We start from the raw sequence: 46,724 nt of genomic DNA, 5'->3' as shown, positions 1-46,724 counted from the left end.
GGGCGGCGGGGGGGGGGCCGCGGGGGGGGGCGGGGGGGCGCCCCCCCGGGCGGGGGGGCGGGGGGGCGGGGGGGGGCGCCGCCGGGGGGGGGGGGGGGGCGCCGCCGGCCCCCCGGCGCCCCCCGCGGCCGGCGCGCGGGAACCGGGCCCGCGGCAGCCGCTCCGGCCGGCCGGGACAGTCGGCCGGCCGGGCCGGTGGCCGGCCGGGACGACCGACCGGCCGGGTCGGTGGCCGGCCCGGTCGACGGTCGGCCGGGTCCATAGCCGGCCGGACCGGGGGCTCAGCCGACCGGGACCTGGTAGTCCTGGGCGAGGTCGGAGACGGCCGCCTCCTTGAAGACGACCGCGCCGCCGACCGCCGCCTTGTCGGGCTTGACGATGTAGGACGAGCGGGACGCCGGCTGGTCGATGCGGGAGAAGTCCATGGGCGTGCCGAAACCGCCGTCCCACGACGGTGTCGAGCGGTGCGCCTTGACGATGCCCTCACGGCTGAGGTCCTTGGCCTGGCACGCCTTCTTCAGCGCGTCGCCGACGATCAGCGCGGCGGAGTACCCGGCGCCGACGCCGCTGTCGACCGGCTGGCCGGAGAACTTCGCCTGGTACTCGGAGACCAGCTTCTTGATCGCCGGCAGCGGCGAGCTCATGGGCGCGGCGGCGGTCATGATGTAGTACTCCTTGAGCAGCGCCGGCGCGGCGGGCGTGCCGAGCAGCTGCGGGCTGTAGGCCGAGTTGCTGGCCACGAACGGGATGTCCATGCCGCGCGCGACCGCCACCCCCACCAGGGACGCCGCCTGGCGCGGCCCGACCGACACCAGCACGGCCTTGACCCCGGCCGCCTTGAACGCCGACACCTGAGCGCTCATGTCCTGGTCGGTGGCCTTGATCTTCTGCTCCACGACGCCGAGGCCGAGCTTGCCGGCCGCGTGCTTGGACCCGTTGAGCGCGCTCTCGCCGTAGTCGCCCTCGAAGTACAGGTGGCCGATCTTGTCGCCCGACTTGACGCCCTTCTCCTTGACCAGGAAGTCCACCCCGTTGATCATGTCCACGTCGTAGGTGGTGCCGGTCACCTGGATGGCCTGGCCGCCCAGCAGGCCCGTGGCCCACGCCATGGGCAGGGTGAGCAGCTTGTCGGTCTCGATGCGCTGCTTGAGCGCCATGACCATCGGCGACCCGATGAACTGGCTGACCGCCGCCGACTTCGGCCCGATCTCGGTGTAGGCGGCCACGGCCTTCTGCGCGTCGTAGCCGTGGTCGCGCACGACCGTCTCCACCGTGCGGCCGCATACCCCGCCCTGCGCGTTGAGCTGCTCGAAGTAGAGCTGCTGCGCCTGGGTGATGCTCTTGCCGAGCGAGGCGTACGGCCCGGTGAGGTCGGTGAGCATCCCGACCGAGATCTTGTCCGCGGTCACGCCGGGACCGGTCTTCACGCCGTCGCCCCCGGTGGCGGGGGCGCCGCCCGTGGCCTTGTCGCTCGCGCAGGCGGTGACCGCCAGCGCGAGCGCCGCGAGCGTCGCCGCTCCGGTACGGATGCCGAACTTTCCCATGTCGGTCAGCTCCTGGTGTCGGGGGTGGGGGAGGTGGAAGGGGAGGCGGGCGGGGGGGAGAACGGGAGGGCCGGCCCGCGGCCGAGGACGGCCCGGCGCCCGCCCGGCGCGCCGCGCAGCCGTCCGAGCAGCCCGAGCAGGCCCCCGGGCAGGAACAGCACCACAGCGACCACCGCGGCGCCGTACAGGATGCGGGCGGCCTCGGCGGGGGAGACCCCGCCGGAGCCGGGCTCGGCGATCAGCGGCAGCGTGCCGCTGTAGCGGGTGAGCAGCTGGGGCAGCACCGAGACGAAGACCGCGCCGAGGATCGCGCCGCCGACCGACCCCAGCCCGCCGATGACGATCATCGCCAGGTAGTCGAGGGACAGCAGCATGCCGAAGTACTCCGGCACGGTCCGCTGGAAGACCAGCGCCAGCATCACCCCGGCAAGCCCGGCGTACATGGACGACAGCACGAACACCCCGGCCCGGTAGCGCGCCACGGGCACGCCCATGACGCCCGCGGCGATCTCGTGGTCGCGGATGGTGTTCATCGCCCGCCCCGGACGGCCGCGCAGCACGCCCCGCGCGAACGCGGCGGCGCCCAGCACCAGGAGCAGGCCGAGGAACCACAGCCGCTCCAGGGCGCCGAACGGCACGTTCAGCAGCACCAGTTCGGGGGTGTCGGCGAAGGTCAGCCCGAACAGCTCCAGCGGCGGGACCGCGCGGCCGTTGTACCCGCCGGTGACCGGCTCGGCGTTGAACAGCAGGTGCTGCCCCAGGAAGATCAGCGCCAGCGTCGCGATGCCGAGGTAGGCGCCCTTCAGGCGGCCGGCGATGGGGCTGAACAGGCCGCCGGCGACGCCGGCGGTCAGCACGGCCAGCACCACGGCCAGCGGCGTGGGCAGGCCGAGGCCGCCGATCGCGTGCGCGCCGTCCTGCCCGGGGTCGGCGAAGTAGACGTAGGCGTAGGCGCCGACGGCCAGGAAGAAGGCGTGGCCCATCGAGAGCTGCCCGGTGGACCCGGTGAGCAGGTTGATCCCGATGGCGCCGACGGCCGCCGACATCGCGAACAGCCCGGTCTGCAGCCAGAAGCCGTCCAGGTAGAACGGCACGGCGATCGCCACGAGGGCGGCGGCGGCCCAGGCGGCCCACCGGGCCGTCCGCCGTGCCGTCCCGGCGCCGGAGCCCGGGCCCCGGGCGGCCCGCCCGGCGGCTGTCACGTCAGACACGGGCGGTCTCCCTCGTTCCGAACAGCCCGGCGGGGCGCAGCAGCAGGATCACGAGCATGACGAGGAACGGCGCCACGTCGCCGATCCCGCGCCCGAGGAACGCGAGCTGGTTCTGGTAACCGGTCATCAGCGCCTCGGTGACGCCGACGATCAGCCCGCCGGCCAGCGCCCCGGTGGTGGAGTCCAGGCCGCCCAGGATCGCGGCAGGGAACGCCTTGATCGCCGCGAACGAGGTGCCGCGGTCCAGGCCCGGGGTCGGGAACACGCACAGGAACAGCGCCGCCACGGCCGCCAGCGCCCCGGCGACCGCCCAGGCGCTCAGCGACACCCGGCCGAGCCGGATGCCCATCAGGGCCGCGGTCTCGGCGTCCTCGGCGGTGGCCCGCATGGCGACGCCCCAGCCGGTGTACCGGAACGCCAGCAGGAAGAGCGTGATCAGCGCCGCGGCCGTGCCCAGCGCCACGATGCGCACCTCGGCGACGGTCACCCCGCCGATGTGCACCACCGAGTCGCCCCAGGGGTCGCCGAGCGAGAGGATCTCGGTGCCCATCTGCCGGGTCAGCTCGGTGGTGATGACGATGTCGACGCCGATGGTGACGATCGCCAGCACGCTGTGCGAGCCGACGTTCGCCCTGCGGATGATGAGGAACTCCACGAGTGCCGCCAGCAGGCCGGCGAAGGCCACGCCGATCAGCAGCGCGAGCCAGAAGCCGGTGAACGGATGCAGCCGGGCCACCACGTAGCCGCCTGCCAGCAGCAGTGAGGCGTGCGCGAAGTTCACCACCTCGGTGGCCTTGAAGATGATCACGAATCCCAGGGCGATGAGCGCGTACACCGACCCCATGGAGAGGCCGTTGACCAGAAGCTCCAGAAACGTGATCACGCGTGCTCCCCGTTCGCGCTTGTGCCGAGATAGGCCCGGATGACCGCCGGATCGGCCTGGACCTCCTCGGGGGTCCCGTCGGCGATGCGGCGGCCGAAGTCCAGCACGGTGACCCGGTCGGCCAGGCGCATCACCACGCCCATGTCGTGCTCGACGAGCACCACCGAGATGCCGAGGCTCTCCCTGACCGCGACGACCAACTCGGCGATCTCCTCCCGCTCGCCGCCGGTCATGCCGGCGACGGGCTCGTCCAGCAGCAGCAGGCGCGGCTCCATGCACAGCGCCCTGGCCAGCTCGACGCGTTTCTGCACGCCGTACGGCAGCAGCCCCACCGGGGTGCCCAGCCGGTCGCCGATGCCGACGAACTCGGCGATCTCGGCCGCCCGCGCCCGGTGCAGCGCCGCCTCCGCGCGCGCCGACGGCAGCCGCAGGCCCGCCGAGACGAAGCCCGCCCGGGTCAGGCGGTGGCGGCCGAGCATCAGGTTGTCCAGCACCGGCAGGTGGCGCGAGAGCGCGATGTTCTGGAACGTGCGTGCCACGCCGAGCGCGGCGATGCGGTGCGGCGCCAGGGCGGTCAGCTCGGCGTCGCCGAAGCGGACGCTGCCCGACGTGGCCCGGTACACCCCCGACAGCACGTTGAAGCAGGTCGACTTGCCGGCGCCGTTCGGCCCGATGACGGCGTGCACCGTCCCGGGCCGGACGGTGAAGCTGACCCCGTCCAGCGCCGTGAGCCCCGCGAACCGCACGGTCACGTCCTTGACGTCCAGCACGGCCGGCTCCCACGGTGCCGGGTCCGCCCCGGCCCGTCCGGTCGCCGCGGAACCGGACATACCGTCTGGTTGGTATGACGTGGTCACGCGAACCACCTCGCCAGCGCCGGCCTCGGACGCGCCGCGGGGCGCCGCGCGCCGCCGTCGCCGGGCGGGCCCGGCCGGCCCGCGCCGTCGCCGGGGGCGTCGGTGACGCCGAGGTAGCGCCGCCGCACCTCGTCGCCGAGCGCCAGCTCGGTGGTCGGGCCTTCGAGCGCCACCTCGCCCACCTCCAGCACGTAGGCGTACGAGGCGAGCGACAGCGCGGTCGCGGCGTTCTGCTCGATGAGCAGCACCGAGGTGCCGTCCGCGTTGATCTGCCGGATCGTCTCGGCGATGCGGGCAGCCACCAGCGGCGCCAGACCCAGCGTGGGCTCGTCCAGCAGCAGCAGGGAGGGACGGGCCATCAGGGCCCTGCCGATGGCGAGCATCTGCTGCTCGCCGCCCGACAGCAGCCCCGCGCGCTGGTGGGCGCGCTCGGCCAGCACCGGGAACAGGCTGTGCACCTGCTCGCGCGCCTGAGCGGCGGCCCTGCCGCCTCCGGCGCCCAGCGCGCCGGCGCGCAGGTTGTCCTCCACGGTCATCCGCCCGAACACGCGGCGCCCCTCGGGCACCTGCGTGACGCCCCGGGCCACGACGGCCGGGGCGGGGATGCCAGAAAGACGTTCGCCCGCCCAGGTGACGGTACCCGCGGCGATGCCGCCCCGATGGAAGCGCAGCGTTCCGGAGATGGCCCGCAACAGGGTCGTCTTGCCCGCGCCGTTCGTGCCGAGGACGGTGACGATCGATCCCGGCGGGACCCTGAGCGAGACCCCGCGCAGCGCGCGGACCGGACCGTAGTTCACCACCACATCGCTGACCGCCAGCCCGCCGTCGTGCGGCGGGGGCGCCGTGACCTCCATCGCTCCTCCAGACATTCGGTGCAGGCACACGTAAACGCCGTACGCGCACCGCCGTCCAGATGCCGCCGTGAAGTCGGGACCGGTGCCCACCGGCGCGGAAAGGCCGTTGTGCGCCAGCACAACGGCACGTCACGAAATCAAACCGAACCTTGTTCCGTATGCGAGCGGATGGCAGTCTCGGGAGGATGGCCGCCAAGCGCACCGAGCACGTGCACCGGGAGGTCCGCGAGGTCCTGCGGCTCGCCGCCGCCCGCCTGCTCCAACGGCTGCCCGAGCTCACCGAGGAGCTGGTCACCCGGGTGCGAGAGGGGGACGAGGCCTACCGCAGGCTCGTCTCCCCGGACGACCACTGGCAGAGCACGCAGGACGGCCTGCGCATCGGCATCGAGGCGATCCTGCAGAAGCCCGAGGAGCGCCGTGACCTGGCGTTCGCGCGGCAGATGGCGAGCCGCCGCGCCGAGCAGGGCCTGCCGCTTGAGTCGCTCATGCGCATGTACCGCCTGTCCGCGCAGGTGACCTGGGCCGGGTTCGTCGACCTGGTCGAGCGTGAGCATCCCGAACGGCTGGGCGCGCTCGTGCGCACGGCGACGCACGTCTGGCACGCCATCGACCGGCAGGCCCTGACGGCCGCCGAGACCTACCGCCGGCGCGAGAAGGAGCTGCTCGGCCGCAGCAACGAGCGGGTGAACGCGCTGCTCGACGAGCTCCTGGAGGGCGCGGCCGACGGCGCCGCGGCGCGGTCGGCGGCCGCCGCGCTGGACCTGCCGGAGCGGGGGCGTTATGCGGTCGTCACAATCAGGCTCCCGCTGCGCCACGAGCACGAGGCTCACCGCCACGGCGGCCACGACGGCCACGCCTCCTGCGGGCCCGGGTACGCGTCGGGCTCCGCGCCCGCCGACGCCGCCTCCCCGGCCTCCCCGGCGTCCCCCTCGGCGACCGCGGACGCGCAGGGGGCGCACGTCCCCGCGCAGGCGGGAGAGCGGGCGTCCGCCCCGCAGCTCCGGGCGGCCGTCCCCGCGCAGGGCATGGCGGCCGTCTCCGCGCAGGGCATGGACGCCGCCGGGCACGGCGTGGACGCGCATCCGGAGGCCGTGGGAGCGATGCGGGTGCTGTGGCGGATGCGCACCCAGCACGAGGTGGCCGTCGTCGCCCTGGGGGACGGCACGCTGGACGAGCTGGTCGCGGGCATGAAACCGGTGGTGTACGGCCCGGCCGGGGTCAGCCCGGTGGTCGAGGGCCTCGGCGAGCTGGCGACCGCCCGGCGCCTGGCCGAGCTGGCCATGCGCACCTGCTCGGGCTGCGGTCCGGAGATCGCCCGGCTGGACCGCAGGCTCCCCTCGGCCCTGGTGATCTCCCAGCCGGAGCTGTCGGGGCACCTGGTGTCCGGCGTGCTCGGGGCGCTGCTCTCGCTCGACCCGGCCGACCGCGACGTCCTGCTCGCCACCCTTTCGGCCTGGCTGCGCTGCGAGGGCTCGGCCGCGCGCGCCGCGGGACAGCTGTACTGCCACCGCAACACGGTCTTCAACCGCATGCGCCGCGTCGAGCAGCTCACCGGGCGGTCGCTCTCCCGCCCGCGCGACATCGTGGAGCTGGCCCTCGCCCTGGAGGCGGCACGCCTGCTGCCGCCGGGATGAGCGGCCGAACCGCGCGCGCCGGAGCCGATCCGCGTGTGGAATGGAGGCAGTGGCCGAGCAGCCGTCTTGCGCGCCGCGCCGTGCCGGTGCCGCGCGAGGAGGGACAGCAGTGGACGAGGAATGCCTGAGGATCGACGCGCCCCCCAGAATCGTGTGGGAGCTGGTGACCGACATCACGCGTTACGGCGAGTGGAGCCCGGAGAACGTCGGCGGCCACTGGCTGGCCGGCGTCGGAGGGCATCTGGGCGCCTCCTTCCGGGGGCTCAACCGCCACGGCCTGCTCCACTGGGCCACCACCTGCACGGTGGTCGAGTGGGAGCGTCCCCGGCGGTTCACCTTCGAGGTGGGGTTGTCGCGCATGCGCTGGGGCTACCGGCTGGCCCCCGAGTGCGGCGGCACCATCCTGTGCGAGTGGCGCGAGCACATCGGCGCCCCGCCCGCGCCGGTGCTCGCCCTGCTCTCGACCGGGTTCCTCGGGCGCGACCGCGAGGGCCTGATGGTCGAGGGGATGCGCCGGACGCTGCGCGGCATCAAAGAGGCGGCCGAACGGGCCTGATCAAGGCCCTCGGGCGGCGGTCGAAGCGCTTGTGCGGGTATGTAATGCTGGCGTCATGACCTCGGGACCTTCGGAAATCCTGCCCGTGCGAGAAGCCGCCGAATCCAGCGAGCTGATCGACCAGACTCCCGGGTTGTGGGTGGACGCCAGCGACGACGACGACCCCATCCTGCTGTACTCCGACGGGCGCACGGTCGACACCTGGCGCGAGCACTACCCCTACACCGAGCGCATGTCGCGTTCGGAGTACGACCAGACCAAGCGCTTGCTCCAGATCGAGCTGCTGAAGCTCCAGTACTGGATCAAGGACACCGGCGGGCGCCTGGTGCTCCTGTTCGAGGGACGGGACGCCGCCGGCAAGGGCGGCACCATCAAGCGGTTCATGGAGCACCTGAACCCCCGCGGCGCGACCGTCGTGGCGCTGGAGAAGCCCAGCGAGCGCGAGCGCACCCAGTGGTACTTCCAGCGGTACGTCGCCCACCTGCCGGCCGCGGGCGAGATGGTGCTGTTCGACCGGTCGTGGTACAACCGCGCCGGCGTCGAGCGGGTCATGGGCTTCTGCTCTCCCGAGGAGTACCAGGAGTTCATGCTGCAGACGCCGCTGTTCGAGCGCATGCTGGTGCGCGACGGCGTCCACCTGGTCAAGCTGTGGTTCTCGGTGTCGCACCGCGAGCAGCGCACCCGCTTCATCATCCGCCAGGTCGACCCCGTGCGGCAGTGGAAGCTCTCCCCGATGGACCTGCAGTCGCTCGACAAGTGGGACCAGTACACCAGGGCCAAGGAGGACATGTTCCTCAACACCGACACCGAGGACGCGCCCTGGACGGTCATCAAGAGCAACGACAAGAAGCGCGCCCGCATCGAGGCCATGCGGTACGTCCTGAGCCAGTTCGAGTACGACGGCAGGGACGACAAGGTGGTCGGCACGCCCGACCCGCTGATCGTCCGCTCGGCCGCCGACATCTTCGACGAGGACAACGACGACTCCGGCGACCTGGACACCCCCATCCCGCCGCCATTGCCCGCCTCGGGGGTCTGAGCGCCGCGTCCGGTTCGCCGCGGGGCACGACCGGGGCCCGCGGCCACCGCACAGCGGCCCCACCGATCCCCGGCTCCCCAGCGGCGGCGCTTGACCTTCACTCAGGACAGTCGCACGCTCTCCGTGGCGACCAGGTTCCTACCTTTTCGCGACATCTCTACGGATGATTCCCGCGTCCTTACATCGTGCGGGCAGATCACTGACGGGGGGGTCGTATGACTTCATCGGGGTACGGCAGGGCCGAACCGGCCAGCGACCGCGTGTTACACCTGGCCGGCGATCCCGACGCGGTGGCGCGGGCCCGGCGGCTGGTGTCACTGGCGGTCGGGCCTCGGCACCCGCTGCACGACGACTGCGTCCTGCTGACGAGCGAGATCGCCACCAACGCGGTGGTGCACTCGGACTCCGGCGACGGCGGCACGTTCACGCTGTGCGTGTCCTACGCGGCCGACTGGGTGCGGATCGCCATCCAGGACGCCGGGTCGGTCGACCCGCCGTTCGGCTGGCGCCCGTCCTCGCCGCTGGACAGCGGAGGCCGGGGCCTGCTGCTGCTGGAGGCGCTCGCCCACCGCTGGGGCTTCATCCGCGAGGCGGGGACGAACAACGTCTGGTTCGAGATGCACATCGATCTCGCCAACACCGGGCCGGCCGCCTCCAACGGCTCCCGGCGCACCGTCCTGCGCCGGTGAGCCCGGCGCTCAGGGCAGGTCGAGGCGGCACAGCCCTTCGGCGAGGACCTTGGTGGTCAGCCTGGTGCGGCTGTCGCAGCCGAGCTTGGTGAAGATGTGCTCCAAATGGGTGGTCACCGTGCGGACGCTGAGCACCAGCGCCGCGGCGATCTGCGGGTTGGAGTCGCCCAGCGCCACCCGCGTGAGCACCTCTACCTCGCGCGCCGTCAGGTCGTAGGGCACCACGCAGGGGCGCTCGGCGACGACCGCCCCCTGGATGGCGCCGTGGAAGCCGACGCCGGCCCGGTGCACGCGGACCTCGCGCCACTGGCCCGTGGAGTCCAGCCACAGCCCCCGCCGCGACAGCTCCCGCGAGTCCAGGAAGTTGGCCGCCAGGGACGCCATCGCGGGCTCGCGCCCGATCGCCTCCGACAGCGGCCACCCGGCGACGGCGCGCCGGCGCCCGCCGCGTTCGAAGGCCACCGCGTGGAAGCCCGGCGGCAGGCCCAGCGGGTCGATGACGCACCGCGTGAGGTCGGTCACGTGGGCCAGGGTGCACGACACCGCGCTGAGCACCGTCGTCGTCTCGGGCGGCAGCGCCTCCCGGGAGTTGACGTGCAGCAGGCCCGTGTACCGCTCGTCGCCCACGAACAGCGGCGCGGTCAGGCCCGACAGCCAGCCGTAGGGCTGCAGGTGCCTGCGGTAGTACCGCTCGGTGCCCGGCGAGCCCATGGCCAGCGGGACGCGGGAGGCCATGGCGCGCCGGTAGGGGTCCAGCCCGGCGTACTCCTCGGCGGCGTCGTCGTCGACCCGCGTGTACCCGGAGGACACCAGGCTGCGGTGGCGTCCGGTGGCGGGGTCGAACGCGACGAACTCGTAGGCCTCGATCGGGATGATCTTCCGCAGGGCGGTCATCGCCCCGTGCGCCCCCGACCCTCCGGCCACCTGGAACCCCACTTCGGTGAACGCGTGGAGATGCCGGGAGTTGAGGGTGATCAGATCCATCGATCCTCCGTGATCAGCTTGCCGGACGCTCGGTGGCGAGGGGAATACGTAAACCTTCCGATGCAGACCCTTGTTCGGCTATTTAGCCTCTCCGGCATCACGCCGGGGCGACGGAGAGGCAGAGGAACAGTGACGGTAGTACGGAAGTCGAGAGGTGCCGCCGTCCTCCTCGCGGCGGCGCTCGCGGTGAGCGCGTGCGGCGGTTCCGGCGGCGACACGGGCGGCTCCGGCGGTGACCAGGGCGGACAGGCCGCAGCGCAGTTCTCCGTGGCACTCACCGAGCCCGACCACCTCACCCCCGGCAACACGTCGAGCAGCTACTCGATCACCGTACTGCAGGCGCTGTTCGACACGCTGGTGGTCATCGACCCCAGCGGCAAGCCGCAGATGCGCGCCGCCGAGTCGGTGACGAGCGACGACCAGCAGACCTGGACGATCAAGGTGAAGTCGGGGCAGAAGTTCCACAACGGCGAGGCGGTCACCGCCGAGAGCTTCGCCGACGCCTGGAACGCCGCCGCGTACGGCCCGAACGCCTGGACCAACAACTACTACTTCGCCAACGTCGAGGGCTACGACAAGCTCAACCCCGAGGCCGAGGGCGCCAAGCCCGAGACCGACAAGCTCAGCGGGCTCAAGGTCGTCGACCCCGCCACGCTGGAGGTCAGGCTCACCGCGCCGTTCAGCCAGTTCCCCATCACGCTGGCCTACACCGGCTTCGCGCCGATGCCGAAGGCCGCCTTCGCCGACCTGAAGGCCTTCGACCAGAAGCCGATCGGCAACGGGCCGTTCGCGCTCGACGGCGAGTGGTCGCACAACCAGCAGATCAAGCTCAAGCGGTTCGAGGGGTACGCCGGCCCGCGCCCGGCCAAGGCGGGCGGCGTCCTGTTCAAGATCTACGCCAGCCGTGACACCGCCTACACCGACCTGCGCGCCAACAAGGTCGACCTGCTGCAGACCATCCCGCCCGCGAGCGCCTCCGAGGCCGGGAAGCTGCTCGGCGAGCGTTTCGTGCCCACCCCGAGCGGCACGATGGACTACCTTGGCTTCCCGGTGTACGACAAGCGCTTCCAGAGTGCCGACCTTCGCAAGGCGTTCTCGATGGCGATCGACCGCCAGGGCATCGTGGACGCCGTCTTCAACGGCGCCTTCAAGCCGATGGCCTCGCTGGTGGCGCCGCTGGTGCCCGGATACCGCGAGAACGCCTGCGGCGAGGCCTGCGTGTACGACCCCGCCAAGGCCAAGGCGCTGTTCGACAAGGCCGGCGGGTTCAGCGGCACGCTCCAGCTCTACTTCTCCAACGCCGACCCCAGCTACGAGCAGTGGATGCAGGCGGTGGCCAACCAGCTCAAGCAGAACCTCGGCGTCGCCGACATCCAGTTCCGCAAGATCCCGGCCGCCGACTACCTGTCCACGCTGCGCGAGCACCGGCAGGAGGGCCCGTACCGCAACAACTGGGTGATGGACTACCCGAGCCCGCAGAACTACCTGGAGTCGATGTGGGGCGAGGGCAACCGCATGGGCTGGGAGAGCAAGGCGTTCACCGACCTCATCGCGCAGGCCAACGCGGCGCCGAGCATGGAGGCCAGCATCCCGCTCTACCAGCAGGCCGAGGACCTCGCGCTCGCCGAGATGCCGATGATCCCGCTGTGGAACTGGCAGGACCAGGCCGGTTACTCCAACCGGATCGGCGGCGTCAAGATCGACGCCTACAGCCCGAACCTCGACACGATCACGGTCAAGTAGGAATGCGCCCCACCGGGACCCCGCACGCGGCCGCGCGCCGCGCGGGGTCCCCCCGTGCCACGCCCCGGCCCGCGCCGCCGGGCCCTCCGGGGGCCGCTCGGTGAGGTACGCGGTCTACCGCCTGCTCCAGGCGGTCCCGGTCTTCGTGGCCACCACCTTCCTGATCTACGCCATGGTGTGGTCCCTGCCCGGGGACCCCATCCTGGCGCTCGCCGGCGACAAGCCGCTGCCGGAGTCGGTGATCCGGACGCTGCGCGCGCAGTACAACCTGGACGAGCCGTTGATCGTCCAGTACGGCCTCTACATGGCCGGGGTGTTCCTGCGCGGCGACCTCGGGCAGACCTTCACCGGGCAGGAGGTCAGCGAGCTGCTGCAGGACCGCTGGGCGGTCACCGCGCAGCTCGCCGCCACCGCGTGGATCTTCGAGCTGGTCGTCGGCATCGCGCTCGGCGTGGTGGCCGGGCTGCGCCGCGGCAAGATGGCCGACACCGCCGTGCTGGCCGGGACGACGTTCGTCATCGCGGTCCCGGTCTTCGTCGTCGGCTACACCGCCCAGATCGTGTTCGGCCTGAATCTGGGCCTGTTCCCGACCGCCGGCACCGACGAGGGCTGGCCGTACAGCTACCTGCTGCCCGGCATGGTGCTGGGCTCGTTCGGCCTGGCCTACGTCGCGCGGCTCACCCGCACCAGCGTGGTGGAGAACCTGCGCGCCGACTACGTGCGCACGGCCGCGGCCAAGGGCATGCCCCGCTCGCGGATCATCGGCAGGCACGCGCTGCGCAACTCCCTGATCCCCGTGGTCACCTACCTCGGCATCGACATCGGCAACCTGATGGCCGGCGCCGTGGTCACCGAGGGCATCTTCAACCTGCCCGGCATCGGCCAGCAGGTCTTCCAGTCCATCCAGCTCCAGGAGGGCCCCGTCGTCGTCGGCGTCATCACCCTGCTCGTCATGATCTTCATGGCCGCCAACCTCGTCGTCGACCTGCTGTACGGCGTGCTCGACCCGAGGATCCGCCGTGGTTGACCTCAAGGCGTCCGCGGAGGCGGCGGGCCCCGAGCCCGCGCACGAGCCGCGCGGCTCGCTGTGGCACGACGCGTGGCTGGAGCTGCGCGGCCGGGTGTTGTTCTGGGTAGCGGCGGCCATCCTGCTCGTCGCCTGCGCCATGGCGGCGTTCCCCTCGTTGTTCGCCAGGCTCGGCCCGCACGAGAACTGCAACCTGCGAATGTCCAAGAAGGGCCCCGGCGGCGGCGCCCTGTTCGGGTACGACCTGCAGGGCTGCGACTACTGGTCGCAGATGGTGCACGGCACCCGCGCGTCCGTGCTGATCGGCCTGTCCGTCACCCTCTTCTCCCTGCTGATCGCCGTCCTGCTCGGCCTGCTCGCCGGCTACTACGGCGGCGTGCTTGACGCCGTGCTCTCCCGGGTGACCGACGTCTTCTTCGGCATCCCCTTCGTGCTCGGCGCCACCGTCATCCTCGTCGCGTTCCCCGGCCACGGCATCTGGGCCATGACGCTCGTGCTGGTGCTGCTCGGATGGACGACCATGACCCGGCTCATGCGCGGGCAGGTCATCGCGGTGCGCGACACCGACTACGTGATGGCGGCCCGCGCCCTCGGCGCCGGCCACGCGCGCATCATGTTCCGGCACATCCTGCCCAACTCCATCGCCCCGGTGTTCGTGGTGGCCATGCTCAACGTCGGCAACGTCATCTCCGGCGAGGCCACCCTGGACTACCTGGGCGTCGGTCTGCAGTACCCCGACGTGTCGTGGGGGCTGCAGCTCAACGTGGCCCAGTCGTTCTTCGCCGAGTACCCGCACCTGCTCGTCTTCCCCGCGCTGTTCCTCACCGCCACCGTGCTGAGCTTCCTGCTGCTGGGCGACGTCGTCCGCGACGCCCTGGACCCCAAACTGCGCTGACCGCGGCCGTGACACCCCTCAACCCCGGCGATGGCCTGGACGGCGGGCCCCGCGAGGGATGTCATGGACCCGGGCGGGGTTGACGGCCGCCCACGCTCGGGGGCACCGCCGACACGACGAGGAGAAGCCGATGGAGTCACCGCAGGTCGTTTCCCGCGAGGAGTGGCTGGCCGCGCGCAAGGAGCTGCTCGCCAAGGAGAAGGAGGCGACGCACCTGCGCGACGCGGTCAGCGCCCAGCGCCGCGCGCTGCCGATGGTGGAGGTCGACAAGGACTACGTCTTCGAGGGGCCGGACGGCAAGGCCGGCCTCGCCGACATGTTCGCCGGGCGCCGCCAGCTGATCATCTACCACTTCATGTGGGTCCGCGACACCGACCAGGGCTGCACGAGCTGCTCCTTCGTGGTCGACAGCCTCGGCGACCTGCGCCACCTGCACGGCTGCGACACCTCGCTGGCGCTGGTCTCCCGGGCGCCGCTCGCGTCCATCGAGCGGTTCCGGACGCGGATGGGCTGGAACGTGCCGTGGTACTCCTCCCAGGGCAGCGACTTCAACTACGACTTCCACGCCAGCAACGACGAGGCGGTGGCGCCGGTCGAGTACAACTACATGGACAAGGAGACGCTGGAGCGCAAGAACATGGGCTTCTTCGCCCAGAACGACCAGGACGGCCACGCCCTGAGCGTCTTCCTGCGCGAGGGCGACCGCGTCTTCCACACCTACTCCACCTACGGCCGCGGCCCCGAGATCCTGCTGACCACCTACAACGCCCTCGACTTCACCTTCTTGGGCCGCCAGAAGCACGTCAGCCAGTTCCCGCACCACGACAATTACGGCGGCGAGTCGCACGCCTGCCACTGACCCGCCCGCACGGCCCACCCTCACCACGACGTCGAGCCCGGCCCTGCGCGGGCGGGTGTGCGTCGTCGTGACGGCGGGCCGGTCGTCCCGTCCGACCCTGCGCGGGCGGGTGTGCGTTCGCCACGACGGCGGGCCCGTCGCCCCGTCGGGCCCTGCGCGGGCGACGGCGTTGAGCCATGACGTCGAGCCTGTCGCCCCCCTTTCCGGCGGGTCAGCCGCCGGTGCGGGGGGTGACCAGGCCCGACTCGTAGGCGGCCACGACGAGCTGGGCGCGGTCGCGGGCGCCCAGCTTGGCCATCGCCCGGCTCACGTGGGTCTTGACCGTCGCGTGGCTGATGAACAGGTGGGCGCCGATCTCCTCGTTGGACATCCCGGCGCCCACCAGGACGAGCACCTCGCGCTCGCGCCGGGTCAGTCGCGTGAGAGCCTGCCCGACGGACGGGCGCGGCGGGGTGGAGACGTACTCCTCGATGAGCCGGCGCGTCACCGACGGCGACAGCAGGGCGTCGCCGCCCGCCGCCACCCGCACCGACCGCGTCAGCTCGGCGGGCTCGATGTCCTTCAGAAGGAAGCCGGCGGCGCCCGCGCGCAGGGCGGCGAAGACGTACTCGTCCAGCGCGTAGTTGGTCAGGATCACCACCCGCACCCCGTCCAGCTCGGGAGCGGCCCCGATGCGGCGCGTCGCCTGGATGCCGTCCAGCAGCGGCATCCGCACGTCGAGCAGCGCCACGTCGGGCAGCAGCCGCCGGCACATCTCCACGGCCTCCACCCCGTTGCCGGCCTCCCCGACCACGACGACGTCTCCGGACATCTCCAGCAGCGCACGGAAGCCGGCCCGGATCAGCGGCTGGTCGTCCGCCAGCAGCACCCGGATCACCGCGGGCCCGCCCGCCCCGTCGCCGGTCGCGTACCCGGCGCCGGTCACGGCCGTCTCGCGAGGGGCAGCTCGGCGCGGACGGCGAAGCCGCCTCGTCCGCGGGGGCCGGCGGTGAACGAACCGCCGAGGGCGACGGCGCGCTCGCGCATGCCGATCAGCCCCATCCCGGGCTCGACCGCGTCGCCCAAGGGCTCGCAGTCGTCCCCGTGGCCCGAGGGCTCGCGGTTGTCCTCGTCGCCCAAGGGCTCGCCGGCGTCCCCGTGGCCCAAGGGTTCGCCTTCGTCCTCGACGCGCAGGACCAGCGCGGCGGGGTGGTACTCGGTCGTCAGGGTGATCGACGTGGCCCCGGCGTGCCGCAGGACGTTGGTGAACGCCTCCTGCGCGATGCGGTAGGCCGCCCGGTCGACCTCGGGCGGCAGCGGGCGCGGATCGCCCACGACCCGCGACTCCACCGGCAGGCCCGCCGCCTCCGCCCGGGACACCAGGCGCCCCAGCCGCGCCAGCCCGGCCTCCGGGCCGTCGGGGTCGGCCTGGCGCAGCACGCCGAGCGTGGCGCGCAGCTCGCGCATCGCCTCCTGGCCCGACTCCCGGACCGCGACCAGCGCCGCCCGGGCCCGCTCGGGATCACGGTCGAGCAGCTCGGACGCGACGGCCGCCTGCACGTTGACCACCGAGATGGCGTGGGTGAGCGTGTCGTGCATCTCCTGGGCGATCCACAGCCGCTCCTCGCCTGCCCGGCGCAACGCGGCCTCCTCCCGGGTGCGCTCGGCCTCCTCGGCCCGCCGCTCCACCTCGCGCAGGTAGGCGCGGCGGTTCCCGGCCACGTCCCCGGCCACCACCATCGCGACCAGCCAGCCGCTCAGCAGGTTGACGCCGTCGCCGGGGGCGGGATCCCGGGTGGACAGGGCGACGAACCCGTAGACGCCCGCGCCGAGCGCCGCCGCCAGCCCGATCGCCGCCCTCCTGCGGCCGAGGGACGCGACGGTGTAGAGCGAGATGAGCGCGGGCGCCAGGGCGAAGACGCCGGGGTACCGCAGGCCGTAGTAGCCGACGGCGCACACCCCCGTCACCACCGCCACGGCCACCGGCGCGCCGCCCCGGAACGCGAGGGCCGGCGGGGCGCCGCGCCGGAACGCCAGGGCCGCCGAGGCCATGAAGATCAGCACCAGGCCGAGCGCGTCCAGGGGCCGTTCTCCCGGACCGGAGTAGGACAGCTCCCCGTAGGTGCCCGCGACGATGCCCGTCAGCACCCCCAGCGCCAGCAGCGCGTCGGCTCTCCGGCTGTCCACGCGACACACATTAGGTGACGCCGCCGCCCCCCTGGTCAGCCCCCGGGCGGAGATCGCCCGTACACCCCCGGGTGTACACCCGTCCCGCCACGCGCCCGTCTACCCCCGTGGGTGTAGCGCCGGGCACCATCCCCGGTGGGACGACCGCCACGCCTGCTCACGCCACCATTCCCTCATGAACGAACCCGCGTCGGGCCGAACCCCCGCACGCCCGTCCCCGCCCGCCCCCGCCCCGTCCCCCCAGCGCCCCTCACCCACGTCCACCGCGAACCGCCCGCCCGCACCCGCCACGGAAGGGTCGCCCGCGTCCGCGCCCGGCTGGATCCGCTGGGCGCTCAGGCTGACGGCCACCGGCCACCTGCTGGCCGTGCTCGGGCAGGCGACCCTCGCCGGGATGTTCGTCACCGGCGAGGTCGACCTGCTCGGCGTCCACCGCGACAACGCCAACACGACCTTCGCCCTGCTCACCCTGCAGCTCGCCGCCGCCGTACTGCTGTGGCGCCGGGGGAGGGGCCCGTCCCGCCCGGTCTGGGCCGGTGTCGGCCTCATGGTCATGGAGACCGGTCAGATCTTCCTCGGCCAGAGCCGGGTCGTCGCCGCTCACATCCCTCTGGGAGTGGCCATCTTCGGCGTCTCCGCCGTCATCACCGCCTGGACCTGGCGCGCCCTGCGCGCGGAGGCGAAGTGACGCCCCCGGCGACCTCCCGCCGGTGGGGCGGCGGGGCCCGAAAGACGATCTCCAGCGCGTCGGCCGTACCCGGCGCGTGGACGTGGCGTGCCAGCGAGGAGGACAGATGAGTGCCCGCGGACTTCCCGCCCCGGGTTCGGGGAAGGGGCGCACGCTCTCGCGCAGGGGCTTCCTCGGCGCCCTGGGCGGCCTCGGCGGGGCGGTGGCGCTGGGCGGCACGGGGCTGGCCGTCGGCCGGAGCGGGACGCTCACCAGGCAGACGTCGGGGGAGCTGCTGACCAGCGCCCTGCCCCTCCCGCGGCCGTACACCGTGCCGCTGCCCGTCCCACGCGTCGCCGTCCCGGTGCGGCCGGGCCGGTTCGAGGTGGTGCAGCGCCCGGCCATGGTGGAGATCATCCCCGGGACCCGGACGGAGGTGTGGGGGTTCGACGGCTCCTTCCCCGGCCCCACCTTCGACCTGCGCCGGGGCACCCCCGCCATCGTCCGCGTGCGCAACGAGCTGCCCGTCCCCACCTCCACGCACCTGCACGGAGGCGTCACCCCGCCCGGCTCCGACGGCTACCCCACCGACCTGGTGGTCCCCGCCGGGTACCGCGCCCCGGCGCCCGGCGCGCACGGCCACCACGCCATGCCCGGCGGCCCCCCGCCGCTGACGACGCACCAGGGCGCCAAGGACTACGTCTACCCGCTCGACCAGCCGGCGGCCACGCTGTGGTACCACGACCACCGCATGGACTTCACCGCGCCGCAGGTCTGGCGCGGCCTCGCCGGGTTCCTGCTGGTGCGCGACGAGGAGGAGGACGCCCTGCCGCTGCCGGAGGGCGAGCGCGACCTCCCCCTGATGATCTGCGACCGCGCCTTCGCCGAGGACGGCTCGTTCCGCTACCCGTCCCTGGACCCCACCCTGCTCGGCCGCCCCGGCGTCGAGGGCGAGTACATGGAGGGCGTCATGGGCGACGTGATCCTCGTCAACGGCGCCCCCTGGCCGGTGCTGGAGGTGGACGCGGCCCGCTACCGGCTGCGGCTGCTCAACGCCTCCAACGCCCGCCGCTACCGCCTGGAGCTGACCCCCGGCGGGAGCTTCGTCCAGGTGGGCAGCGACGCCGGGCTGCTGGCCGCCCCGGTGGCCCACACCGCGATCACCGTCGCCCCGGCCGAGCGGTTCGACGTGGTCGTCGACTTCTCCCGGTACCCCGTGGGCGCCGAGGTGACGATGGTCAACACCCTGGCCACCGGCTCGGCCCGTGATGTGATGCGCTTCCGCGTCGCCCGCCGGGCCGCCGACGACAGCGCGGTGCCTTCCCGCCTGGCCGCCGTCCCGCCCGCCGACCGTTCATCCGCCGCCGCCACTCGCCGCTTCGACTTCCGCAGGACCGGCCTGGAGAACGCCGCCTGGACCATCAACGGCCGCCACTTCACCCCCGGCACCCCGCTGGCGCGCCCCCGCCTCGGCACCACCGAGGTATGGCGCTTCACCAGCGACTTCCATCACCCCGTCCACACCCACCTGGCCCACTTCCAGATCCTGACCCGCAACGGCCGCGCCCCCGCCCCCACCGACACCGGCTGGAAGGACACCGTCGACGTCCGCCCGTACGAGGTCGTCGACGTCCTCGCCCGCTTCCACGGCTACCGGGGCCGCTACATGCTCCACTGCCACAACCTGGAACACGAGGACATGGCCATGATGGCCGACTTCGAGGTGATCTGACCCCGGCCACCCCTTGCCCTCACCCAGGCGGCGCCCTTGAAAGGTGCCTTCGGCGCGGTCTTCTCCGGGCGCCTCTCGCCTTGCAGGCCGGCGTCGTCGCGCAGGTGGTTGTCCTCGGTGGTCCGGGAGCCAGTCCTCGCCCAGATTGTGCCGATCCGCCCTCCGACCCCCGTGGAGCGTGACCCCCCATGGCGCTTCACCCGGCACCGGTAGGAGCCGGCGCCGCCACAGACGGACGCCCTCGCGGGCCGTGCCCACAGGCCGGGCAGGCCACCCTCCTCGCCGCACCCCACGGAACCCTCCACCGGCGCCGGGACGGTGAGTGGTGGTGCGGTGAAGTCGGCGCCGTCCTACGGCGGGAGACCTGGCGGCCGTTCGCGGTGCTCAGCCGGGGTGGCGTCGGCGGATGAACGACAGGAGGGCCATTCCGGCGAAGAACACGACCAGGGATCCGGCTGGCAGGCCGGTGGGGCCGTGGTACGACGAGCCCGCCAAGGCGATGGAGAGCAGGGCGCCGAGTACGGCGGCGGCCCCCACGACCGTCAGCACGGGATGAACGCCGAACTTCGGCCCGCTCGTGTGCCGGGCCATCGTCTGGTCCGGCCCGTGGACATCCGGCGGCTGGGACGTCGGGGAGGCGCTCACGTTCCGGCGTACGCTGCGCTGTTCGATGCGGCCGAAGACGAGGACGGGGACGGCGAGGATCAGCGCCAGGCACGCCAGCCAGGGGATGCGCAGGAGCAGCCAGGCGGCGGAGCCGGGGGCGGGCTGGGGCATGAGGCCGGTTCCGTACAGGGCCAGGACGCCGAACACCACGGCGGTCATATGCCAGAGGAACACGGTCATGATGACCGAGTTGACCCCGACCACGGCCGTCCACGGACCGGGGCGCCGGAGCCACCGGCCCGCGCGGTCGCCCAGCAGGAGCGCGATGCCCGTCTGCGTGACGGCGAGGGCCAGCAGCGCGAGCGTCGGCGGGGAGGTGTTCTGCACCTCCTCGCCCGCGAACGCCACCATGCTGACCGGGTAGGGGCCGGCCACCGTCAGCAACAGCAGCGCGGCCAGACCTGCCCCGGCCAGCGGCAGGGCGACCCCCGGCCGGGACGGCAGGCGCCCGTCCCGCCAGGCGAAGCCGAGCTGGTGCACCCCCAGCCACGCCAGCAGGAAGTTCGCCTGTCCCACGTACGGGACGCCGAGCACGAGCCGGGCCAGGTCGCCCAGCCCCACGAGCACCGCCAGGCCGATCGGGACCGCCAGCCCGGCGCGGCGGTGCAGCTCGAACATGGGCGGCGTCAGGACGACCACGGCGATGTAGGCCACCAGGAACCACAGCGGGATCGACGCGAGCCACACCGCCACGCCGATCAGCTCAGGGGCGACCCCCAGCCACCCGGCGACCAGAGCGGCCACGGCGAGCCCCGCCAGCAGCACCGCCGTCGGACGGACCAGCCGGGCCGCGCGGTCGAGCACCCAGCCGGTGGCGTCGCCGCCGCGCCTGAGGTGCGAGGTGAACGAGGCCGCGTTCGCGTACCCGCCGACGAGGAAGAACAGCGGCATGACCTGGAACGCCCACGTCAGCGGGTGCGTCCACGGCACGACCTCCAGGACGCTGCGCCCCTGGAACCGCCCGCCCTCGTGGGTGACGTACACGGCCAGCCAGTGCCCGACGACCACCGCCCCGATGGCGAAGGCCCGCACCAGATCGACATACCGATCCCGCTCCGGAGGCGTCCCCTCCGCCAGCCGCCGCACCTCACCCACCCGCGTCACGCCCCGCACCCGCTTCGCGTCATGGCAACGACGCTAGTAGGTCCGTGCCCACCCCTCCAGGCAGGACACGGCCCCCGATTGGTCCCTCCGTCTAGCTAGGTTCTGCCCGGTGTCTCGCTGTTCGTCTCCTTGACGGGCTCGGCATTCCACAGCCCGCACCGGCCCGCCGGCCCGATCCCTCGCCGCGCGCCTCGGCGGCGGCAGGGTTGGTGGTCGGTCCGGGCGCGGGTCGGGGGTTGATCCGACGGGTACGGCGTGAACCGTCGTGCCTCATGGTGCAGGGTGGGCGTATGGAAGTCGATCTGCGCGCCGCACGGGCGTTCATGACGGGACATGCCCGGGTTCTCGACCGGCGACGGTTCGAGCTGCTCATGGGGGGTGCCGGGGCGGAGGCGGCGCTGGGTGCGCTGGACGGGTACCGGAACGCCGACGGGGGGTACGGGTGGGGGCTGGAGCCCGACCTGCGGGCGCCGGAGAGCCAGCCGGGGGCCGCGTTGCACGCGTTCGAGGTGTTCGGGGACGCCGGGGCGGTGACGTGGCCGCACGCCGTGGCGCTGTGCGACTGGCTCGACTCGGTGACCCTGCCCGACGGCGGGCTGCCGTTCGCGCTGCCCGTCGCCGACCCCACCGGCACCGCCCCGTTCTGGGCCGGGGCCGACCCGTCGGTCTCGTCGCTGCAGATCACCGCCATCGTCGCGCTCACCGCCCACCAGGCCGCCGCGCACGACCCCGCCGTCGCCGCCCACCCCTGGCTCGCCCGCGCCACCGACTACTGCATGGACGCCATAGAGGCGATCGGCGACACCCCCCACGCCCTCGAGCTCGCCTTCGCCATCCGCCTCCTGGACACCGTCCACGCCTCCCGCCCACGGGCGGCCGTGCTCCTGGGCACCCTCTCCCGGCACATCCCCGCCAACGGCCTCGTGCACGTCCAGGGCGGCCTGGAGGACGAGATGATGCGCCCGCTGGACTTCGCCCCCGCCCCCGACGGCCCCGCCCGGATGCTCTTCGCCCCCGAGGTCGTCGCCGCCGACCTGGAACGCCTGGCCCACGGCCAGCAGGACGACGGCGGCTGGAGCGTCGACTTCGCCAGCTACTCCCCGGCCGCCGCCCTGGAGTGGCGCGGCTACACCACCGTGCACGCCCTCTCCATCCTCAGGCGCAACTCCGTCATCTGACCAGATCGCTCAGAACGCTGCCGTCCACGGAGACTCCGGCAGGGAGGTGGATGGATGACGGTCCGGCGGCGCGCACGTCCGCGTGACAAGCAGGCGTCCGGCACGTGCGCGAGAAGCGCCACCCCTTCGGCGCAGTCCCCGTCGGCCGAACCTACCGCTGTGGCAGTGCCGATGGCCCGGCCCTCCTCGCAACCGTCTTCAGCGGGTGAACGCCAGGTTTTACTGAGGGACAGCGGCAGCGGGGCGAGGAACACCAGTATCGGGCGGGTACCTCCACCTGGACATCATGGCGTCCTGCCCGTGGACGGTCGAGGTCGTCGACGTGCCGTGATCCCCGCGGGCGTCAGCGCCGCAGGACGGCGAGGGCTTCAGGCGCCGGGCGCCGGTTCGGGGGTGGGAGGTTCCAGGATGACGATCGGGATCTCGCGGGGGGTCGTGGCGGCGTACTCGTCGTAGGTCGGGAAGATCTCGCCCATCAGGGCCCATAGGCGCGGGCGTTCTCCCGGGGTGGCCGGGCGGGCTCGGGCGGGGAACCTCTCGGCCCTCACCTGGAGCTCGACCTCGGGGTCGGCCAGGAGGTTGGCGTACCAGTTCGGGTCGTGCGCGGAGGCGCCGTTGGAGGCGACGACGATGTAGCGGTCGCCGTCCCTGCCGTAGATGAGCGCGGTCCTGCGCGGGACGCCGGTCCTGCGGCCGCGGGTGGTGATCAGGAGCGTCGGATAGCCCAGGTAGTCGTGGCCTTGCTCGCCGTCGGTGGCCAGGTATCGCCGCACATGCTCGGCCACCCAATCCTGAGGGCTGTCGCGCACTTCAGGCCGCTGCTCCATGGTGGTCCTCTCGGTTCGCCGGTGAGCGAAGTCTTCACCCTCAATCGCCGTTGAGGTCAAGCCCTCGGGGCACGCGACTTCTCGCTTCTGATATGGGAAACGCTTGGAAAGGCCCTATAAGGCGATTTATAGACGCCTTGAGGAAGTTTTGTAGTGCTTTTGTAGTGCTGTCGAGGAGTTTGTGTCGTGTCAGGTTGACGACATGAAATGAGGAACTCCCGATGGGCGTCTCCCGAGAAAAGCGCCGGCGTACTCCTTTGCTCAGCGGTCTGGTCGGCGGGATGCTCGCGCTCGGCGCGCTGACCGCTCCGACGGCCGCGATGGCCGCCGGTCCCGAGCCGAAAGCCTCGGACGTCGCCGCGGCCAGAGAGCTCGCGGCGTGCGACCCGGCGGGGCCCACGTCCACCGACGCGAGCTTGGCCACGCAGCTCAACAGCCGTCTGAACGCCAAGATGCGCGGCTACATGTCGGCCTACCGCGTGTCCTGCGCCCGCATGGTCGTCAAGACCGTGAAGGACCGCGGGCTGGACCCGCGCGCCGCGGTGATCGCGATCACCACGACGATCGTCGAGGCCAGCATCGACAACGTCGCCGAGGAGCTCGACCACGACAGCCTGGGCCTCTTCCAGCAGCGGGCGTCCTGGGGCACCCGGGCGCAGCGGCTCGACCCCGTGTGGGCGACCAACGCCTTCCTGAACAAGATGCTGTCGCTGTACCCCGGCGACTCCTGGAAGACCGCGCCCGTCGGCGAGGTGTGCCAGCGGGTCCAGGTGTCGGCCTTCCCCGAGCGCTACCAGCCTCAGGCGGCGGACGCGCAGATCATCGTGGACACCATCACCCCCCACCTGGCCGGCCCCGACGGTCATCGGGTGCAGATGGGTGACCTGAACGGGGATGACCTGGACGATCTGGTCCAGGTGCGTGACAACGGTGATGTGGTGGTGTTCTGGAACAACGGTCAGAACCCGAACTACTCCTGGCAGAACAACCGGCTGGTGCTGGGTGGGATCACCGATCCGTCGCAGATCCGGGTGGGTGACTTCGACGGTGATGGTCTGGACGACCTGCTGCAGATCCGTCCGAACGGTGACGTGGTGGTGTTCTTCAACCAGGACCAGAACCCGAACTTCTCCTGGCAGGACAACCGGTTGGTGCTGGGTGGGATCACCGACAAGGGTCAGATCAACGTCGGGGACTTCGACGGTGACGGTCTGGACGACCTGGTGCAGGTGCGTCCGAACGGTGACGTGGTGGTGTTCTTCAACACCGGTCAGAACCCGAACTTCTCCTGGCAGGACAACCGGTTGGTGCTGGGTGGGATCACCGACAAGGGTCAGATCAAGGCCGGCGACTTCAACGGTGACGGCCTGGACGACCTGGTGCAGACCCGTCCCAACGGTGACGTGGTGGTGTTCTTCAACACCGGTCAGAACCCGAACTTCTCCTGGCAGAACAACCGGCTGGTGCTGGGCGGCATCACCGACAAGGCGCAGATCAAGACCGGCGACGTGAACGACGACGGCCTCGACGACCTGGTGCAGGTCCGCCCGAACGGTGACGTGGTGGTGTTCTTCAACACCGGTCTCAACCCGAACTTCTCCTGGCAGAACAACCGCCTCGTCCTCGGCGGAATGTACCTCTGAGCCGCCCGAGATTCCTTTCGGCGCGCTGTCCTCCTGAGTTCTCTGCTCTGTCTCCCCGAATTCCCCAGAAGGGCATCACCGTGAATCAGATTCTCAAGCGCCTGGCCACCGGGCTCGGCGCGTCCGCCCTCCTCTTGGCCGGCCTCGCCGCCACGACCACGCAGTCGGCCACCGCGGCCACGACCAGAAGCCAGATCGTCGCCGTCGCCCAGGCCGAGCTCGGCGATTCGGCCCGCAACGTCGAACGGCCGGCGGGCAGCAACTGCAACTTCTACACCGGGGTGTTCCGCACCTGGATACCGGCCTCCGGATGCGGGACCGGAGACGGCGTCCAGTTCCGCAAGAGCGAGTGGTGCGCGGACTTCGCCAAGTACGTCTGGAAGAACGCGGGCGTGACCCACGCCGACGTGGCCGAGGGCGACGGCGGCGTCCTCACCGGCTGGGCCGCGTCGTTCAAGGAGTACGGCACCGAGCACGGCACCTGGCACACCCGGGCCGGCGGCTACGCCCCCCAGCCCGGCGACGCGATCGTCTTCGACTGGGACCAGAGCGGCGACATCGACCACGTCGGCATCGTCACCTCCTCCGACGGCAGCACGGTCTACACCATCGAGGGCAACAGCGGCGACCGGATCAAGGCCAACAGCTACAGCAGGAGCGACGCCGACATCGCCGGCTACTCCGAGCCGGTCGGCGCCACCTCGGGCCCCGACGGTCATCGGGTGCAGATGGGTGACCTGAACGGGGATGACCTGGACGATCTGGTCCAGGTGCGTGACAACGGTGATGTGGTGGTGTTCTGGAACAACGGTCAGAACCCGAACTACTCCTGGCAGAACAACCGGCTGGTGCTGGGTGGGATCACCGATCCGTCGCAGATCCGGGTGGGTGACTTCGACGGTGATGGTCTGGACGACCTGCTGCAGATCCGTCCGAACGGTGACGTGGTGGTGTTCTTCAACCAGGACCAGAACCCGAACTTCTCCTGGCAGGACAACCGGCTGGTGCTGGGCGGGATCACCGACAAGGGTCAGATCAACGTCGGGGACTTCGACGGTGACGGCCTGGACGACCTGGTGCAGGTGCGTCCGAACGGTGACGTGGTGGTGTTCTTCAACACCGGTCAGAACCCGAACTTCTCCTGGCAGGACAACCGGCTGGTGCTGGGCGGGATCACCGACAAGGGTCAGATCAAGGCCGGCGACTTCGACGGTGACGGCCTGGACGACCTGGTGCAGACCCGTCCCAACGGTGACGTGGTGGTGTTCTTCAACACCGGTCTCAACCCGAACTTCTCCTGGCAGAACAACCGGCTGGTGCTGGGCGGCATCACCGACAAGGCGCAGATCAAGACCGGCGACGTGAACGACGACGGCCTGGACGACCTGGTGCAGGTCCGTCCGAACGGTGACGTGGTGGTGTTCTTCAATACCGGTCTCAACCCGAACTTCTCCTGGCAGAACAACCGCCTCGTCCTCGGCGGAATGTACCTCTGAGAATCCCGGCCAGATGACCGGCTCCGGCACACGGAGCCGGTCATCGTCGTATGCGAAGGGTGACGGCGGCGGGCCGTCGCGGCTCATTCCGGCAGGTCGAGCCGCGAGGGCGGCCCCTCGCCCTTGGTCAGCTCCACGTGCTCGCGCGCCTCGTAGCGGGCGAAGACCTCGTTCGCCCGATCCAGCAGCAGCCGCGCCCCCTCCGCTTCACCGGTGAGCTCCAGCACCGCCGCCAGGTCGCGCCGGGCCCGGGCGGACGCCAGCGGCGTGTTCAGGGCGTCCGACATGGCGATGGCCTCCTCCAGGTGAACCCGCGCCGGCTCCCACCGGCCCGCGGCCAGGTGCAGCTCGCCGATGGTGCGCCGTATCAGCGCCTCGCCCCACCGGTCGCCCTGGACGTGGCACAGGGCGAGGGCCTCCCGCAGGCACGGCCGCGTCGAGTCGCCCGTTCCCTGCCGGATGCGCGCCTTGGCCACCGCCTGCACGGCGTACGCCGACATGAACCGGTCGCCGACCTCCTGGAACAGCCGCAGGGCGCGAGAGGACAGCTCCTCGGCGCGCGCGTGGTCGCCGACCGCCCGGTGCGCCAGCCCGATCGTGCGCAGGGTCAGCGCCTCGCCGCGCTTGCTGCCCACCCGGCGGTAGGCGTCCAGCGCCTGCCCCAGCATGGCCGGCAGGACGTCGTAGTCGCCCAGCTCCAGGTGGACGCTGGCCGCCAGCCGGGCCGTCTGCCCGATCGCGGCGTCGTCGCCGAGCGTACGGAAGACGGCGGCGGACCTGTTCAGGTGGCCGATGGCCTCCCGCAACCGGCTGGACTCGCGGTACGCACCGCCCAGCCCCGCCAGGACGACGGCCTGCCCGCGCACGTCACCGGCCTCGGTGAACAGGGCGAGAGCCTGCCGGAAGTAGGCGCCCGTCTGCTCGTACTGGTCCATCTCGTAGCAGATCTGGCCGTGTGCGGCCAGCAGCATCGCCTCGCCCATGCGGTTGCCGGCGCGGCGCGCGGCGGCGAGCGCGGCCGTGTGGCTCCTGCTCCACTCGGCCAGCCGGTTGCGGACGAAGAACACCGAGAATGAGAGCGCCACCGCCACGTCGCACGCGGCCACGTCCAGGTCCATCGCGGCGGCGCGTTCGATCGCGGCGATGAGGGCCGGCGTCTCGGTCTCCAGCCAGGCCACCGGGTCGGCCAGCAGCCGCAGGGCCAGCTCGCCGCTGACCGGGCGGGCCGTCGCGTACTCGCGGCGGAGCTGGATCTCGCCGGGCGGGGTGCGCTCGGCGACGTGGGCCACCAGGTACAGCCACTGACCCAGCACGCGGGAGACGGCCTCGCGCAGGGTTTCGGCCGGTTCCTCGGCCTCGGCGCGCTCGTAGGCGTAAACGCGCAATAGGTCGTGCAGCCGGTAGCGCACCTGGCCGACGGCGTCCACCGCCGTGTGGTCCAGGAGCTGGGCGTCGACCAGCCGCTCCACGACGTCCTCGGCGTCACGCACCGGCAGGTCGAGCAGCGGCGCCACGATCCACGAGGGGAAGTCGGACACGCCCAGCGTGCCCAGCCGGCGGAACGCCTTCTTCGCCTCCTCGTCCAGCAGGCGGTAGCTGAAGGCGACGCTGGAGCGCACCTCCAGGTCGCCGGCCGACAGCTCGTCGAGGCGGCGGCGCTCGTCGCTCAGCCGCTCCACGAGCGTGGTGAGCGGCCAGTGCCGCCGGGTGGCCAGCCGACCGCCGGCGGTGCGTATGGCGAGCGGCAGGCGGCCGCACAGGTGGACGATCCGGGCGGCGGCCTGCGGCTCGGCGGCGATGCGCTCGCGGCCGACGATGGACGCCAGCAGCTCGGTCGCCGCCGCTTCCTCCAGCACGTCCAGGTCCACGGCCTGGGCGCCGTCCAGGCCGGGGAACCTGCCGCGGGAGGTGACCAGGACGGCGCAGCCCCTGCCGCCGGGAAGCAGCGGCCTGACCTGCCGCTCCGAGCGCGCGTCGTCGAGCACGATGAGGACCCGGCGCCGCGACAGGATGCTGCGGTACAGGTCGAGGCGTTCCTGGAAGGACTCCGGCAGGGACGCGGGCGCCACGCCCAGCGCGCGCAGGAAGCGCGCCAGGATCTCCTGCGAGGTGGCCGGGGAGTCGGTGCAGCCGCGCAGGTCGACGAAGAGCTGGCCGTGGGGGTAGGCGCCGGCGGCGGCGTGGGCGGCGAAGACCGCCAGCGCCGACTTGCCCACGCCGGCCTTTCCGCAGATGACGAAGACCGGCGGGCCGTGCCCCGGCGCCGCCAGCCTGCCGGCGATGTCGCCCGCCACGGCGGTGCGGCCGGTGAAGTCGGCGACGCAGGGCGGGAGCTGGGCGGGGACCACCTCCGGCCGCCATTCGACGGGCCCGGCCTCGGCGGGCGGCGCTCCGGCGGGCCGCGTGCGGGTGGGCGGTGACGCGGCGGGGTGTTCGCGGGCGGCCGGCGCTCCGGCGGGCCGGGCCCTGGCGGGCGGCGCATCGAGAGGGGCCGGCGACGCTGCGAACGGTCGTGTGGGGGCCGGGGACGCTGCGGGCAGTCGTGTGTGGGCCGCTGGTGCTTCGATGAGGTCTGTCCGGTCGGGTGGTGCTTTGGTGGGCCGTGTGTCGTGGCCGGCGGGCGCGCCGTTCGGGGTGGCGGGCTCGCCGCGAAGGATCATCTCGTAGAGGCGCCGCAGCTCGGGGCCGGGGTCGATGCCCAGCTCGTCGGAGAGCGCGCGCCTGCCCTCGTGGTAGACGGTCAGCGCCTCGCTCTGGCGGCCCAGGCCGTAGAGCGCCGTCATGAGCTGGCCGCGCGCCCGCTCGCGCAGCGGGTGCGCGGCGACCATCGCGCGAAGCTCCGCCGACGACCCGCCGTACCGGCCCGTCAGCAGTTCGGCGGCGATCCGCTCCTCGGTCACGTCCAGGCGCTTCTGGTCGAGCGCCGCCGCCTCTGAGCGCAGGACGTCCCCGATGCCGCCCAGCGCCTCCCCGCGCCAGAGCGCCAGCGCCGCCCCCAGCGCCCGCGCCGCCTCGGCGTGCCGTCCGTCGCCGGTCGCCTGGCGGCCCTCCTCGACCAGGCGGCCGAACATGAGGCGGTCGAGCTGCTCGTCCCGCAGCCGGATCAGGTAGCCGGGAGGCCTCGTCTCGATGATCTCCTCGCCGTTCGCCTCGCCGAGACGGCGGCGGAGCGTGGAGACGTAGGTCTGGATCAGCGCCCGCGCCGAGCCGGGGGGCCGCTCGTCCCACAGGAGGTCGATCAGCCGTTCGGCCGACACCACGCGGCCGGGCTCCAGCAGCAGGGCCGCGAGCAGCGCGCGGGGCTTGGGGCCTCCGAGCGCCAGCCGGACTCCCTCGTGCCACGCCTCGACCGGGCCGAGCAGACGGAACTCCATCGGCGCCTCCCCGGAACTGAATCAGGGGCAATATACGGTCAACCCTCTCGATCCAGCATCGGAATATTCGCCGGCCCAGGGGGTCCGGACGCGGGCGCCTCCCGTCTCCCGATCTCCCGGGCCGCAGGCGCGTCCGGTTTCCCGGTCTCCCGGGACGTGGGCGCGGCCGTCTTCCCGTCTTCCGGTTTCCCGGGACGTGGGCGCGCCCGCTCTCCCCGGGACGCGGGCGCGTCGCGCCTGCCCGGTCTGCCCTGGATGGACGCCGGTGGCCGGCTCAGCGCTCCGGTCGCCTCCGGGTGCGGCGCCAGGCCGCGAACGCCAGCCCCGACGCGGCCACCGCCGCGCCGGCGTACAGCCAGGGCGAGGCCGTGGCGGCCGGGGAGGGGGTGCCGGCCGAGGGCGTCGCGGGCGGGAGCGGACCGGCCGACGGCGGCGTGCCGGACGGCGTGTGTGAAGACGGCGCGCTGGAGGGTGTGTCCGACGGCCGCGTGGTGGGGGTGCCGGCCGCGGGCTTCCTGCCAGGGCCGAGGGCGGCGAGGTGCTCGGCGGTCAGTCTCTCCCCGGCGGTGAGGTCGTCGGCGACGCGGAGCGGGCCCGTGCCGGGGCGGATGTTCCGGTTGCCATGGCACAGTCCCGTCCGCAAGGCGATGTCCGCGTCGGGAGGGGCGCCGACCACGTCGCCGCCCGCCCGCGCGTACACCAGGTACCGCGACCCGTTCTCGAAGGTGTACCCGCAGGCGCTGCTGATGCTGCTGGACGCCACCGTCACCTCGGCGGACACCGGCCCCTTGTAGACGCGGTCGACGCGGAAGGTGTACAGGATCGGCGGCTCGGGGCCCATCGGGTCGCCCTCCATGCGGAGGGCGGCCACCGCCGTCCCGGTGAAGACGGCCGTCGACTCCTTCACCTGTTCGGCCGGTGGCAGCATCGCGCACGAGCAGGCGCACGCCGTGCCCGGGGTGACGGCCAGAAGCCCGAGGGACAGCAGCAGGGCGAGCAGCAGTCGAGACGCCATGGCCTTGGAACGTATGCCCGCGCCCGGCGGTTCACGCCCGGCCCTCCGCGTCCCTCTCAGGGTGCCGGGTGTTGACCTCAATCGAAGTTGAGGTTGCATCGTGAACGCCAGAACCCGATGAGAGGGGTGGGCGTCATGAGAGCCGCCGCGTTCGCGACGTACGGTGGGCCGGAAGTGCTGCGGGTGATGGAGCTGGACACCCCGCAGGCTGGGCCGGGAGAGGTCCGGGTCCGGGTGCGGGCGGCGGGGGTGCAGCCGTACGACCTGGCCGTCCGGGCGGGGTGGATCCCGTCGGGAGCGTCGGGGGAGCTGCCTGGGATTCCCGGCAACGAGTTCGCCGGCGTGGTCGACCAGGTGGGCGCGGGGGTGAGCGGCGTCACCGTGGGCGCCGAGGTGCTCGGCTTCGGGCGCACGCAGGCGTACGCCGAGTACGTCGTCGTCGCCGCCGACCAGGTGGCGGCCAAGCCGGCCGGCGTGCCATGGGAGGTCGCGGGCGCCCTGACGGCGGCCGTGCAGACGGCCGAGCTGGCGGTGGACACCATCGGCCTTGGCCGGGGCGACACCCTGCTCGTGCACGCCGCCGCAGGCGCGGTCGGGGGCGCCGCCGTGCAGATCGCCAGGATGCGCGGCGCCGAGGTCGTCGGCACCGCCCGCCCCGAGAACCACGACTACCTGCGCGATCTCGGCGCCGTCCCCGTCGAGTACGGCGACGGCCTGGTCGAGCGCGTCCGGGCGGCGGCCCCGCGCGGCGTCGACGCCGCCCTCGACGGCGCCGGCGGCGCGGCCCTGGACGCCTCGCTGGAACTGGTGAAGGACCGCGACCGCATCGTCACCCTCGTCGAGCACACCCGAGCCTCAGAGGTCGGCGTGCGAACCGTCCAGGGCGAGCGCTCCGCCGAACGCCTGGCCCGCTACGCCCGGCTCTACAGCCAGGGCGATCTGAAGTTCCTCATCCGCCGCGCCTACCCCCTGGCCCAGGCGGCCGACGCCCACCGCGACGTCGAAACCGGCCACGGCCGAGGAAAGGTGGTAATCACCATCGACTAACCCATAACCCTCGCCCCCCCGGCGCCGGTGAGGGTTCCCCGGAACACAGGTTGCGGCGGCTGCCGGGCCGGCCGCCGTATGGGGCGCCGTCTTCGCCGTCCCGCGCCTCGCCGCCCCGGCGCCGGGAGGGGGCCGGGGGGTTGGGATCGGGGGCTGGGGGAGGTGTGGCGGCTGTGATTCGGGGTGGAGGTGTCTGCCGGTCCGTTGGGGTGGATGTCGGTGGTTGGCGGGCCGGCCGCCGTATGGGGCGCCGTCTTCGCCGTCCCGCGCCTCGCCGTCCCGGCGCCGGAGAGGGGCCGCAGGGCGGGGCAGAGGGCTCGATGGGCGGGGGCGGGCCCGGTGTGGGCTCGGTGGGAGTGGTGAGGCGTCGGTTGGGGCCGGGTGGGCGGGGGCTTCGTGGGAGTGATGGGGGTCGGTGGGGCTGGGGTCGGCCTTGCTCGTTGGTCCGGGTGGGGTTTTCGAGGGGGCGGGTGGTTGCCGTGGTCGATGGGCGAATACCGCGATCTCCTCGTGCGGGCCGCGTGGGGCTGTCGCGGTGAGGATGGCCGGTTGGGTGGTTATGCGTCCCTCAGGTGTATAGGGGGGCCAGATCGATGGGGGGCTGGGGGGAGGGTTGGTGGGGGTTTGGCGCGAAGGGGTCAAAGGCCGTGGGGGAGGCGGGGGGTGGGCGGTGTAGTGGGTACGGGTGCTGTATGCAAGGCCATGCTGAAGGGGGGAAGCACGGCCTCTCCATACGGTCCGCCGTGGCGTTCTCCGCGGTGGGCGGAGCCGGCCGGCGGACAGGCTGAGCAGCATTCCTAACCGGGTCGCCGCGCGAATCCGGGCGACCCCACCCCCGCGGCCCAGCCCGGTCGCGGGGACACCGGCCGCCGGTGCGATCGACGTCACCGGCCGAAGACGGGCTCCCGGTCACGTGCCTCCGCGCCGCGGACGGCTCACCGGCTGACACTCGATCGTGGTCACTCGTCGAGTGATCCCAACCCAGAAATACCAAAGGGGACAGACGCCATGAAATCTCGTCTTCTCACCCTCCCGATAGCGGCAGCGACCCTGTCGATCTCGGCGGCTTACGGCGCCGCCGCCATGACCGGCGGTGGTACGGAGACGGCCATCTCGCCACTGGCGGCCGGCGTCCGCGCCCAGCCCACCGAGTCACCCGCCACGACACCCACCGAGTCGGTCCCGGCCACGCCCACCGAGTCGCCCACCACCACGCCCACCGAGTCGGGGTCGCCGGGGGCCACCGAGTCGCCCAACGGCACGTCGACGGCCACGCCGTTCGGGCCGGGCTGCGGCTCGCTGCCCCAGTCGGGGCCGGGCAGCGTCGCCGACCTGGCCAACCAGCCGCTGGGCACCGCCCTGTCGCAGATCAAGGAGACGTCGAACCTGGCGGCCGCCGCGCAGAAGGCCGGCCTGGTCGAGACCCTCAACTCCGCGCAGGACGTCACCGTCTTCGCGCCGGTGAACAAGGCGTTCGACGCGGTGCCCAAGGAGACCGTCGACCGGCTCCTGTCGGACAAGCAGGCGCTCAGCGACCTGCTGAAGTACCACGTGGTGCCCAAGCGCATCGGCCCCGCGGACCTGGGGAACGGCGACTTCACCACCCTCCAGGGCGGAAAGCTGACCACCAAGGGCTCCGGCGAGGACTTCAAGGTCAACGACGCCAAGGTGCTCTGCGGCAACATCGCCACGAAGAACGGCACCGTGTACCTCATCGACGCGGTGCTCAAGCCGAGGAGCTAGCTGGAAGGCGGCCCTGCGGGACGGCGACGGCCGTTCCGCGAGAGGGCCGGAGACGCGCCGGCGGCCGACGACCGCCGGCGCGTCTCACGTGGTGCGGGACCCGCGAGATCCGCGTCTCACGTGGTGCGGGTGCGCGGCCCCGCATCCCACGTGCCGGGGGTCCGAGGCCTTGCGGGGTATGGGGGCCGCCGGTTCATGTTCCTGTGGCGTCTCGCGTGCGGGGGCTCAGGCGGCGGGCGTGGCCAGCAGGCGGTCCAGTACGCGGACGCCGAACTCCAGGCCCGCGACGGGGACACGCTCGTCGATGCCGTGGAACATGCCGAAGTAGTCGAGCCCGGGGTCCAGCAGCAGCGGCGCGAAGCCGTACCCGCGGATGCCGATCGTGGCGAACGACTTGGCGTCCGTGCCGCCCGTCATGACGTAGGGGACGGGACGGCCGCCGGGGTCCTCCGCCACCAGCGCGGCGCACAGCTCCTCGAACAGGCCCTCGGTCGGCGACGCCACGCCGCCGCCGAAGCTGACGAACTCGCGCGTGATCTTCGGCCCGAGGAGCCGGTCGACCGTCTCCAGGAACTCCTCCTGGAAGCCGGGCAGAAACCGGCCGTCCACGTGGGCCTCGGCCGTGCCGGGGATGACGTTGACCTTGTAGCCCGCCTGCAGCATGGTCGGGTTGGCCGAGTTGCGGATCACCCCGCGGAACAGCGCGCCCGCGCGGCCCAGGCGCTCGGCCTCCTCGTCCAGCCGGTCGAGGTCGATCGTCGTCCCGAGCGCCTTGCCCAGCCCCTCCACGAGCGAGGCGACGGCGGGCGTCAGCCGCACCGGCCAGCGGTGGTCGGCGATCCGGGCCAGGGCCCGGCACATCTCGGCCACCGGGTTGTCCACCGGCGGCTTGGAGCCGTGCCCGGGCACGCCGTGCGCGGTGACCTTCATCCACGCCGTGCCGCGCTCGCCGACCGCGACCGGGTACACGCGGACGTCCGGCGAGGCCTGGACGCTGAAGCCGCCCGACTCGCTGATGGCCTCGGTGCAGCCCTCGAACAGGTCGCGGTGCCGGGTGACGGCGTACTTCGCCCCGTAGTCCCCGGTGGCCTCCTCGTCGGCGAGGAACGCCAGCACGATGTCGCGCCGGGGACGCACCCCGCGCCGGGCCCAGTCGCGGACCAGCGCCAGCGTCATCGCCAGCGTGCCCTTCATGTCGACCGCGCCGCGCCCGTGCACGCAGCCGTCGGCGATCTCGCCGGAGAAGGGGTGCAGCCGCCACTCCGCCGGGTCGGCGGGCACGACGTCCAGGTGGCCGTGCATGAGCAGGGCGTCCGGGCTGTTCCCGGGGATGCGCGCGACCACGTTGGCGCGGCGCGGCGCCGATTCGAAGATGTGGGGTTCTATGCCCACCTCGGCCAGCAGCCCCGCGACGTGTTCGGCGGCGAGGCGCTCGCCGGAGCCTTGCGGGGTCCCGTCGTTGGTGGTGTCGATCCTGAGCAGGTCCGAGCAGATGCCGGCGACCTCTGTCACGTTCTCCCTTTCAACGTCAGCGGCGGCACCTCGGGGGTGGGAAGGCCGAAGACGAGCCCGTAGAAGGCGAGCTCGGCCTCCAGTGCCGCGACGATCGTCTCCTCTTTCCTCCAGCCGTGCTGTTCCCCGGGGAAGGTGAGGTAGGCCCACCGGCCGCCGTGCGCGTCCAGGGCGGCGACGAACCGCTCCGCCTGGACGGGGTCGACGATGGCGTCCTCCAGGCCGTGCATGAGCAGGGCGGGGCCGGACGCCTGGGCGGCGTGCAGGGTGGGGGAGCGGTCGAGGTAGCGCTGGCGGGTCTGCGGGAGCGGGCCGATCAGGCCGTCCAGGTAACGCGACTCGAAGTCGTGGGTCTCCGCGGCCCAGCCCTCGGGGTCGGTGATGGCGTAGTGGGCCACGGCGCCGCAGAAGGCGTCGCTGTGTACCAGGGCGGCCACGGAGGTCCAGCCGCCGGCGCTGCCGCCGCGGATCGCGATGCGCGCGGGGTCGGCGAGCCCGGCCGCGGCCAGGCCGCGCGCGACGGTCTCGCTGTCGCGCACGTCGACGACGCCCCAGTTGTGCCGGAGCCGTTCGCGGTACTCCCGGCCGTAACCGGTGGAGCCGCCGTAGTTGACGTCGGCGACGCCGATGCCCCTGCTGGTGAAGTAGGCGATCTCCAGGTCGAGCACCGGCGGGCTGGACCCGGTGGGGCCGCCGTGCACGAACACCACGTACGGGGCGGGGCCCTCGGCGGCGACCGGCGGGTACACGTGGGCGTGCACGCCGTCGAACGTCACCGCCTCGGGCGTGGGCAGCACGGCGCGGTCGGGCAGTTCCTTGACCGGGGAGAGCACCCGGTGCGCGCCGGTCGCCAGGTCGACGCGAACCACCTCGTACGGCGTGTACGGTGTGGCGGCCACCCCGGCCACGGCCGCGCCGCCGGGGGAGGCCGAGAGCGTCGCCCCCCAGTAGGTGTAGGCGCCGCCGACGTCGGTGAGCTCGCCGGTCGCCGGGTCGAGCACGCCCAGGCGCCTGCCGTCGGCCGTGCCGTACATGCACACCAGGCGGTCGCCCGCCGGCGCGAACCAGGTCAGGCCGGGCTTCCAGGCGGCGTCGCCGAACTCGCGCGACATCGGGGCCAGGTTGCGCGGGGGCGTCCCGTCGAGCGGCACCAGGTGTACGTTCCACCAGCCGGTCGGGTCGGTCACGGCGTACAGGGCGTCCTCGTCGCGCCACTCGGCCTGGACCACCGCCTCCGACGGCCCTCCCGCAACCACGCGGGACGGACCGGCGGTGCCGTCCTCACGCAGCGGCGCCACGCACAGCTCGGTGCCGTCCCAGGGCATGTTGGGGTGGTCCCAGCCGATCCAGGCGATCTGGCGCCCGCCGGGGGAGACGCGCGGGTTCATCAGGAAGTGCTGCGCGGTGACGACCACACGGGGCGTCCCGCCGTCCAGCGGCACGGCCACTAGGTCGCGCGCGTCCTCGGTCTCGCGCACGCACCACACCTCGTCGCCGTGCACCACCAGGTCGGCGTACCGGGACGGGCCGGGCGGGGTCAGCGGCGCGGGCTCGCCGCCGGGGGACACCCGGTACAGGCGCTGGTCGGCCCAGTTGGTGAACACCAGCCCGCCGCCGGGCAGCGGGCGCCACGACCGGCCGCCGTACTCGACCACGCGGTTGCGGGCGTTCCAGCCCGGCGGCAGCACGTCCTGGACGACGCCGCCGGCGCCGTACCGGACGACGCAGCGCCGGCCGCCCTCGGCAGGGCGCGGCTCGTCCCACCACACCTCCTCGCCGTCCGGGGCGGGCACGATCTCGACCCAGAAGGGGCGGTCGTCGACGCGAGCGACATCGGCCGCCGTGACAGGAGAGTGGATCACCAGTTGCCCTCCGAGGGTGGGAGTGGGACGTCGTGCGGGTGGACGACATGAACGATTCCCCCGCTGCCGGTACCTCGTAACCAGACGTGCTCGAAAGCGGCCCGAGGATATGTCCTCTTGACCGTCTCGTCGGACAGCGCCGCCGGATCGTTGGCGACGACGTCCCCGCCGGGGGTGAACCCCGTCACGACCATGATGTGGCCGCCGGTCGAGTACCCCGAGCCCGGCAGCTCGCCGTCCCGGAACGACTGGGAGGTCAGCACCGGCACCCCGGCGGCGATGAATCGTTCCACCTCGGTGAGCGAGCGCAGCCGGGTCACCAGGCCGCGCAGCCCGTACCGCCCGGCGTAGGCGACGCCGAACGGCCAGTTGCCGGTGCCCTGGTAGCTGTGGTCGTACATGTCCCGGGCGGCGTGGTCGACGGCCGGGCAGGGGTCGGCGGGGTCGACGAACGCCAGCTCGGCGGGGTCGGGCCCGCGGCCCCAGTACTGCATGACCATGGTCATCGAGGCGGGGCTGCACCAGGACTCGCCGCCCCCGCCCCACTGCGGGTAGTGGCCGGCGTGGGTGCGCTGGGAGCGCGGCGGCACGTCCAGCTCGACGCCGCGCGCTTCGCCGGGCGCGCTCACCGGCACGCCGACCCCGGTGGGGACGGCCGAGGCCATCACCCCCGCCTCGTGCACGCGGGCCCCGGCGCCGTGCAGCGTGACGCGCAGCCGGTACGCCGTGACGGGCCGGGTGGCGACGAAGGTGTCGACGGCGACGTCGCCGTCCTCGTCGCCCTGGCCGGGCAGGGAGGTGCGGTGGATGTCCTCGCCGCCCTCGGCCCACCGCCCCATGTCGTACCACTTGGTCAGCCGGCCGCCTTCGGTGCGCGCCCGCAGCTCCACCCGTATCCAGGCGCCCTTGGGCGCGGAGGCCACCCAGGAGGGGACCAGCTCGGTGGCGGGGAACCCGACCGCCCGCTCCTCCGACGTCCACCGGGTGTACGCCCAGGTCGCCGTCTCGCCGCCGAACGGGTCGAGATAACCGGTCGCGCCGGTCTCCGAGGGGACGACCTCGGTCCAGCGGTGGAAGGCGACACGGCTTCGGCCGGGGCGGTTCTGATCGGCGGGTGACGGGGTGACCACCCGGCCGATTGTGGGTTCGAGGTGTTCTGGGCGCATCGGAAGGTTTACGTATCCGTGATCAGCGCCGGGCCGGCGCCCGCGCCCCGGCGGGAGGCCGGCGCCCCGGTCGCCGCCGCGTTGCGTCGGCGCAGGTCGGAGTGGGTATCACCGGGGCATGCACGATCTCGCAGACGTGCGGGTGTTCGTCTACCGGCGGTTCGCCGAGCGGGGGGACCCGCCGCGCCCGGAGGAGGTGGCCGCCGAGTTCGGCGTCGGGGCAGCCGAGGCGCTGGAGGCGCTCGGAGCCCTGCACGACGCCCACCTGCTCGTGCTGGACGAGGGCAGGCGGCGCATCGTCATGGCCCACCCGTGGTCGGCCGTGCCGCTCGGGTTCGTCGTCGCCGGCCGGCGTGCCAAGTGGTGGGGCGGCTGCGCCTGGGACTCGTTCGCGATCCCGGCGCTGGTCGGCGAGGAGTGCCTGGTGGCGACCCACTGCCCCGGGTGCGGCAGGGCCCTGGCTCTGGACGTCTGCCCCGGCGAGCCGCCGACCTCCGACCTGATGGCCCACTTCCTGGTGCCCATCCCGCGCATGTGGGACGACGTGATGTTCGCCTGCGGGCACCAGGCGCTGTTCTGCTCGGAGGAGCACGTCGGCCGGTGGCTGCGTGTGACCCGCAGCCCCCGCGGAGCCCTGCTCGACATGCGGACGCTGTGGCTGCTCGCCACCCGCTGGTACACGGGCCGGTTGACCAAGGAGTACCGCCGGCGCACTCCGGACGAGGCACGCGCGCTGTTCCAGGAACTCGGGCTGGCCGGCCCCTTCTGGGGCGACGAGGCGCCGGAGCGCGACTCCGGCGACCGTCCCGTGTCCCAGGGGCTGCGCCGCACCGAGCCGGCCCTGCTCGCACGGTCCGATCCGGCCGTCCTGGCCCCCGCGGCCAGGCCCGCGACGCGGGGCGGCGCCCCCGGCGGCCGGAGCTGACCCCGGCCGGGGCCACTTCTGCGCGGCTTTACCGACTCATCGCGATGCTTGGTCAGATCCATACCGACATCAGGCAAGCCGTCCATATGCGTATGTGCGGCTGGCTAGGGTAGTCCCTGCGGATTCGACCGCTGCGCAGCACAATGTGGTGTTTTGCAGGGCCTGGAGAAGCGCAGCGGTGGATTAAATCCGGATATATCCGTTCCCCCCGGGAGAAGTTCGTGGCTATCGACCTCGTGTCGCGCAAAGATTGGGGCGCCCGCGCCCCTCGCGGTTCCTATTCGACGCTGACGTCTACCAAAGGCGTGAAAGTCCACTACACGGGCGGGCGGGTCGAGCCGGCGATCGTCGACGACCACGCCAAGTGCGTGGCGCTGGTGAAGTCGATCCAGAGTTTCCACATGGACGGCAACGGCTGGATCGACATCGGCTACAGCATGGTGGCGTGCCCGCACCGCAAGGTCTTCGTCGGGCGCGGCCCCCGCCGCGTGCCCGCCGCCAACGGGGCCGGCCTCAACTCCGGCCACTACGCCGTGCTCGGCCTGGTCGGGTCCTCAGGGCTGGTCAAGCCGCCGGACGCGATGCTGCACGGCATCGTCGACGCGATCGAGTACCTGCGCGCCGAGGGCGGCGCCGGGCGGGAGGTCAAGGGCCACCGCGACGGTTACGCGACCTCCTGCCCGGGCGATGCGCTGTACTCCTGGGTGAAGAGGGGCGCCCCGCGTCCCGGCGGGCAGCCCGACCCCACCGACCCGCCGGAGGAGCAGCGCCCGCAGTGGCCCGGCAGGCTCCTGAAGTACCCGCCGGTCATGCGCGGCGACGACGTGCGCACCTGGCAGGCCCAGATGGACAAGCGCGGCTGGACGATCGACGTCGACGGCGCCTACGGCCCGGCCTCGCGCGAGGTGTGCATCGGCTTCCAGCAGCAGCAGAACCTCGACGACGACGGCGTCGTCGGCCGCAACACGTGGGACGCCGCCTTCGACGCCCCGATCACCTGACCGCCGCCGGAGGCGCCCGTCCGCCGGGCGGCGCGGCCGGGACGCCCCGCACGGAGCCGTGACCAGGCGGGGACCCCGGGGATCCCGGGGATCCCGGTCGCCGACAGGGGTCCCCGAAGTGTCGTCCTCGAGCCCGAACGCCTACCATCCGGGGCATGACCGTGCAGCCTGAGGAGTTCCATCCGGGCGCCGCCTTCCCGCCGAGCACGCGGGACGACTGGCGGCGCCTCGCCGTGGCCGTGCTGCGCAAGTCCGGGGCCGAGGTGGGCTCGCCCGAGGAGGCGCTGGCCCACACGACCTACGACGGCGTCACGGTGGCCCCCCTGTACGACGCCGGAGACCTGCCCGGCGACCCCGGCCTTCCCGGCTTCGCGCCGTACGTGCGCGGCGGCACCCCCATCGGCGGCACGCCCACGGGCTGGGACGTCCGCCAGCGGCACGCCCACCCCGACCCCGCCGTCACCCGGGAGGCCGTGCTGGCCGACCTGGAGAGCGGCGTCACCTCCCTGTGGCTCGTCCTCGGCGACGGCGGCCTCGACCCCGCCGCCCTGCCCGCGGTCCTGGACGGCGTCTACCTCGACCTGGCGCCCGTCGTGCTCGACGCCGGCGCCCGCACCGCCGAGGCCGCCGAGGTCTTCCTGCGGCTTGCCACCGGCGGCGGCGCCGCCCCGGCGGGCGGCAACCTCGGCGCCGACCCCCTGGGCCTGCGCGCCCGCACCGGCGCCGCCGTCCCGCTGACCGGCCTCGCCGGCCTGGCCCGCCGCGCCGCCGAGGTGCCCGGCCTGCGCGCGGTCACCGTCGACGCCACGCCGTACCACGACGCCGGCGGCGGCGACGCCGAGGAGCTCGGCTGCTCCATCGCGACCGGCGTCGCCTACCTGCGCGCCCTCACCGACGCCGGCCTGTCCGCCGAGCAGGCACTGGCGCAGTTGGAGTTCCGGTACGCGGCCACGGCCGACCAGTTCCTCACCATCGCCAAGTTCCGCGCCGCGCGGCGGCTGTGGGCGCGCGTCGCCGAGGTGTGCGGCGTGGCCGGAGGGCCGGGCCAGGCCCAGCACGCGGTCACCTCCTCGGCGATGATGACGGCCCGCGACCCCTTCGTGAACATGCTGCGCACCACGCTGGCCTGCTTCGGCGCAGGGGTCGGCGGCGCCGGCGCGATCACCGTGCAGCCGTTCGACGCGCGCCTCGGCCTGCCCGACGCCTTCGCCCGGCGGATCGCCCGCAACACCCAGGCGCTGCTCGTCGACGAGGCCCACCTGGCCCGGGTCGTCGACCCGGCCGGCGGCTCCTGGTACGTCGAGCGGCTCACCGCCGACCTCGCCGAGCGCGCCTGGGAGTGGTTCCAGGAGATCGAGCGCGCGGGCGGCGCCGAGGCGGCCCAGGACCGGCTGGTGCCCGAGCGGCTCGCCGCCACCCGCGAACGCCGGTTCCGCGACATCGCCCGCCGCGCGACTCCGATCACCGGCGTCAGCGAGTACCCCGACCTCGCCGAGCGCCGCCCGGTGCGCGAGGCCGCGCCCGAGCCCGCCGGGGGCGGCCTGCCGCGTGTCCACTACGCCCAGGACTTCGAGGCCCTGCGCGACCGCGCCGACCGCGCGCAGGCCCGGCCCGAGGTGTTCCTGGCCACGATCGGCCCGCCGGCCGCGCACGGCGCGCGGGCCGCGTTCGCCGCCGGCCTGTTCCAGTCCGGGGGCGTCGCCACCGTCACCTCCGGCCCGGGCACCGACCCGGAGGCCGTCGCGAAGGCGTTCACCGGCGCGGGCGCCCAGGTGGCCTGCCTGTGCTCCAGCGACGCGCTGTACGAGGAGCACGCGACGGCCGTCGCCGCCGCGCTGCGGCGGGCGGGGGCCAGGAGGATCTGGCTGGCGGGGAAGGGGCACCATGAAGGTGTGGACTCCCGCCTGTACGCCGGATGCGACGTGCTGGAGGTGCTCCGCACCACCTTCGACGACCTGGGAGTGGCCCCATGATCCCCGAGTTCTCCGGCATCCCCCTGAGCGACGGCCCCGAGCCGGCCGCGCGCGAGGCCGCCGGGCTGGGCGACTGGGCCGAGGCCGTACGCGAGCAGGCCGGCGAGAGCCCCGCCGACCTGCTGTGGGACACCCCCGAGGGCATCGGCGTCAAGCCGCTCTACACCGCCGCCGACCTTGACGGCCTGGACTTCCTGTCGGCGTATCCGGGGATGGCGCCGTTCGTGCGGGGGCCGTATCCGACGATGTACGCCACGCGGCCGTGGACGATCCGGCAGTACGCGGGGTTCTCCACCGCCCAGCAGTCCAACGCGTTCTACCGGCGCAACCTGGCGGCCGGGCAGAAGGGCCTGTCGGTGGCGTTCGACCTGGCCACCCACCGGGGGTACGACTCCGACCACCCGCGGGTGGCGGGTGATGTGGGCATGGCGGGGGTGGCGATCGACTCGATCTACGACATGCGGGAGTTGTTCGACGGGATCCCGCTGGATCGGATGAGCGTGTCGATGACGATGAACGGCGCGGTGCTGCCGGTGCTGGCGCTGTACATCGTGGCCGCCGAGGAGCAGGGGGTGGCGCCCGACCGGCTGATGGGGACGATCCAGAACGACATCCTCAAGGAGTTCATGGTCCGCAACACCTACATCTACCCCCCGGGCCCGTCGATGCGGATCATCTCCGACATCTTCCGTTACACCTCCCGGGAGATGCCGAGGTTCAACTCGATCTCGATCTCGGGGTACCACATCCAGGAGGCCGGGGCGACCTGTGACCTGGAGCTGGCCTACACGCTGGCCGACGGGGCGGAGTACCTGCGGGCCGGGGTGGACGCGGGGCTCGGGATCGACGCGTTCGCGCCGCGGCTGTCGTTCTTCTGGTGCATCGGGATGAACTTCTTCATGGAGGTCGCCAAGCTGCGCGCGGCGCGGCTGCTGTGGGCCGGGATGGTCAAGGACTTCGGCGCCGCCGACCCCCGTTCGCTGTCGCTGCGCACCCACAGCCAGACGTCGGGTTGGTCGCTCACCGCGCAGGACGTGTTCAACAACGTGGTGCGCACCTGCGTGGAGGCGATGGCCGCCACCCAGGGGCACACCCAGTCGCTGCACACCAACGCCCTGGACGAGGCCCTGGCGCTGCCGACCGACTTCTCGGCCCGCATCGCGCGCAACACTCAGATCCTGCTGCAGCAGGAGTCGGGCACCTGCCGTGTCATCGACCCCTGGGGCGGCAGCGCCTACGTCGAGCGGCTGACGTACGAGCTGGCGCGGCGGGCGCGCGGCCACATCCAGGAGGTCGAGCGGGCGGGCGGCATGGCCAAGGCCATCGAGGCCGGGCTGCCCAAGCTGCGCATCGAGGAGGCCGCCGCCCGCGCCCAGGCGCGCATCGACTCCGGCAGGCAGCCGGTGATCGGTGTCAACAAGTACCGCTCGACGGCCGCCGACGAGGTCATCGAGGTGCTCAAGGTCGACAACACCGCGGTGCGGGCCGAGCAGATCGGCAAGCTGCGCCGCCTGCGCGAGGAACGCGACGAGCGGGCCTGCCAGGACGCGCTGGAGGCGCTCACCAGGGGCGCCGCGGGGGACGGCAACCTGCTGGCCCTGGCCGTGGACGCCGCCCGCGCCATGGCCACGGTGGGCGAGATCTCCGACGCGCTGGAGAAGGTGTTCGGGCGGCACGCCGGCCAGGTCCGTACCATCACGGGCGTGTACCGCGACGAGGCCGGCGACGCCGCCAACATCGAGAAGGTCAGGGCCGCGTGCGCGGCCTTCGAGCGCCAGGAGGGTCGCAGGCCGCGCATCCTGGTCGCCAAGATCGGCCAGGACGGGCACGACCGCGGCCAGAAGGTGATCGCCACCGCCTTCGCCGACCTCGGCTTCGACGTCGACGTCGGCCCGCTGTTCCAGACGCCCGCCGAGGTGGCACGCCAGGCCGTCGAGGCCGACGTGCACGTCGTCGGCGTCTCCTCCCTCGCCGCCGGGCACCTGACGCTGGTGCCGGCCCTGCGCGACGCCCTGGGCGATCTCGGCCGCGACGACGTCATGATCGTCGTGGGCGGCGTGATCCCGCCGGACGACCACCAGGCGCTGCGCCACGCGGGCGCGTCCGCGATCTTCCCGCCCGGCACGGTCATCGCCGACGCCGCCCTCGACCTGCTGCGCGACCTTTCCGCCCGGCTCGGTCATGCCGCCGCTTGACGACTACGTGCAAGGCGTGCGCGCGGGCTCGGTGGGCTGGATCGCCCGCGCGATCACGCTCGTGGAGTCCACCAGGCCCGACCACCGGGAGCTGGCCCAGCGGCTGCTCGTCGAGCTGACCCCGCTGTCCGGCAAGGCCAGGCGGGTCGGCGTGACCGGCGTGCCGGGGGTGGGGAAGTCCACCTTCATCGACGCGCTCGGCGTCCACCTGACCGGGCTGGGGCACCGGGTGGCGGTGCTCGCCGTCGACCCGTCCTCGACGCGCACCGGCGGCAGCATCCTGGGCGACAAGACCCGCATGGCCCGCCTGTCGGCCGACCCCGCCGCCTACATCAGGCCGTCGCCGACCTCCGGCACCCTGGGCGGCGTCACCAAGGCCACCCGCGAGGCGATGGTGGTCGTCGAGGCGGCCGGGTTCGACGTCGTCCTGGTGGAGACCGTCGGCGTCGGGCAGTCCGAGACCGCCGTCGCCGAGATGGTGGACACCTTCCTGCTGCTCACGCTGGCCAGGACCGGCGACCAGCTCCAGGGCATCAAGAAGGGCGTGCTGGAGTTGGCCGACGTCGTCGCCGTCAACAAGGCCGACGGCCCGCACGAGCTGGACGCCCGCAAGGCCGCCCGCGAGCTGGCCGGGGCCCTGCGCCTGCTGCGCGCGGGCGGCGGGGGCTGGGAGACGCCGGTGCTCACCTGCAGCGGCATGACCGGCGCCGGCCTGGACGAGCTGTGGTCGCGGATCACCCGCCACCAGGACCTCATGGAGGCCTCCGGAGAACTGGCCGCCAAGCGCCGCCGCCAGCAGGTCGGCTGGACGTGGACGCTCGTGCGCGACCGCCTGCTGTCCGGGCTCAGGGAGCACCCCGACGTCGCCGCCATCACCGGCGAGGTGGAACGCGAGGTCCTGGAGGGCACCCTCACGCCGTCACTGGCCGCCGACCGCCTTCTGGCCGCCTTCGCCGCGGGCGGGGCCCCGCTCAGGGCACCGGCGGCTCCGGCGGAGCCTCCATCGAAGGGGTGGGGCGCGTCTAGGTGAAGCCGCCCCCGTCGCTGACGATCCGGGGCCGACCAGGGGGGACAGGTGGGGCAATCTGCCCGGCGAGTGTCTGGCGGCGGCTCTCGTGGGCATCAAGGTGTTCATGCGGAAGGCGACGGGGCCCGGTGCTCGGGCGAGGATGAGGAAGCGGCTCGGAGCGGTGGACCGGCGCCTGTTCAAATCGGTGGCCGACGCGCACCTGCCCGGATGCGACCGCGTGCTTCCCCGGCTCTCCAGGGCCGCCGACAACTCCCTGCTGTGGGTGGCCGTGGCGGGCGCGTTCGCGCTCACCGGGCGCAGGCGGATGCGCCGCGCCGCCACCCGGGGGCTGCTGGCGATCAGCCTGGCCAGCCCGGTGGTCAACCTGCTGGGCAAGCAGGCGTTCGCCCGGGCCCGGCCCTCGATCGCCGACTTCCCCCTGGCACGGCTGGCCAAGGTGCCGACCTCCCACTCGTTCCCCTCGGGTCACTCGGCCTCGGCGGCGGCGTTCGCCGCGGGCATCGCGATGGAGGCGCCCGCGCGGGTCGCGGTGCCCGTCGGGCTCGCCGCCGGCGCCGTCTGCTTCTCCCGCGTCTACGTCGGCGTCCACTACCCCGGCGACGTGCTGGCCGGCATGGCGCTCGGCATGTGCGCCGCCATGGTCACCAGGCGCCTGTGGCCGGGCCAGACGGTGATCGGTGAGGCCCGCGTCGCCGCCACCGCGCCGCTGCACGACCTCGACCCCGACGGCAAGGGGCTCGTCGCGGTCGTCAACAGCGCGGCCGGCCACGAGTGCGGCACGGCGGCCGCCCTGCGCAAGGTGCTCCCGGAGGCCGAGGTGCTCGAAGCCGGGCCCGGCGACGACCTGGCCGCGTTGCTGCGGGACGCCGCCGCCCGTGCCCGGGTGCTCGCCGTCGCCGGGGGCGACGGCACGATGAACTGCGGCGCGCGGGCCGCCCTCGACCACGGCGTCCCGCTGCTGCCCATCCCGTCGGGCACCCTCGACCACTTCGCCCGCACGCTGGGCCTGGAGACCATGGAGGAGGCGGTCGCCGCCTACCAGGCGGGGCACGTGGTCGCGGTGGACGTCGGGGAGGTCGCCGGGCGGGTCTTCCTCAACACCGCCAGCCTCGGCGTCTACCCGGCGGTCGTCGACCAGCGCCGGCGCTGGGACGGGAGGATCGGCAAGTGGCCCGCGCTGGTCGTCGCGATGGCGACGGTCATGGCGCGCCGCCATCGTCCCGAGGAGCTGCTCGTCGACGGGCGGCGGCACAGGGTCTGGCTGCTGTTCGCGGGCAACTGCGCCTACCAGTCGCGCGGCGTCGCCCCCACCCACCGCGACCGGCTGGAGGACGGCGTGCTGGACGTCCGCCTGCTGACCGCCGCCTCACGGCTGCCCCGGCTGCACGCCCTGGCCAGCACCGTCGCGGGGCTGGCCGGCATGTCGCGGCACTACCTGCAGTGGCGCGCCGACACCGTGCACGTGGAGTCCCCCCAGGGCGCCGGCGCGCGGATCCGGCTGGCGCGCGACGGCGAGACGTTCACGGCCGCGGGCCCGGTGACCTTCGGCAAGCGCCCCCGCTCGCTGCTTGTCTTCCGGCCCGTCGACTGACGCGAAGAGCCGGCGGCCGGGGGCGACGCCCCCGGC

36 protein-coding genes and 1 pseudogene are annotated in these 46,724 nt (G+C 73.1%); 22 read left to right on the top strand and 15 right to left on the bottom strand.

Going from position 1 to position 46,724, the window contains the following annotated elements; all coding sequences use genetic code 11:
• Nucleotides 1-281: 281 nt before the first annotated feature.
• From PYR91_RS35305 to PYR91_RS35285, 5 genes are all read right to left on the bottom strand, one after another.
• On the bottom strand, nucleotides 282-1,544 hold the full coding sequence (locus PYR91_RS35305) for an ABC transporter substrate-binding protein (RefSeq protein ID WP_279787183.1): 1,263 nt from the start codon (nucleotides 1,542-1,544) through the stop codon (nucleotides 282-284).
• A 5-nt stretch (nucleotides 1,545-1,549) separates the two neighbouring features.
• Nucleotides 1,550-2,650, bottom strand: a complete 1,101-nt coding sequence (locus PYR91_RS35300) for a branched-chain amino acid ABC transporter permease (protein WP_279787187.1) — start codon at nucleotides 2,648-2,650, stop codon at nucleotides 1,550-1,552.
• A 97-nt stretch (nucleotides 2,651-2,747) separates the two neighbouring features.
• Nucleotides 2,748-3,638, bottom strand: a complete 891-nt coding sequence (locus PYR91_RS35295; RefSeq protein ID WP_279787180.1) for a branched-chain amino acid ABC transporter permease — start codon at nucleotides 3,636-3,638, stop codon at nucleotides 2,748-2,750.
• Nucleotides 3,635-4,408, bottom strand: coding sequence for an ABC transporter ATP-binding protein (locus tag PYR91_RS35290; RefSeq protein WP_279787178.1), 774 nt, complete (start codon nucleotides 4,406-4,408; stop codon nucleotides 3,635-3,637). The genes PYR91_RS35295 and PYR91_RS35290 overlap by 4 nt, the downstream gene beginning before the upstream one ends.
• An 83-nt stretch (nucleotides 4,409-4,491) precedes the next feature.
• On the bottom strand, nucleotides 4,492-5,349 hold the full coding sequence (locus PYR91_RS35285; RefSeq protein WP_279787177.1) for an ABC transporter ATP-binding protein: 858 nt from the start codon (nucleotides 5,347-5,349) through the stop codon (nucleotides 4,492-4,494).
• A gap of 185 nt (nucleotides 5,350-5,534) precedes the next feature.
• Between PYR91_RS35285 and PYR91_RS35280 the strand changes: the two genes are divergently transcribed.
• The 4 genes from PYR91_RS35280 (at nucleotide 5,535) to PYR91_RS35265 (ending at nucleotide 9,267) form a co-directional block, all read left to right on the top strand.
• On the top strand, nucleotides 5,535-6,983 hold the full coding sequence (locus tag PYR91_RS35280; protein ID WP_279787175.1) for a helix-turn-helix domain-containing protein: 1,449 nt from the start codon (nucleotides 5,535-5,537) through the stop codon (nucleotides 6,981-6,983).
• A 109-nt stretch (nucleotides 6,984-7,092) separates the two neighbouring features.
• Entirely contained in the window at nucleotides 7,093-7,539 is a 447-nt protein-coding gene (locus PYR91_RS35275; protein WP_279787174.1) for an SRPBCC family protein, read from the top strand.
• Between the two features lie 55 nt (nucleotides 7,540-7,594).
• Nucleotides 7,595-8,578, top strand: a complete 984-nt coding sequence (ppk2, locus tag PYR91_RS35270; protein ID WP_279787173.1) for a polyphosphate kinase 2 — start codon at nucleotides 7,595-7,597, stop codon at nucleotides 8,576-8,578.
• A gap of 215 nt (nucleotides 8,579-8,793) precedes the next feature.
• Nucleotides 8,794-9,267: an ATP-binding protein gene (locus PYR91_RS35265; RefSeq protein WP_279787171.1), complete on the top strand. Its 474-nt coding sequence runs from the start codon at nucleotides 8,794-8,796 to the stop codon at nucleotides 9,265-9,267.
• Nucleotides 9,268-9,276: 9 nt separating this feature from the next.
• Here PYR91_RS35265 and PYR91_RS35260 read toward each other — a convergent pair whose 3' ends face one another.
• Nucleotides 9,277-10,251, bottom strand: a complete 975-nt coding sequence (locus PYR91_RS35260) for a LuxR C-terminal-related transcriptional regulator (protein ID WP_279787169.1) — start codon at nucleotides 10,249-10,251, stop codon at nucleotides 9,277-9,279.
• 129 nt (nucleotides 10,252-10,380) lie between these two features.
• On the opposite strand from PYR91_RS35260, the gene PYR91_RS35255 reads away from it, so the two are divergent.
• From PYR91_RS35255 to PYR91_RS35240, 4 genes are all read left to right on the top strand, one after another.
• Nucleotides 10,381-11,994 (top strand): ABC transporter substrate-binding protein, encoded by a 1,614-nt coding sequence (locus PYR91_RS35255; RefSeq protein WP_279787167.1) that lies wholly within the window; start codon nucleotides 10,381-10,383, stop codon nucleotides 11,992-11,994.
• A 100-nt stretch (nucleotides 11,995-12,094) separates the two neighbouring features.
• Complete coding sequence (locus tag PYR91_RS35250) at nucleotides 12,095-13,021, top strand: ABC transporter permease (protein ID WP_279787165.1); 927 nt, start codon at nucleotides 12,095-12,097, stop codon at nucleotides 13,019-13,021.
• Nucleotides 13,014-13,916, top strand: a complete 903-nt coding sequence (locus tag PYR91_RS35245) for an ABC transporter permease (RefSeq protein WP_279787163.1) — start codon at nucleotides 13,014-13,016, stop codon at nucleotides 13,914-13,916. The genes PYR91_RS35250 and PYR91_RS35245 overlap by 8 nt, the downstream gene beginning before the upstream one ends.
• Nucleotides 13,917-14,046: 130 nt before the next feature.
• Nucleotides 14,047-14,775 carry a DUF899 domain-containing protein gene (locus tag PYR91_RS35240; protein WP_279787160.1) on the top strand — a complete coding sequence of 243 codons (729 nt, stop codon included), beginning with the start codon at nucleotides 14,047-14,049 and terminating at the stop codon, nucleotides 14,773-14,775.
• Nucleotides 14,776-14,986: 211 nt separating this feature from the next.
• Here PYR91_RS35240 and PYR91_RS35235 read toward each other — a convergent pair whose 3' ends face one another.
• The gene (locus PYR91_RS35235) at nucleotides 14,987-15,652 is read right to left on the bottom strand and encodes a response regulator transcription factor (RefSeq protein WP_279787185.1); all 666 of its coding nucleotides are present in this window, start codon (nucleotides 15,650-15,652) and stop codon (nucleotides 14,987-14,989) included.
• A 44-nt stretch (nucleotides 15,653-15,696) separates the two neighbouring features.
• Nucleotides 15,697-16,941, bottom strand: coding sequence for a histidine kinase (locus PYR91_RS35230; protein WP_279787158.1), 1,245 nt, complete (start codon nucleotides 16,939-16,941; stop codon nucleotides 15,697-15,699).
• 175 nt (nucleotides 16,942-17,116) lie between these two features.
• Here PYR91_RS35230 and PYR91_RS35225 point away from each other — a divergent pair, with 175 nt between their 5' ends.
• Nucleotides 17,117-17,629 carry a hypothetical protein gene (locus PYR91_RS35225; RefSeq protein WP_279787156.1) on the top strand — a complete coding sequence of 171 codons (513 nt, stop codon included), beginning with the start codon at nucleotides 17,117-17,119 and terminating at the stop codon, nucleotides 17,627-17,629.
• A 106-nt stretch (nucleotides 17,630-17,735) separates the two neighbouring features.
• Nucleotides 17,736-19,340 (top strand): multicopper oxidase domain-containing protein, encoded by a 1,605-nt coding sequence (locus PYR91_RS35220; protein ID WP_279787154.1) that lies wholly within the window; start codon nucleotides 17,736-17,738, stop codon nucleotides 19,338-19,340.
• Between the two features lie 384 nt (nucleotides 19,341-19,724).
• On the opposite strand, the gene PYR91_RS35215 is transcribed toward PYR91_RS35220, so the two are convergent.
• The gene (locus tag PYR91_RS35215) at nucleotides 19,725-21,110 is read right to left on the bottom strand and encodes an acyltransferase (protein ID WP_279787152.1); all 1,386 of its coding nucleotides are present in this window, start codon (nucleotides 21,108-21,110) and stop codon (nucleotides 19,725-19,727) included.
• Between the two features lie 290 nt (nucleotides 21,111-21,400).
• Here PYR91_RS35215 and PYR91_RS35210 point away from each other — a divergent pair, with 290 nt between their 5' ends.
• Complete coding sequence (locus PYR91_RS35210; protein ID WP_279787149.1) at nucleotides 21,401-22,288, top strand: hypothetical protein; 888 nt, start codon at nucleotides 21,401-21,403, stop codon at nucleotides 22,286-22,288.
• Nucleotides 22,289-22,656: 368 nt separating this feature from the next.
• Here the strand turns inward: PYR91_RS35210 and PYR91_RS35205 are convergent, their stop codons facing one another.
• Nucleotides 22,657-23,073, bottom strand: a complete 417-nt coding sequence (locus PYR91_RS35205; RefSeq protein ID WP_279787147.1) for a nitroreductase family deazaflavin-dependent oxidoreductase — start codon at nucleotides 23,071-23,073, stop codon at nucleotides 22,657-22,659.
• A gap of 263 nt (nucleotides 23,074-23,336) precedes the next feature.
• On the opposite strand from PYR91_RS35205, the gene PYR91_RS35200 reads away from it, so the two are divergent.
• The 3 genes and pseudogenes from PYR91_RS35200 (at nucleotide 23,337) to PYR91_RS36445 (ending at nucleotide 26,254) form a co-directional block, all read left to right on the top strand.
• Nucleotides 23,337-24,758, top strand: coding sequence for a VCBS repeat-containing protein (locus PYR91_RS35200; protein WP_279787145.1), 1,422 nt, complete (start codon nucleotides 23,337-23,339; stop codon nucleotides 24,756-24,758).
• 80 nt (nucleotides 24,759-24,838) lie between these two features.
• A pseudogene (locus tag PYR91_RS36450) lies at nucleotides 24,839-25,387 on the top strand (CHAP domain-containing protein); the annotation flags it as partial.
• A 99-nt stretch (nucleotides 25,388-25,486) separates the two neighbouring features.
• Nucleotides 25,487-26,254, top strand: a complete 768-nt coding sequence (locus PYR91_RS36445) for an FG-GAP-like repeat-containing protein (protein ID WP_347944010.1) — start codon at nucleotides 25,487-25,489, stop codon at nucleotides 26,252-26,254.
• 83 nt (nucleotides 26,255-26,337) lie between these two features.
• On the opposite strand, the gene PYR91_RS35190 is transcribed toward PYR91_RS36445, so the two are convergent.
• Nucleotides 26,338-29,628, bottom strand: a complete 3,291-nt coding sequence (locus PYR91_RS35190) for a BTAD domain-containing putative transcriptional regulator (RefSeq protein ID WP_279787141.1) — start codon at nucleotides 29,626-29,628, stop codon at nucleotides 26,338-26,340.
• 274 nt (nucleotides 29,629-29,902) lie between these two features.
• A complete protein-coding gene (locus PYR91_RS35185) occupies nucleotides 29,903-30,643 on the bottom strand; it encodes a hypothetical protein (RefSeq protein WP_279787139.1) in 741 nt (246 codons plus the stop codon).
• Nucleotides 30,644-30,778: 135 nt separating this feature from the next.
• Here PYR91_RS35185 and PYR91_RS35180 point away from each other — a divergent pair, with 135 nt between their 5' ends.
• Both PYR91_RS35180 and PYR91_RS35175 read left to right on the top strand, forming a co-directional pair.
• Entirely contained in the window at nucleotides 30,779-31,690 is a 912-nt protein-coding gene (locus PYR91_RS35180) for an NADP-dependent oxidoreductase (protein ID WP_279787138.1), read from the top strand.
• A gap of 1,008 nt (nucleotides 31,691-32,698) precedes the next feature.
• Complete coding sequence (locus tag PYR91_RS35175) at nucleotides 32,699-33,433, top strand: fasciclin domain-containing protein (RefSeq protein ID WP_279787137.1); 735 nt, start codon at nucleotides 32,699-32,701, stop codon at nucleotides 33,431-33,433.
• Between the two features lie 225 nt (nucleotides 33,434-33,658).
• On the opposite strand, the gene PYR91_RS35170 is transcribed toward PYR91_RS35175, so the two are convergent.
• Genes PYR91_RS35170 through PYR91_RS35160 form a run of 3 tightly spaced genes read right to left on the bottom strand, consistent with a single transcriptional unit; the run spans nucleotide 33,659 to nucleotide 37,937 of the window.
• A complete protein-coding gene (locus PYR91_RS35170; RefSeq protein ID WP_279787135.1) occupies nucleotides 33,659-34,945 on the bottom strand; it encodes a M20/M25/M40 family metallo-hydrolase in 1,287 nt (428 codons plus the stop codon).
• Nucleotides 34,942-36,807, bottom strand: a complete 1,866-nt coding sequence (locus tag PYR91_RS35165) for a prolyl oligopeptidase family serine peptidase (protein WP_279787134.1) — start codon at nucleotides 36,805-36,807, stop codon at nucleotides 34,942-34,944. Before PYR91_RS35165 ends, PYR91_RS35170 begins: the two co-directional genes overlap by 4 nt.
• Complete coding sequence (locus PYR91_RS35160; protein WP_279787133.1) at nucleotides 36,804-37,937, bottom strand: C39 family peptidase; 1,134 nt, start codon at nucleotides 37,935-37,937, stop codon at nucleotides 36,804-36,806. The genes PYR91_RS35165 and PYR91_RS35160 overlap by 4 nt, the downstream gene beginning before the upstream one ends.
• 154 nt (nucleotides 37,938-38,091) lie before the next feature.
• On the opposite strand from PYR91_RS35160, the gene merB reads away from it, so the two are divergent.
• The 6 genes from merB (at nucleotide 38,092) to PYR91_RS35130 (ending at nucleotide 46,688) form a co-directional block, all read left to right on the top strand.
• A complete protein-coding gene (gene merB, locus PYR91_RS35155) occupies nucleotides 38,092-38,898 on the top strand; it encodes an organomercurial lyase (RefSeq protein ID WP_279787132.1) in 807 nt (268 codons plus the stop codon).
• A 305-nt stretch (nucleotides 38,899-39,203) separates the two neighbouring features.
• Complete coding sequence (locus tag PYR91_RS35150) at nucleotides 39,204-39,899, top strand: N-acetylmuramoyl-L-alanine amidase (protein WP_279787131.1); 696 nt, start codon at nucleotides 39,204-39,206, stop codon at nucleotides 39,897-39,899.
• Nucleotides 39,900-40,054: 155 nt separating this feature from the next.
• Nucleotides 40,055-41,872, top strand: coding sequence for a methylmalonyl-CoA mutase subunit beta (locus PYR91_RS35145; RefSeq protein ID WP_279787129.1), 1,818 nt, complete (start codon nucleotides 40,055-40,057; stop codon nucleotides 41,870-41,872).
• Nucleotides 41,869-44,067, top strand: a complete 2,199-nt coding sequence (gene scpA, locus PYR91_RS35140; RefSeq protein WP_279787127.1) for a methylmalonyl-CoA mutase — start codon at nucleotides 41,869-41,871, stop codon at nucleotides 44,065-44,067. The genes PYR91_RS35145 and scpA overlap by 4 nt, the downstream gene beginning before the upstream one ends.
• The gene (gene meaB / locus PYR91_RS35135; RefSeq protein WP_279787125.1) at nucleotides 44,054-45,097 is read left to right on the top strand and encodes a methylmalonyl Co-A mutase-associated GTPase MeaB; all 1,044 of its coding nucleotides are present in this window, start codon (nucleotides 44,054-44,056) and stop codon (nucleotides 45,095-45,097) included. The genes scpA and meaB overlap by 14 nt, the downstream gene beginning before the upstream one ends.
• Nucleotides 45,098-45,236: 139 nt before the next feature.
• Nucleotides 45,237-46,688, top strand: coding sequence for a phosphatase PAP2 family protein (locus PYR91_RS35130; protein WP_279787124.1), 1,452 nt, complete (start codon nucleotides 45,237-45,239; stop codon nucleotides 46,686-46,688).
• The last annotated feature ends 36 nt before the right edge of the window (nucleotides 46,689-46,724 follow it).

This window comes from Sphaerisporangium sp. TRM90804 (genome assembly GCF_029846175.1).
In the GTDB taxonomy this organism is placed as follows: domain Bacteria; phylum Actinomycetota; class Actinomycetes; order Streptosporangiales; family Streptosporangiaceae; genus Sphaerisporangium.
This window is presented reverse-complemented; position numbering and strand designations above follow the sequence as displayed.

What these genes read in the sequence shown, in the direction of transcription:
- PYR91_RS35305 (WP_279787183.1), bottom strand. Translation starts at nt 1,544, where the DNA reads ATGGGAAAGTTCGGCATCCGTACCGGAGCGGCGACGCTCGCGGCGCTC.
- PYR91_RS35285 (WP_279787177.1), bottom strand. Translation starts at nt 5,349, where the DNA reads ATGGAGGTCACGGCGCCCCCGCCGCACGACGGCGGGCTGGCGGTCAGC.
- PYR91_RS35280 (WP_279787175.1), top strand. Translation starts at nt 5,535, where the DNA reads ATGGCCGCCAAGCGCACCGAGCACGTGCACCGGGAGGTCCGCGAGGTC.
- ppk2 (WP_279787173.1), top strand. Translation starts at nt 7,595, where the DNA reads ATGACCTCGGGACCTTCGGAAATCCTGCCCGTGCGAGAAGCCGCCGAA.
- PYR91_RS35265 (WP_279787171.1), top strand. Translation starts at nt 8,794, where the DNA reads ATGACTTCATCGGGGTACGGCAGGGCCGAACCGGCCAGCGACCGCGTG.
- PYR91_RS35260 (WP_279787169.1), bottom strand. Translation starts at nt 10,251, where the DNA reads ATGGATCTGATCACCCTCAACTCCCGGCATCTCCACGCGTTCACCGAA.
- PYR91_RS35240 (WP_279787160.1), top strand. Translation starts at nt 14,047, where the DNA reads ATGGAGTCACCGCAGGTCGTTTCCCGCGAGGAGTGGCTGGCCGCGCGC.
- PYR91_RS35225 (WP_279787156.1), top strand. Translation starts at nt 17,117, where the DNA reads ATGAACGAACCCGCGTCGGGCCGAACCCCCGCACGCCCGTCCCCGCCC.
- PYR91_RS35220 (WP_279787154.1), top strand. Translation starts at nt 17,736, where the DNA reads ATGAGTGCCCGCGGACTTCCCGCCCCGGGTTCGGGGAAGGGGCGCACG.
- PYR91_RS35210 (WP_279787149.1), top strand. Translation starts at nt 21,401, where the DNA reads ATGGAAGTCGATCTGCGCGCCGCACGGGCGTTCATGACGGGACATGCC.
- PYR91_RS35200 (WP_279787145.1), top strand. Translation starts at nt 23,337, where the DNA reads ATGGGCGTCTCCCGAGAAAAGCGCCGGCGTACTCCTTTGCTCAGCGGT.
- PYR91_RS36445 (WP_347944010.1), top strand. Translation starts at nt 25,487, where the DNA reads ATGGGTGACCTGAACGGGGATGACCTGGACGATCTGGTCCAGGTGCGT.
- PYR91_RS35190 (WP_279787141.1), bottom strand. Translation starts at nt 29,628, where the DNA reads ATGGAGTTCCGTCTGCTCGGCCCGGTCGAGGCGTGGCACGAGGGAGTC.
- PYR91_RS35185 (WP_279787139.1), bottom strand. Translation starts at nt 30,643, where the DNA reads ATGGCGTCTCGACTGCTGCTCGCCCTGCTGCTGTCCCTCGGGCTTCTG.
- PYR91_RS35180 (WP_279787138.1), top strand. Translation starts at nt 30,779, where the DNA reads ATGAGAGCCGCCGCGTTCGCGACGTACGGTGGGCCGGAAGTGCTGCGG.
- PYR91_RS35175 (WP_279787137.1), top strand. Translation starts at nt 32,699, where the DNA reads ATGAAATCTCGTCTTCTCACCCTCCCGATAGCGGCAGCGACCCTGTCG.
- merB (WP_279787132.1), top strand. Translation starts at nt 38,092, where the DNA reads ATGCACGATCTCGCAGACGTGCGGGTGTTCGTCTACCGGCGGTTCGCC.
- PYR91_RS35145 (WP_279787129.1), top strand. Translation starts at nt 40,055, where the DNA reads ATGACCGTGCAGCCTGAGGAGTTCCATCCGGGCGCCGCCTTCCCGCCG.
- scpA (WP_279787127.1), top strand. Translation starts at nt 41,869, where the DNA reads ATGATCCCCGAGTTCTCCGGCATCCCCCTGAGCGACGGCCCCGAGCCG.
- meaB (WP_279787125.1), top strand. Translation starts at nt 44,054, where the DNA reads ATGCCGCCGCTTGACGACTACGTGCAAGGCGTGCGCGCGGGCTCGGTG.
- PYR91_RS35130 (WP_279787124.1), top strand. Translation starts at nt 45,237, where the DNA reads ATGAGGAAGCGGCTCGGAGCGGTGGACCGGCGCCTGTTCAAATCGGTG.